At 40.6% G+C, this 57671-nt stretch carries 57 protein-coding genes, 1 tRNA gene, 2 pseudogenes and 3 riboswitches (1 of these 63 only partly in view); of the genes and pseudogenes, 10 read left to right on the forward strand and 50 right to left on the reverse strand.

All coding sequences use genetic code 11. The features are described 5' to 3' along the window. The 7 genes and pseudogenes from ACTHOQ_RS03130 to ACTHOQ_RS03160 all read right to left on the reverse strand — a co-directional run. A pseudogene (locus ACTHOQ_RS03130) lies at positions 1-442 on the reverse strand (hypothetical protein); the annotation flags it as partial. Between the two features lie 1189 nt (positions 443-1631). Beyond that, complete coding sequence (locus ACTHOQ_RS03135; protein ID WP_440494209.1) at positions 1632-3992, reverse strand: bifunctional 2',3'-cyclic-nucleotide 2'-phosphodiesterase/3'-nucleotidase; 2361 nt, start codon at positions 3990-3992, stop codon at positions 1632-1634. Between the two features lie 184 nt (positions 3993-4176). Continuing rightward, a complete protein-coding gene (gene thiE / locus ACTHOQ_RS03140) occupies positions 4177-4794 on the reverse strand; it encodes a thiamine phosphate synthase (protein ID WP_440494280.1) in 618 nt (205 codons plus the stop codon). Continuing rightward, entirely contained in the window at positions 4778-5590 is an 813-nt protein-coding gene (gene thiD / locus ACTHOQ_RS03145) for a bifunctional hydroxymethylpyrimidine kinase/phosphomethylpyrimidine kinase (RefSeq protein ID WP_440494210.1), read from the reverse strand. Before thiD ends, thiE begins: the two co-directional genes overlap by 17 nt. Next, a complete protein-coding gene (gene thiM / locus ACTHOQ_RS03150) occupies positions 5587-6330 on the reverse strand; it encodes a hydroxyethylthiazole kinase (RefSeq protein WP_440494211.1) in 744 nt (247 codons plus the stop codon). Before thiM ends, thiD begins: the two co-directional genes overlap by 4 nt. After that, positions 6311-7000 (reverse strand): thiaminase II, encoded by a 690-nt coding sequence (gene tenA / locus ACTHOQ_RS03155; protein WP_440494212.1) that lies wholly within the window; start codon positions 6998-7000, stop codon positions 6311-6313. Before tenA ends, thiM begins: the two co-directional genes overlap by 20 nt. Before the next feature lie 74 nt (positions 7001-7074). Further along, positions 7075-7173: riboswitch (TPP riboswitch) on the reverse strand. Between the two features lie 68 nt (positions 7174-7241). Further along, positions 7242-7339, reverse strand: a riboswitch (TPP riboswitch). 337 nt (positions 7340-7676) lie between these two features. Next, positions 7677-8966 (reverse strand): glycoside hydrolase family 18 protein, encoded by a 1290-nt coding sequence (locus tag ACTHOQ_RS03160; RefSeq protein WP_440494281.1) that lies wholly within the window; start codon positions 8964-8966, stop codon positions 7677-7679. Positions 8967-9100: 134 nt separating this feature from the next. Between ACTHOQ_RS03160 and ACTHOQ_RS03165 the strand changes: the two genes are divergently transcribed. Next, a complete protein-coding gene (locus ACTHOQ_RS03165; protein ID WP_440494213.1) occupies positions 9101-9541 on the forward strand; it encodes a cell wall hydrolase in 441 nt (146 codons plus the stop codon). Positions 9542-9678: 137 nt separating this feature from the next. Here ACTHOQ_RS03165 and ACTHOQ_RS03170 read toward each other — a convergent pair whose 3' ends face one another. Next, complete coding sequence (locus ACTHOQ_RS03170; protein WP_440494214.1) at positions 9679-9882, reverse strand: hypothetical protein; 204 nt, start codon at positions 9880-9882, stop codon at positions 9679-9681. A gap of 135 nt (positions 9883-10017) precedes the next feature. On the opposite strand from ACTHOQ_RS03170, the gene ACTHOQ_RS03175 reads away from it, so the two are divergent. Beyond that, positions 10018-10170 carry a YfhD family protein gene (locus tag ACTHOQ_RS03175; protein ID WP_440494215.1) on the forward strand — a complete coding sequence of 51 codons (153 nt, stop codon included), beginning with the start codon at positions 10018-10020 and terminating at the stop codon, positions 10168-10170. A gap of 73 nt (positions 10171-10243) precedes the next feature. On the opposite strand, the gene ACTHOQ_RS03180 is transcribed toward ACTHOQ_RS03175, so the two are convergent. Next, entirely contained in the window at positions 10244-10396 is a 153-nt protein-coding gene (locus ACTHOQ_RS03180) for a YpzG family protein (protein ID WP_440494216.1), read from the reverse strand. Positions 10397-10589: 193 nt separating this feature from the next. Here ACTHOQ_RS03180 and ACTHOQ_RS03185 point away from each other — a divergent pair, with 193 nt between their 5' ends. Then, a complete protein-coding gene (locus ACTHOQ_RS03185; RefSeq protein ID WP_440494217.1) occupies positions 10590-10874 on the forward strand; it encodes a hypothetical protein in 285 nt (94 codons plus the stop codon). Between the two features lie 63 nt (positions 10875-10937). Here ACTHOQ_RS03185 and ACTHOQ_RS03190 read toward each other — a convergent pair whose 3' ends face one another. From ACTHOQ_RS03190 to ACTHOQ_RS03200, 3 genes are all read right to left on the reverse strand, one after another. Continuing rightward, complete coding sequence (locus tag ACTHOQ_RS03190) at positions 10938-12128, reverse strand: M14 family metallopeptidase (protein WP_440494218.1); 1191 nt, start codon at positions 12126-12128, stop codon at positions 10938-10940. A gap of 264 nt (positions 12129-12392) precedes the next feature. After that, positions 12393-13451, reverse strand: coding sequence for a YkvI family membrane protein (locus ACTHOQ_RS03195; protein ID WP_440494219.1), 1059 nt, complete (start codon positions 13449-13451; stop codon positions 12393-12395). Between the two features lie 189 nt (positions 13452-13640). Beyond that, entirely contained in the window at positions 13641-14297 is a 657-nt protein-coding gene (locus tag ACTHOQ_RS03200; protein ID WP_440494220.1) for an SIMPL domain-containing protein, read from the reverse strand. Positions 14298-14489: 192 nt separating this feature from the next. Between ACTHOQ_RS03200 and ACTHOQ_RS03205 the strand changes: the two genes are divergently transcribed. After that, positions 14490-15116, forward strand: coding sequence for a hypothetical protein (locus tag ACTHOQ_RS03205; protein ID WP_440494221.1), 627 nt, complete (start codon positions 14490-14492; stop codon positions 15114-15116). 343 nt (positions 15117-15459) lie between these two features. Here the strand turns inward: ACTHOQ_RS03205 and ACTHOQ_RS03210 are convergent, their stop codons facing one another. From ACTHOQ_RS03210 to ACTHOQ_RS03230, 5 genes are all read right to left on the reverse strand, one after another. Then, a complete protein-coding gene (locus ACTHOQ_RS03210) occupies positions 15460-16245 on the reverse strand; it encodes a helix-turn-helix domain-containing protein (protein WP_440494222.1) in 786 nt (261 codons plus the stop codon). A 371-nt stretch (positions 16246-16616) separates the two neighbouring features. Then, a complete protein-coding gene (locus ACTHOQ_RS03215; protein WP_440494223.1) occupies positions 16617-16838 on the reverse strand; it encodes a hypothetical protein in 222 nt (73 codons plus the stop codon). Beyond that, positions 16796-18247 (reverse strand): aldehyde dehydrogenase family protein, encoded by a 1452-nt coding sequence (locus ACTHOQ_RS03220; RefSeq protein ID WP_440494224.1) that lies wholly within the window; start codon positions 18245-18247, stop codon positions 16796-16798. The genes ACTHOQ_RS03215 and ACTHOQ_RS03220 overlap by 43 nt, the downstream gene beginning before the upstream one ends. Before the next feature lie 362 nt (positions 18248-18609). After that, positions 18610-18768 (reverse strand): hypothetical protein, encoded by a 159-nt coding sequence (locus ACTHOQ_RS03225; protein ID WP_440494225.1) that lies wholly within the window; start codon positions 18766-18768, stop codon positions 18610-18612. Position 18769: 1 nt separating this feature from the next. Then, a complete protein-coding gene (locus tag ACTHOQ_RS03230) occupies positions 18770-18940 on the reverse strand; it encodes an aldo/keto reductase (protein WP_440494282.1) in 171 nt (56 codons plus the stop codon). 276 nt (positions 18941-19216) lie between these two features. Here ACTHOQ_RS03230 and ACTHOQ_RS03235 point away from each other — a divergent pair, with 276 nt between their 5' ends. Together ACTHOQ_RS03235 and ACTHOQ_RS03240 are read left to right on the forward strand one after the other, a co-directional pair. Continuing rightward, on the forward strand, positions 19217-19717 hold the full coding sequence (locus tag ACTHOQ_RS03235; RefSeq protein WP_440494226.1) for a nucleoside-diphosphate sugar epimerase: 501 nt from the start codon (positions 19217-19219) through the stop codon (positions 19715-19717). A gap of 170 nt (positions 19718-19887) precedes the next feature. Beyond that, a pseudogene (locus ACTHOQ_RS03240) lies at positions 19888-20044 on the forward strand (IS4 family transposase); the annotation flags it as partial. A 268-nt stretch (positions 20045-20312) separates the two neighbouring features. Here the strand turns inward: ACTHOQ_RS03240 and ACTHOQ_RS03245 are convergent. From ACTHOQ_RS03245 to ACTHOQ_RS03300, 12 genes are all read right to left on the reverse strand, one after another. Next, the gene (locus ACTHOQ_RS03245) at positions 20313-21860 is read right to left on the reverse strand and encodes a zinc-ribbon domain-containing protein (RefSeq protein WP_440494227.1); all 1548 of its coding nucleotides are present in this window, start codon (positions 21858-21860) and stop codon (positions 20313-20315) included. A 114-nt stretch (positions 21861-21974) separates the two neighbouring features. After that, positions 21975-22048, reverse strand: a tRNA-Arg gene (locus ACTHOQ_RS03250). A 177-nt stretch (positions 22049-22225) separates the two neighbouring features. Further along, positions 22226-22726 (reverse strand): YfcE family phosphodiesterase, encoded by a 501-nt coding sequence (locus ACTHOQ_RS03255; RefSeq protein ID WP_440494228.1) that lies wholly within the window; start codon positions 22724-22726, stop codon positions 22226-22228. A gap of 110 nt (positions 22727-22836) precedes the next feature. Next, positions 22837-23430: an XTP/dITP diphosphatase gene (locus ACTHOQ_RS03260; RefSeq protein ID WP_440494229.1), complete on the reverse strand. Its 594-nt coding sequence runs from the start codon at positions 23428-23430 to the stop codon at positions 22837-22839. Beyond that, positions 23430-24182 (reverse strand): ribonuclease PH, encoded by a 753-nt coding sequence (gene rph, locus ACTHOQ_RS03265; protein ID WP_440494230.1) that lies wholly within the window; start codon positions 24180-24182, stop codon positions 23430-23432. The genes ACTHOQ_RS03260 and rph overlap by 1 nt, the downstream gene beginning before the upstream one ends. A gap of 131 nt (positions 24183-24313) precedes the next feature. Then, entirely contained in the window at positions 24314-25114 is an 801-nt protein-coding gene (racE, locus tag ACTHOQ_RS03270) for a glutamate racemase (protein ID WP_440494231.1), read from the reverse strand. Positions 25115-25130: 16 nt separating this feature from the next. Next, positions 25131-25574 carry a MarR family winged helix-turn-helix transcriptional regulator gene (locus tag ACTHOQ_RS03275; RefSeq protein WP_440494232.1) on the reverse strand — a complete coding sequence of 148 codons (444 nt, stop codon included), beginning with the start codon at positions 25572-25574 and terminating at the stop codon, positions 25131-25133. 73 nt (positions 25575-25647) lie between these two features. Then, on the reverse strand, positions 25648-25869 hold the full coding sequence (locus ACTHOQ_RS03280; RefSeq protein ID WP_440494233.1) for a helix-turn-helix domain-containing protein: 222 nt from the start codon (positions 25867-25869) through the stop codon (positions 25648-25650). A 69-nt stretch (positions 25870-25938) separates the two neighbouring features. Then, positions 25939-26382, reverse strand: a complete 444-nt coding sequence (locus ACTHOQ_RS03285) for an acyl-CoA thioesterase (protein ID WP_440494234.1) — start codon at positions 26380-26382, stop codon at positions 25939-25941. 166 nt (positions 26383-26548) lie between these two features. Continuing rightward, complete coding sequence (gene sdhB / locus ACTHOQ_RS03290; protein WP_440494235.1) at positions 26549-27325, reverse strand: succinate dehydrogenase iron-sulfur subunit; 777 nt, start codon at positions 27323-27325, stop codon at positions 26549-26551. 16 nt (positions 27326-27341) lie between these two features. Next, positions 27342-29087, reverse strand: coding sequence for a succinate dehydrogenase flavoprotein subunit (gene sdhA / locus ACTHOQ_RS03295; RefSeq protein WP_440494236.1), 1746 nt, complete (start codon positions 29085-29087; stop codon positions 27342-27344). A 95-nt stretch (positions 29088-29182) separates the two neighbouring features. After that, a complete protein-coding gene (locus ACTHOQ_RS03300) occupies positions 29183-29797 on the reverse strand; it encodes a succinate dehydrogenase cytochrome b558 subunit (protein WP_440494237.1) in 615 nt (204 codons plus the stop codon). Positions 29798-30069: 272 nt separating this feature from the next. Between ACTHOQ_RS03300 and ACTHOQ_RS03305 the strand changes: the two genes are divergently transcribed. Next, entirely contained in the window at positions 30070-30486 is a 417-nt protein-coding gene (locus ACTHOQ_RS03305; protein WP_440494238.1) for a YslB family protein, read from the forward strand. 268 nt (positions 30487-30754) lie between these two features. Here the strand turns inward: ACTHOQ_RS03305 and ACTHOQ_RS03310 are convergent, their stop codons facing one another. From ACTHOQ_RS03310 to zapA, 13 genes are all read right to left on the reverse strand, one after another. Next, on the reverse strand, positions 30755-31987 hold the full coding sequence (locus tag ACTHOQ_RS03310; protein ID WP_440494239.1) for an aspartate kinase: 1233 nt from the start codon (positions 31985-31987) through the stop codon (positions 30755-30757). Positions 31988-32168: 181 nt separating this feature from the next. Beyond that, positions 32169-32348: riboswitch (Lysine riboswitch) on the reverse strand. Positions 32349-32381: 33 nt separating this feature from the next. Further along, complete coding sequence (uvrC, locus tag ACTHOQ_RS03315) at positions 32382-34172, reverse strand: excinuclease ABC subunit UvrC (RefSeq protein WP_440494240.1); 1791 nt, start codon at positions 34170-34172, stop codon at positions 32382-32384. Positions 34173-34272: 100 nt separating this feature from the next. Continuing rightward, positions 34273-34587, reverse strand: coding sequence for a thioredoxin (gene trxA, locus ACTHOQ_RS03320; RefSeq protein WP_440494241.1), 315 nt, complete (start codon positions 34585-34587; stop codon positions 34273-34275). Between the two features lie 229 nt (positions 34588-34816). Beyond that, positions 34817-35794 (reverse strand): electron transfer flavoprotein subunit alpha/FixB family protein, encoded by a 978-nt coding sequence (locus tag ACTHOQ_RS03325; RefSeq protein WP_440494242.1) that lies wholly within the window; start codon positions 35792-35794, stop codon positions 34817-34819. 56 nt (positions 35795-35850) lie between these two features. Further along, positions 35851-36624 carry an electron transfer flavoprotein subunit beta/FixA family protein gene (locus ACTHOQ_RS03330; protein ID WP_440494243.1) on the reverse strand — a complete coding sequence of 258 codons (774 nt, stop codon included), beginning with the start codon at positions 36622-36624 and terminating at the stop codon, positions 35851-35853. Positions 36625-36685: 61 nt separating this feature from the next. Further along, a complete protein-coding gene (locus tag ACTHOQ_RS03335; protein WP_440494244.1) occupies positions 36686-37459 on the reverse strand; it encodes an enoyl-CoA hydratase in 774 nt (257 codons plus the stop codon). Positions 37460-37475: 16 nt separating this feature from the next. Then, positions 37476-38057, reverse strand: a complete 582-nt coding sequence (gene fadR / locus ACTHOQ_RS03340) for a fatty acid metabolism transcriptional regulator FadR (RefSeq protein ID WP_440494245.1) — start codon at positions 38055-38057, stop codon at positions 37476-37478. Between the two features lie 105 nt (positions 38058-38162). After that, a complete protein-coding gene (locus tag ACTHOQ_RS03345; protein WP_440494246.1) occupies positions 38163-39854 on the reverse strand; it encodes a long-chain-fatty-acid--CoA ligase in 1692 nt (563 codons plus the stop codon). A 394-nt stretch (positions 39855-40248) separates the two neighbouring features. Further along, a complete protein-coding gene (locus ACTHOQ_RS03350; RefSeq protein WP_440494247.1) occupies positions 40249-40662 on the reverse strand; it encodes a DUF350 domain-containing protein in 414 nt (137 codons plus the stop codon). A gap of 69 nt (positions 40663-40731) precedes the next feature. Beyond that, positions 40732-43095 (reverse strand): endonuclease MutS2, encoded by a 2364-nt coding sequence (locus tag ACTHOQ_RS03355; RefSeq protein ID WP_440494248.1) that lies wholly within the window; start codon positions 43093-43095, stop codon positions 40732-40734. A gap of 14 nt (positions 43096-43109) precedes the next feature. Beyond that, the gene (gene polX / locus ACTHOQ_RS03360) at positions 43110-44825 is read right to left on the reverse strand and encodes a DNA polymerase/3'-5' exonuclease PolX (protein ID WP_440494249.1); all 1716 of its coding nucleotides are present in this window, start codon (positions 44823-44825) and stop codon (positions 43110-43112) included. Positions 44826-45043: 218 nt separating this feature from the next. After that, a complete protein-coding gene (locus ACTHOQ_RS03365; RefSeq protein WP_440494250.1) occupies positions 45044-45583 on the reverse strand; it encodes a CvpA family protein in 540 nt (179 codons plus the stop codon). Positions 45584-45588: 5 nt separating this feature from the next. After that, the gene (gene zapA / locus ACTHOQ_RS03370) at positions 45589-45849 is read right to left on the reverse strand and encodes a cell division protein ZapA (RefSeq protein ID WP_440494251.1); all 261 of its coding nucleotides are present in this window, start codon (positions 45847-45849) and stop codon (positions 45589-45591) included. Positions 45850-46115: 266 nt separating this feature from the next. Between zapA and rnhC the strand changes: the two genes are divergently transcribed. Further along, a complete protein-coding gene (gene rnhC, locus ACTHOQ_RS03375) occupies positions 46116-47048 on the forward strand; it encodes a ribonuclease HIII (protein WP_440494252.1) in 933 nt (310 codons plus the stop codon). Positions 47049-47095: 47 nt separating this feature from the next. Here rnhC and ACTHOQ_RS03380 read toward each other — a convergent pair whose 3' ends face one another. Together ACTHOQ_RS03380 and ACTHOQ_RS03385 are read right to left on the reverse strand one after the other, a co-directional pair. Continuing rightward, the gene (locus tag ACTHOQ_RS03380) at positions 47096-47467 is read right to left on the reverse strand and encodes a VOC family protein (RefSeq protein ID WP_440494253.1); all 372 of its coding nucleotides are present in this window, start codon (positions 47465-47467) and stop codon (positions 47096-47098) included. 85 nt (positions 47468-47552) lie between these two features. Continuing rightward, on the reverse strand, positions 47553-49076 hold the full coding sequence (locus tag ACTHOQ_RS03385) for a DHA2 family efflux MFS transporter permease subunit (RefSeq protein WP_440494254.1): 1524 nt from the start codon (positions 49074-49076) through the stop codon (positions 47553-47555). A 231-nt stretch (positions 49077-49307) separates the two neighbouring features. On the opposite strand from ACTHOQ_RS03385, the gene ACTHOQ_RS03390 reads away from it, so the two are divergent. Continuing rightward, entirely contained in the window at positions 49308-50201 is an 894-nt protein-coding gene (locus ACTHOQ_RS03390; protein ID WP_440494255.1) for a TetR/AcrR family transcriptional regulator, read from the forward strand. Positions 50202-50387: 186 nt separating this feature from the next. Here ACTHOQ_RS03390 and ACTHOQ_RS03395 read toward each other — a convergent pair whose 3' ends face one another. Together ACTHOQ_RS03395 and ACTHOQ_RS03400 are read right to left on the reverse strand one after the other, a co-directional pair. Next, positions 50388-51830, reverse strand: a complete 1443-nt coding sequence (locus ACTHOQ_RS03395; protein ID WP_440494256.1) for a DEAD/DEAH box helicase — start codon at positions 51828-51830, stop codon at positions 50388-50390. Between the two features lie 22 nt (positions 51831-51852). Then, entirely contained in the window at positions 51853-52746 is an 894-nt protein-coding gene (locus ACTHOQ_RS03400) for a LysR family transcriptional regulator (RefSeq protein ID WP_440494257.1), read from the reverse strand. 153 nt (positions 52747-52899) lie between these two features. On the opposite strand from ACTHOQ_RS03400, the gene ACTHOQ_RS03405 reads away from it, so the two are divergent. Next, positions 52900-54090, forward strand: coding sequence for a coenzyme F420-0:L-glutamate ligase (locus tag ACTHOQ_RS03405; RefSeq protein ID WP_440494258.1), 1191 nt, complete (start codon positions 52900-52902; stop codon positions 54088-54090). A gap of 56 nt (positions 54091-54146) precedes the next feature. Here the strand turns inward: ACTHOQ_RS03405 and ACTHOQ_RS03410 are convergent, their stop codons facing one another. From ACTHOQ_RS03410 to ACTHOQ_RS03425, 4 genes are all read right to left on the reverse strand, one after another. Next, entirely contained in the window at positions 54147-55037 is an 891-nt protein-coding gene (locus ACTHOQ_RS03410; RefSeq protein WP_440494259.1) for a glycine betaine ABC transporter substrate-binding protein, read from the reverse strand. Position 55038: 1 nt separating this feature from the next. Next, positions 55039-55902 carry an ABC transporter permease gene (locus tag ACTHOQ_RS03415; protein ID WP_440494260.1) on the reverse strand — a complete coding sequence of 288 codons (864 nt, stop codon included), beginning with the start codon at positions 55900-55902 and terminating at the stop codon, positions 55039-55041. After that, positions 55895-57094: a quaternary amine ABC transporter ATP-binding protein gene (locus ACTHOQ_RS03420; RefSeq protein ID WP_440494261.1), complete on the reverse strand. Its 1200-nt coding sequence runs from the start codon at positions 57092-57094 to the stop codon at positions 55895-55897. Before ACTHOQ_RS03420 ends, ACTHOQ_RS03415 begins: the two co-directional genes overlap by 8 nt. A 232-nt stretch (positions 57095-57326) precedes the next feature. Then, positions 57327-57671: the 3' portion of a GntR family transcriptional regulator gene (locus ACTHOQ_RS03425; RefSeq protein WP_440494262.1), read on the reverse strand. The gene runs 282 nt beyond the window's last position; 345 of the gene's 627 nt are visible here — the last part of the coding sequence; its start codon lies off the right edge, out of view; it ends in the stop codon at positions 57327-57329.

Here is a 57671-nt window from a genome sequence, read left to right on the forward strand (position 1 = left end):
CGGCTTCCGGTGCTTTCGGCTGTTCCGGTTTTTCCTCGGCTGCCGGTGCTTTCGGCTGTTCCGGCTTTTGCTCGGCTTCCGGTGCTTTCGGCTGTTCCGGTTTTTCCTCGGCTGCCGGTGCTTTCGGCTGTTCCGGCTTTTGCTCGGCTGCTGGTGCTTTCGGCTGTTCCGGTTTTTCCTCGATTACCGGGACATTTGCTTCTTTATCTTTAATAGTTTTTTCACTTTCTATTTTTTTAAATGCTACAAATTTATAGACCGGATTCCAATTAATAATATATTTATTTAATACGATCTTATAGTTGTGAGCTTGTTCAACCTTATACGTGTTAATGTTTCTTACTTTCGAATAATCTCCTTCAGTATTTGCCGCCGCGTTTGCTGCAGGGGCCTGGGTAGCTAAAAGTGCTATGGCACAAAATGTGATAAAACTTTTTTTCATTTTGTATGCCTCCTTTCGTGCCCCTATCGTAAAATATATTTCCCCCAAAAAAATTGCCTATAAATTGGTATTAAATCCAACATTGAATTTATTTATTATTAAAATAGGATTTTATGAAACAGAAATTAACCAACAGTTACCATGACATCCGAAACTTTCATCTGAAAAGGTATTGACAACTATAAAAGTAAAACCCTTTTAGATGTAATACGAACCTAAGTGCGAGTTATTTTGCTTTACGAAGTTACTGCGCGATTACTATGCGCTTCCTCTTTATTATTCAATACCAAAAGAAAAGCACACACTGTTCGATTTGATCAGAAGTGCTTAGTGTGACAGTAAATATCATTGCTGCAAAATGTATTTCCCTGAATAAATGCATCACCAATCAATGTAGCAGTTTAGCAAAAATAAAAATAAGCGGATTTTTTCCGGTTATTTATGCAGTGTGGGCCGTTCACGGGAAAATAAGGGTAAATTTTCCGGTTAAGTGAAGAAAAATCCACCTTTTTTATGTTTTTTAGATTAATAGACGGAAATTCTCCGCCTATTTACGCTGTTTTTTATGTAATTTCCTGATTAAGCGGAATTTCTCCGTCTATTTATCAGTCAAGTGCAGACTCTTGTGTAAAATTCCTTTGGTACCTGCTATTCATCTACTGAGATGTCTAAGCCTAGTCGAATGCAGACGCTTCCGGAAAATTCATTTACGCAATAATTACGCTTAGTTCAGTTTTTGTACTAGTGGCGTGTGCATGGAAGAAAAAGGATGTCTCCTCTCCATTCATTTCATTTAATCCTCACTTTCATGCTTAAAACGCCCGGTCGGCTCATCCATACAAGACAGATACTCCCCGATATGCACAGGATAATCGTCAAATGCGTTCTTTTAATCCTCACTTGGCATGACATAATCCTCATTTGAAACCGGATAATCCCCATTTGCACTTTTTTACCCCCTTGTCTCTTTGCTTTGAATATTCCCCAATTTATCTAAGGATTAATATAATAGCCCTTAAATAAATACAGGCGCATCTCCTGAAGAAATGCGCCCGCTTGTTACTCTATAAGATTAAAGCTATAGTTCTGAATGAAATAAGCAGAATTCCAGTACCGTCATTAAAAGTTCAAAACTTTCAACACATTCCTGTACTTACTTACATGAAACTTCTATTAAACTTACGCTATTCTAATTCGTTTCCAATAAATACTTTCCAAAGCCATCTGTGCCATCGCCAACATATTGAATAGCGCTACTCGCGTCCAGTACATCGACCGCTTTTTTCGATGATTCAAAAACAACCTTCACATTGCCTGGAATCGGCGCAAATTTCCAGTTGCCGTCTGCAGTTGGATCAATCGTCTTTTCCGCTAAAATATAGTCGATAATCGCTTGACGGTTTTCATCCGGGTAAATTTCGATCGCTGTCGCATTGCGCACACCCGGGAATGTTCCATTTGCGCGATAGTTATTCGTTGCTACAATGAATTCCTGAGCCAAATCGATTGGCTTGCCATCATATTGAAGATTCACAATCCGTGATGCCTTTTCATTTACCAAATTTCCGCTTGCATCGTATTTAGCCGGCTCCGTAACATCGATTTCATACGTAACACCATCGATTACATCATAGTTGTAAGAGCGGTAGTCGGAATCGATCAGCTGCTGTTCCTCGGTTTTTGTGATGTCAATTTGGTGGAATTGACCTGCAGACATTTCCAGCCATTCCTTCACGTCCGCACCAGTAACTTTCAGCATCGCCAGCGTATTGTCGTATAAATAAAGATCCGCGACGTTTTTAATCGCCAGTTCGCCTTTTTGTATAAATGTATAGTACTCGGGATCGCTTCTTGTACCAGCTTTAAATGGTGCACCTGCTGATAGGACCGGTAAGTTTTCATACGGAGTCCCTTTTATTTTTTCCTTCACATAAATCGTTTGGGCATTTGTCACGATTTGAATCGATGGATCGTCCTGCACTTGCGAGAAATAGCTATGGATCGTAGCTTTCGTTGTTCCTACCGATTGACGCACATATTCAATCGTTCCATCATGCGCTTCTTTCACACTATCGATAACAGCCTTGCTCACATTATCATCATCTTTTGCAATCTCGCGCACAGCCCCGCTTCCCGCTGTAACATCCCATGCATCATCTTTTTTCTCAAGCTCTAAATCAATGACACCAAGATGGCTGCCGAATTTGCCTGCCATGACAATCGGTACACCGTTCATCGTCCCTTTTTCGATATCGACACTCGTTAATGACCCGTCGACTTTTCCAGGGAAGACATCATGGGCATGACCAGTAATAACCGCATCGACATCGGCAATTTCCGTTATTAAATACGATACATCTTCTTCGCCGACTTCATGTGTCGCATCGCCCATGCCCGAATGTGAAAGCACAACAACAACATCCGCCCCTGCTGCCTTCATTTTCGGAACGACTTCTTTAACAGCTTCCACAGAATCATCTACGGTAACCTTTCCTTCCAAATTCGCTTTGTCCCACTTTAAAATTTGCGGTGGCACAATACCCGTTACGCCAATATTTATCGTCGCTTTACCGCCTTTTGAGTCAACAACCTCTTTTTCGACCATGATATATGGCTCGTACATAAGTTGTTTTGTCGCTGCATTGCGCACATTCGCGTTTACGAATGGGAAGGGCGCATCATCTGTCACTTCATCCAGAAATTCCAATCCGTAGTTGAATTCATGATTGCCGAATGTCGCAGCATCATAATCGAGCGCAATCATCGCTGCAATGGAAGGATGAACTTCCCCATCTCTCAATTTTTTGACGGATTGAATATAGGAGCCTAACGGTGTTCCTTGGATTGCATCACCATTATCAAACAGTACAGTATTCGGATTTTCCTCACGGGCTTTTTCGATGAGCAAAGCTGTTTTCGCAAGCCCTAAACTATTTGATGGTGCGTCTTTATAATAGTCGTAGTTCACAATATTTGTATGAATATCCGTCGTCCCCAAAATACGCAATGCGACTGTTGTATTCGCTTCTACCGGGCTGTATTCTTCCAGAAAGCGCTGTAGAATATTATGCATTTGCGCTTTTGTGACAAAGCTGTTCGGCCGGATTGTGGAATCTTCATATCCTGTCAATAAGCCTAGCTGCACTGCTTTCGCCATCTCTTGACGATTTCCCGCACCGATTTTATTCGCGTCCTTAAACTGATTCAATACATTTTCCGAATATGTTTTATCGTCTTGTATTCCACGTGCTGCAATTAGAAAGGCATGTGTACGTGTCAATTTTTCATCCGGTGCAAACTGTGTCGGTGTTTTCCCCTTGATCAACTTTAATTCAACTGCTTTTTCAATATAAGGCTTTAATGAATCAGGTACATCTTGAAACTTTACGGATTGGCCGGAACCAACTGGCACGCCTAATGCATCAATGACTGCCTTAACAAATTCCCCGCGCGTCATTTCCTCAGCGCTTGCAGTTGATGCTGAGGCTGCTGTCATTCCACTAGCTAAAAGCGTTAACGTTAGAGCTGAAACCGATAGTTTTTTCCACATTCATCTCACTCCCGTATTCTGAATTTTACAACAACTTTATAATACTAAATTTTCAGAATGGTAGAAAGGAGCATTTGGATACAATATGCAATTTTTTAAAATAGAACTATGTGAAACTGTAGATTTATTTACCTATTAAAATCGGCTTTTATTGGATAAATCGGAGTAATGTGCTTTTTGGATATTATAGCATTCCTACAGTTGCCGTGACGTTTTTGCTCAAACTGATGGCAGATATGACCGCGACCCCATTTGCCCCTGCCTGGCGCACAATGCTGCTGTTCATTGGCGTAATGCCGCCGATTGCAACAATTGGGAAGTGAGGATAATGCAATCTCGCTTCTTTCAATAAAGCTACTCCTGCCGGCGGTTTGGCATCTTCTTTTGTCGTCGTTTTATAAATCGGGCCAATCCCGGCATAATCCGCCCCGTTTTCCACCGCTTGCTTTAATTGTTCCAATGTATGAACAGACACGCCAATTATTTTATTTGCGGCACGCCTGCGGAAATTTTCGATATTTAAATCATCTTGCCCAACATGAATCCCGTCAGCATTCAATTGCAGTGCAAGCTCCACATCGTCATTCACTATAAACGGAACATTATACGTTTTGCACAAACTTTGGCATTGGCGGGCAAATTGGGCATACGGCTCGCCGCGCAAAGCATTTACGCCTTTTTCCCGCAGTTGAAACATTGTAATTCCCGCCTGTAATGCTTCTTCCAAAACATGAAGCGCATTCCGTTCACAATTCATCGTCCCCATAATAAAATATTTATTTAAATCAAATGACATGCACATCACACTTTCCGCGCTGCTCATGGTAAGCAAAATGATTCGTAGGGCCAGACCCATTACCGATATTTAGCGGATGGCGGATCGCTAGCTGGACAAATCTTTTCGCTTCAATAATTGCGACTTGCATCGATTTGCCTTTCGCCATTTCCGCCGTAATAGCTGCCGAAAACGTGCAGCCTGTTCCATGTGTATGCTTCGTATCCACTCGCTCTGTTTTCATTTTAAATGGTGCTTCACCTCGGATAAACACAGTATCCACAGCTTGCTTACCAGATAGATGCCCACCTTTCATGACAACACATTGCACACCCAGATCCATTAAGTATTGGGCAGCGTGCGCGATTTCTTCATCCGTCTTGATTGTTCGTCCTGTCAGTGCCTCTGCTTCCGGGATATTCGGTGTACACACTGTCGCGATCGGGAGCAATTTTTCTTTCAGCGCAATCATCGCTTGCTCCTGCAGTAGGCTTGCACCGCCTTTTGCGATCATTACCGGGTCCACAATAAGAGGGATTTCCCCCTGCTTCAGTACAGAAACGATTCCTTCAATTATTTCGGCATTGAACAGCATGCCTGTTTTAATCGCCTGTACATTAAAATCATCAAGAATCGCTTTTAGCTGTTCTTGGACAAATTCAACAGTCGTTGGATAAATCCCGTGGACACCTTTCGTATTTTGCGCGGTTAATGCAGTGATCACCGATGTGCCAAATACACGGAGCTCTTGAAATGTTTTTAAATCTGCTTGGATGCCTGCCCCTCCACCACTATCTGAACCTGCTATCGTACATGCAATCATTGATTTCCTCCCGCTGTGCTTTCTAGTTCATTTAAGAAATTTGTATGGAATGTCCCTATACTTGCATAGGAATTTGCACTTGCCTTCTTATATTCATTGAGTAATAAGACTAAATCTTCGAACGGTTTTGCACCGCATGCCAAAACGGCTGCACAAAGGGCGCTAAGCAAACAGCCGCTCCCCGTCATCTTAGTCACCTTTACATGACCACCATCCACATATTCAAGCCTTTTCCCGTCTGTTATTACATCTTGCTTTCCGGTAACAACAACGATGCACTGATATTTATTTGCCAGCTGCATGGCCGTTTCTGCAACATCTATTTCCCCTTCGCCGCTATCAACACCTTTCGATTCCCAATCTGCACCTGCGATTGCAGCCATTTCGCCCACATTGCATCTGATTATGCTAATCGTTAAAAGTTCGAGCAGCTGTTTTGCCGTTTCATAGCGAAATACAGTAGCCCCTGCCCCGACCGGATCGAGCACAACGGGGATTTGATGCGCATTTGCGCTTTGTCCTGCCAGTTTCATTGATTGAATTGCCCGGTCATTTAATGTACCCATATTAAGGAGCAGCGCATTTGCTTTTGAAGCCATTTCCGCCGCTTCCTCTATTGCATCAGCCATTACCGGGGAAGCCCCGACTGCAAGCAAGCCATTTGCCGTAAAGTTCGCCACGACATAGTTTGTTATGCAATGCACTAATGGCTGCTTTTTATTAATTTTTTGCAGGCTCATTTATATACACCCCTTGTACCCAGCCTTGCTTCGTCCACGGCATTTCCCAAAACATCCATTCGTAATAGCAGCTCTTCTTAAAATGCTCTTCCAATAGCTTTTGCTTTCTTGGCTGTTCCTTTGCATAGCGATTCAGCATGGATTTTTGTGCTTCGATATTTTGGCGCATCTCGGCGGAGGCATATAGTTCGATCCATTGTTCATAAAGCTGTACATTAGGACGTGCGTTTTTTAATCTTTGCCCGATTTCCTGATATAGCCATGGGCAAGGCAATATTGCCGCAAATGCTTCTGCTACATCCCCATTATGAACGGCATTATACATATGGCTCACATAGTTATAAGCTGCCGGCGCTGCTTCAAATTGTTCTATTTCTTCAGCTGTCACCCCTAGTTCTTTAAACGTAGTGCGATGCAATTCCAGCTCGGCTTCATGTATAAACTTCGCTGTCTGCAGGAAATAGCGGACATCCTCATCATTCGTAGCTTTTGCAGCCGCGAGCGCAAGCACTTTCGTGTAATGCTTTAAATAATACGCATCTTGCAGCATATAAAATTTGAATTTCTCCAGCGGCAAGCTTCCATCCGCAATGCCTCGCACAAAAGGATGATAAAAGCTAGCCTCCCAATAGTAATCCGTTTCTTTTCTTACTTTTTCGCAAAACTCCATTATTACTCCTCCTCTTTTTAGTGAGCGGAAGCACGAAAAGACGCCTCTAATAGTAGAGACGCCAAAAAGTGTAAATGCCACTTCTCATTGCTCCCTACGCCCGTATTAACGGTCAGGTTCCAAGGGTCAGGTTTTAACCTTCTCAACACGAATGTGTCCCCCCGCAAATCAAATGCTTAAGTATTTGCAAAAGAAAGGCTCCACGTAAAAAAATACGCGGAGCCCTAGTAAGTACATATGTATAATCTTGTACTTTGCTCCCTACGTCCGTGTTAACGGTCAGGTTCTAAGGGTCAGGTTTTAACCTTCTCAACACAGTGTGTCCCCCTGCAAATGCATTTAATTAAATCGAGTGTATCAAATTAAATTTTGCATAGCAAGCGAATGTTAGGAGAATGATGCACCGCTATTTCTTTTTCCCTGCCTCCGCAAAACTTACGCAACTTTGGCCCCGTAACGCTTTATGTTAAAATTCCCGGATAAACAAACTTCAACACAGCAATCGGTTAATCCTGTTTTTATTTCCAATTGAGGAAAAAGTGAAATCAATGAGTCGATTTCACTTTTTTATTTTCGCCACTGATTTTTCCATCGAATACTATCGGTTTTATACTTGGCACTTAGTTGGAACGAGACTTCCAAATCAGGGAACAGTTCGGATATATTACTAAAACCACTACTTCTTCACAACATGAAAATTCGCCCCGATGAGCAGCCAATTTTGCGGGAATGGCAGACCGAGCTTCCAATAGCCGACACCTCGCAAATTCAATCGTTTAACTAAATTGAATTTCGCCTGGATTGAGCGGGCGTCCTCAAACCACACGATATGCAAGCGCCCTTGCTCATCATAATAATTGAAGAATGGTGCTTGTGCGACATAGTCATATTCGATAGCCGCATTGTAGCGTTTAGCCAATTCAATCGCGCGCTGCGGGCTTAATGCCTCCGCATATTCCCCTCCTTGTACGAAAGGCAGTGTCCAATCATAGCCGTATAAGTTTTGCCCGAGCAATATTTTGCTTGCCGGAATTTCGGTTAATGCGTATTGTACCACCTGTTCGACTTGCGGCAGCGGGGAAACGGCCATTGGTGGTCCTGCAGAATATCCCCATTCGTACGTCATCAGCAATACAAAATCAACTATTTCACCATGTGCCCTGTAGTCATGTCCCGCAACCCATTCGCCCGGCTGATCGGCTCTCGTTTTTGGCGCCAGTGCAGTGGACACTGTATATCCTTCCGCATGCATCCTTTCTACCGCTCTTCGCAAAAAGTTATTATACGCTTCCCGTTGATCGCCGGATATTCGTTCAAAATCAAAATGAATATCAGATATATTGCCGACACGCTTCGCTTCCTCAATAATATTGTCAAAAAGTAAGTTTTGTACCGCTTCGCTTTGAAAAATATCACGCGCCAGCTCACTGCTGAATTGAAAATCTTCAAGATTCGTAATGACCATTGCAAGACTCGTATTATTTTGTGCCGCAATGGCTGGCAATGGAGCAACTGCCGGCATCTTCAACGTGCCATCACGCCTTGCCTCATAACTGAACAATGCTAAATAAGTTAAATATGGGTTCGCTTCACGCACTTGATTTAACAGTGCTTCACTTACTTCATCGCCTCTTGGCTCCACATACGCCAAAATTTCCGCCGATGTTTTTGATGGCGGCGGAAAAACAAGCACCGTCCCGATCATCAGCATTGAATTTGGATGAATATTATTTATTTGTGCGAGCGTTAAATAATTTATACCAAATCGCATACCAATTGACCATAAGCTATCCCCTGGCTGAACGATATAAAATTGCTGCCATACCGGGATGACCAATGCTTGCCCTACGACTAACCGGTTTGGCTCCGGGATTTGATTGGCATCCACTAAAGTTTGCACCGTTGTTCCATATGCCTGCGCAATTGTCCATAAAGATTCCCCCGACTGCACAACATGAATTTGAATTGTCCGTCCTCCTCTCTCCTATTTAATAATTTATGAGGAATGTAAAAGATACATGTATTTATTGAATAATAAATAATATGATTAACGAGAGCATCATTTTTGATTTTTTCATACAATAGATTTGAGGTGAAAAAATGCCAAGAGTAAAATACCGCGATGCCGATATCGATTTAATGGCTAGAATGATGAGGGCAGAGGCTGAAGGCGAAGGAAAGCAAGGAATGCTTTATGTTGGAAATGTTATTGTAAACCGCGTTATTGCAACTTGCCTTGACTTTAATGATGTTCGGACAATTGAGCAAGTCATTTTCCAAGTTCAAGGAAACAATTATTCTTTTGAAGCGGTTCAGAAAGGGAATATGTTTTATCAAAGAGCAAGACCTACTGAACGGAGATTGGCTAAACAGAATTTGGACTATTGGCGGGACCATCCGGCAAAATACGCGCTTTGGTATTTCAATCCAGCTGGGGAGTGCCCTCCGACATGGTATGGGCAACCATTTACCGGTCAATTTAAGCAGCATTGCTTTTACGAACCAGTAGGCGGAACATGCGATAGTGTTTATCAAGGTTAGATTTTTCAATGATCTTGCATAAAATTTAAAGAGCCTTGTTCAAATTAATGCAGCAAGGCTCGAAATATATTCTGTTGAATTTCTATAGTGCACGAATTAATCGACATGCCTTGATCCTGCAATAACTCTATGCTGAATTATTTTTTGTTTGATTGCTGATTTTTATCGTGATTCGTTTTATTGTTTTTATTTTTAAGCTTAGCATCGAACTCTTCTGCAAATTCGGCCACATTGTCTTCAGGGTTGCGATCATGGCTTGTTGTATTTTGGTGCAGTTTTTTATAGGTAGCAAAAGGATTATGTGTTCGTTCATTCATTGTCTGTTTGCTGTTTTTGCTCATATTTCATCACCTCCTACTGACTTAATGTGCTCAGGATAGGAGGTTTTATGCTTTTATCAGGCTTGTTCAATTTTTGTAATGAAAAATCGGCCAGCAGCCATATTAAGAAGGAATCATACTGAAAGGAGCATACGAATGGGCAGAGACGACAGCAAAAGTAAAGGCACGAATAAACAATCGTTACCGCAAACACCGAAAAACTTGAAAATTGCCCCAAACAAAGTAAGGGAAGAAATTGCAAGCGAGTTAACTGAGCTCCACCAGCAAGCGCAAAAAGGAAAACGGTAAATGTAGCAATATGTAAAGGGCCTTCATCACAGCATATACTGGGATGAAGGCCTGATTTACTTCAAGACAAAGGTTAGAACTGTCTCGCCTTCGCATTAATCCTCAAAATCTGGTTATGCAGAGTTACCTCTGTTTCACCTTTTATTTGAGACTTTTGATGCTTGTCGCTCGTCCAGTTATGGTGGATTTTCTTAGATTTTGGAGCTATGACACCCTTCTTATCCATTCGTTCCGCCTCCCTATGTTTAAAAGTGAATCGATACTAGTATGTCTGTTCTCGCTGCAGTTATTCCATGCAGCGATAAAAATTGATGAAATAATTAGCAAATGCAAGCATGCTGTTTCACGTATGGAATCATTGCATCCAACAATACTAAAAGTGTTAAGCAGTCATTTATGCGGGAAAGGAAGAGGAACTAATGGCGAAAAAAAGTTCAGGCACACCGAGCTGGAAACAAAATCATCCAAGCACATTATTATCCAATTCTGTTGAAAGAACAGAGCGTGCTGTTAAACAAGCAATGTCACACCCGGAGGAATTTGCGGTGGAGCATGCGTTCAATTCGATTGAACGTACCGAAAATGCGCTTTTCAATGCGGAACAGCGTCAGGAGCATTTGGATATCGTCGAGCAAAACAAAGCAAAATTATCTGAGTTAAAGCAAAACTTGAACGAAGTAGATGAAATGGTTAATGATTCGTAATAAGCAAGTTCTCCCCCGTTTAGTCCAAGCTCAAATAAACGGGGCATTTTTTTAGATCATTTATTATCTATATAGCGCAACTAAAAAAATTCCAAGCGCCTCCTCGTAAATTTCATCAAACTGACTGATTGGCAGAGGATTTGTTCCGAAGCCAAGTTCAACAGTGAAGCCTGGTCTGCGCCAATCTAGAATAAACCAGTCTTTGAAACCCGCATAGCTATCAATTGTTTGCACGGGCTCATATCCGCTGACCCGCGCAAATTCGTTTACAAGCTGTTCTGTTTCCAGCGGTTCTAGTCCTAGGAATCCCCAATATATGACTCGCCCTTGCGTATGGAATGCCAATACCCGGGCAAAATCCCTTTCCCTTGTAAGTTCAGCCATTGCAATGGATTCTGGCTCAGATAACGGGCTTTCCCCACCATAATCCTGCGGACCTGGCGTTTTCGGATTTCTTTCTCTTTCTAAATCCCATTCTGCAGGAAACTGATCATTCAAGTCGACCCCATTAATATTTGCCTTCCATCCTGAAAAATCCGTACTCCCGCCGTTCCATTCAATTACATTATTCCGGATGGTTTCATTTGCCGGTGGACCATTCAGCACTAGCTCAACCCCGTCCGGATTTACCATTGGGACAATATTTAAACTTGTCTGCATATATAATGGCAATGTAGAAAGCCCTCTTATCGGACGATTATTCGTCAGAGATAGTAAATAATCGTTTAAAAATGTCATAACAATCGGTGTTGTAATCCACTCATTCGCATGAAATGATGCATTGAAATGGACACGTTTCTGCCCCTTCCCAATCGTGAGCCCCGGAATTTCTTTGCCTAATACGGAATTTCCGACCGGCTCATCCATCAAAAAAGGATAGATGGCCAGCAATATCCGAATATCCTGAACCATCTTGCTGTATTCATAGTTTTGTTTACCATCGACCACCCTCCATGTTACACGAACAGGTAGTGTTAAGATGAGACCAACTTGCAGCACATACGGACTAAGTATCGGATTGAGCAGGAAAATCGCATCCATCGGCATATTTATCCTTTGTGCAATCGACCAGATCGTATCTCCTCGTTGAATGGTATACAGGCTTGTTACATATCCCGGGATTCTGACTTGTTCATTCGGGATAAGTACTTGTGCATTTATAGTTCGATTAGAATCAACAATCAGCTGTAAAGGAAGATTAAAAACTTTGCTGTAGTACCAAATGGAATCACCAGGTCTTACGGAAACCTCCACAAAGTTCCTCCCTTAAATAATTCATCAATAGAAAAGTATATGAAACGGATAATCTATTATTCGCATTAAAACAGTTAGTTGGCAGCACCATAGTAAATCCGCCATTCCGCTCAGAAATCCGGAAGAGAAATCACTTTTCCTAACACATGAAGCTGATCTTATTGAAAGTCTTTTTACTTTTTATACTTTTCAACACATTGAATAATGCCGACGATCAATGCGGATTGTGCGCTCATTTCATTTTTCGCTTCCTGTCACGAATGTTCAACTATGCCGCTGCCTGCCAGTTTTATATGCCGACGAAAATAAAATCATCACTATTAAGCCCATCCCTAAATAGCCCATTATTACATACAATTTGCCGATTAGCGTTGTAAAACCTATGAGGCTCACCGCAAAACCTGCCAAACAGAGCAGCATGACAACGATTTTAAATGTAAAACGGTCCGGCTTTGCAATTCGTACTGCTAATATATAAAGCGTCCCTACAGCCGTACTATAAATCATCGCAAGCAAAATAAAGGACATGATGATGCCTGCTGCCGGGTGAATTTGCTTTGCCAGTTCAAGTGTTGGCATATCGACTCCTGCAACTACATCCATTTTTGCAAAAAGCGCTATATTAATGAGCAATATTAGCAAGCCAAGAATCATGCCGCCTAACGCCCCGCCTCTTGCCGCAGCTTTTCTGTCCTTTGTCGTCCCGCCCATCACAATGAGCATAGCTGCACCCGCTGCGATGTTATATGAAACATACAATATCGCACTTGGCAGCCAATGAGAAGTTGCGGAAGGCTGATTTTTCGCTATACCATTTAACTCATTTATCGAATAATCCATTGTAAATAAAGAATAGATCAAGAGAATAAATATAATGCCCAGTAAATATGGCATTAACGCTGCCATCATTTTAATAATGCTGTCCGCATTCAACAAAAGCGTAAAAATAACGGCAAGCGCCATCAGCATGCTTCCAAATGACTGCTCGAGATTGTACATTTGGTTAAAGGTGGAGCCTGCGCCAGCCAGCATGACAATGCCAATACCGAACAACACAAAAGAAATCAATTGATCGAGCACCGGCCCCAAAAAACGTCCTCCAATATAATGGATTCCTTCTTTATGTGAAGACGTCTGCAAATCGGAGCCAATTTGGGCAAGGCTCATCCCTAAAAATGCAAAAATGATTGTTGCCGCAACACACCCGAATATGCTCAGAACACCGAAGCTTGTAAAATACTGCATAATTTCCTGCCCTGAAGCAAAGCCTGCCCCGACTACCAAACTGACAAATGCCCCCGCAATTTGAATACTCTTTTTCAATTCGCACCTTCTTTACTTCACTTTTCATCATTGTTACTTTATGTATACAAGTTGGCTAATCATGCTTTTTTAAAAAAGATCGCACCGTTTTATAATGAATTTTTGATGGTGATTTCTATTTTACAAAAAAAACCTTAACCAATAGATTTCTCGATCGGTCAAGGGATATTGCAGATGCAAAATGCTGCATTAAAATCGGAATTTAACCCGAACAGCGGCAGTCACTGTTATTATTCCTGGCTCAATCGGGGTAACAGGCTGCTCATTGCTAAGCTTAAACGCTTTGAAGGGAATCGGCGCGGCGATATTGGACTCTTCAATTATTTCTACAGGCAAACTTTGCAAGTTTACGTGCATCGTTTCTGCCAGGGACCTCGCTTTCCCAATCGCATCCATAAGAGCGTATTGAAGCGCCTGGCGGTAGTGGGCATCTGCATTCAGCGTCTTAAATTGAATAGCCGATACATGATTTGCCCCGTTTTGTATCGCTGTATCGATCACCGTACCAACTTGACGAATATCCGTTATTTCCACAGTAATCGCATTTTGCACCTCATAACCTCTTAGCACTTGTCTTCCTTCTATGAAATCATAGTTTGGAAAAATTGTGTAAGCAGCCGTTTGTATTGCCTCTTCCGGAATGTTTATTGCATTCAGCGATTCAATGACACGATTCATAATGACCGCATTTTCTTGCTGGGCCATACTGACATTTTCCCCTTGTGTCCGAACTTCTATTTGTATTTGCGCAAAATCCGGCTGGACCGCGACTTCACCATTCCCTGTTACCGTCATTTCCCGTGGCGAGGCAGCGAATGGTTGAAAAAAGGTTTGCGGATAATACAACAGCATCCACCTTTCGTTTAATTCGTTTTCACTATACTATGCGCTTTGTCCAATGGAGTTGTTCATTTTGTTTTTTTCTTTTCTCGTGCATTCATTTTTAAATATTATAATTTGCTGGATCCCTCGTTTTCTCGCAGTCTATCTTTATGCTATAGTAGAATTTGCAAATAATTTAATGTATGGGGGTTCATCATGGAGACGAAAAGAATATCGCTGCATCGTGCACTGTCTGAATTAAAAATGCTTGGTGAACGGATCCAATCCGCCACATACCTTGTAGTGCTTGCCCGCGCCAACCGCAAAAGCAACGAAAAAATCGAAGGTATGCCAATTGATGAATACAAAAAAGGAATGCAAAGTTCCTACGACAAAGTGACAAGTCTGATCCAATACCGGAATAAACTGAAAGCGCTCGTTGTCGAATCAAATGCGGAAACAATCGTTCAAATCGGCGCAACTGAAATGACGGTGGCTGAAGCGATTGAACGCAAACAATCGATTAAATATGAAAAGGATTTAGTTAACCATTTGCGCCGCCAATATTTTGCAGCGATCGACGATGTAACAACAGCGAATGAAGCACTTCCCGAGAAGCTTGAAAATTATTTGATCAATATTCTGGGCAGCAAGGAAAAACAATCGCCGGAAGAAGTAAAACTGCATACCGATACGTTTATGAAGCGCAATGAATATGAACTTATCGACCCGATGCAAGCAAAGAAAACCATCGATGAACTTGCAGCTAAAATCGAGGAATTCGAGTCGGAAGTAGATGCAGTATTATCAGAATCAAATGCCACGACATTCATTGAGATTTAACTAATTTGCATGGCTTAGCGAAAACAGTAAACGTATCGGCGCTCGTGCTTTTGACTGTGTGCGAGTTGAAACAATCAAACAGTCACTTAACCTAAATCAAAATTTTACTTTATAGCAGAAAAGTTTAAAGCATAAAGATTAAAACTGAAATTTCAAATTTCAAACCTCTTAATTTTTAAAGCTCAACATTTAAATGATAAAGCTCGTTCAAATCCTGGAGCATGGTTTAGGTATGCCGGTACATGACCTTCTGTGGTTCCACCAGGCAGCTATTGTTGTGCAAAATCAATATGCCGGATTTGCTTTTATAAGCGAATCCGGTTTTTATTTTGAGGTATCCCCATCATCGCTCCTCCAGCCAATTGTAAAACGGTACCGGGCGCTTGCTTTGCTCGGCCTCAGTCTCCTCCGCCCGCGGCAGCACTTCACGTGCAATCGCCTTATCGTAAGCCCCTTTATAAATCGCGCGCAATGTTGTGCGGATCGTCAATTTCCCGTCATGAATATGCTGGATAATCCGCCATAGCGCATCTTTCGCAATCGTAAACTCCCTTTTGCTTTGCATTGGTGTCGCTAAAACCGCTGCCTGTAATCCATCCTTCAATTCGTCTTTCAGCGGCAGGCTCATCATGAATTCATACAATGTCTTTTGCCACTCGTTCATTCGTAATAGCGTATTATTATATATTTCTGTTAAAGAGCTTGTTTTAAAAAGATTAAAAGAACTAGTTTGCTTTTCCGAAAAGTAGCCGCTTTCCGCTATTTCATCCACTTCTTTAGCTGGGACCCGACCGGACATTTCCGATGGGACATGTAAAATCTGATAGATGTTCGCCCCTTTGATTCCATTCATTTTCGTGCTTGCGACAATTCGTAAAATGCCAAGCGCAGCCGCTTTTTTCACCGTGCGATAAACCGTTTTCGTGCTGATCCCTACACTATCGGCGATCGTCTGTGCCTTTAAATGGGCCGCTCCCGGATAACGAAGCGCCGATTGTGCAATGCGTAAAATCACACTGCGTTCACTTTCCGTTAAGTCATGTGCTGCAACATGCTGTGCCACCGCTTCGTCCATTTCCGCCACTGTATTAAATGTTTCGTATGTTTTCAAATATTCGAATACCATCATATGCATCTCCCTTCAAAATACATATGTCAGTAATGCAGGTGAAAAGGGGACAGCATTTTAAAAATAATTTAAATTTATTTATTGGGGGAAAGGCGTGAGGAAATTAAGAATGCATGCCTACTAAAAACTTTCTCATTAATATTTTCTTCTCTGTGCCTATATTGGCCTGTAGGTTTAACACAATAGGCAATTGATTCAAATAAAAAATCACGTCCGGTTACCGCTTTTCAAAATTAGCACTGCTCTTTCCATAGTAAACAGATTAATTATTCCCAAATTCAAACACTCCTGCTGAACACTCCACCTTATTGCTTAACTAAATTGATTTTCATTTCTTTTATAAGTTTGACCATAGAAAAACTGCCACCTAATTATTGGATATGTCTAATAATTAGGGGGCAGTTCATATATTTTACAGTTTCTATTTTTTCTTTTTTAATCAAATAAAAAGAGAAAGGGATCAGTGCAATGATAGTACCATATTCGGCAAACGTAAAATCATAGACCACTCTACTATTCATACCAACATCATTCCATTTTATTCGATCTATTAAAACGGATACTCTCGCGGATCTGTCTGAACTGAAATCCATTTTGTCGTTGTAAATTCATGGATGGCCCATTCGCCGCCATATCGACCTAAGCCGGAAGCTTTTTCCCCGCCAAAGGCAACGATCGGTTCATCATTGACTCCTTGATCATTGACGTGAATCATTCCTGTTATAATTTGTTGCGCCACTTCAACACCATGTTCAGTTGAACCTGCATGAACAGCACCGCTCAGTCCATAGTCGCTGTCGTTTGCAACGCGAATGGCTTCTTCTTCATTATCTACAACAATTACGCCTACAGCAGGTCCAAAAATTTCTTCCTGTGCAATCGGCATATCATTCGTAACATTCGTCAAAATAGTAGGAGCCAGCACATTGCCTTTTACTTCTCCCCGCAAGGCATATTCCGCCCCCTGCTCTAGACTTTGGTCGATTAACCGTTGAATTCGTTCGATTTGTTTATTATTGATGAGAGGACCAACAACGACATCCTCATTTCTGGGATCTCCGTATTTTATGTTCGATGCCTTATCCACGAACGCTTTTATAAACGCATCGTATACCGGGCGTTCGACAACAATCCGGTTCAGTGACATGCAAATTTGTCCGCTGTTTAAAAATTTACCGAATGAGGCTGAAGCAGCTGCTCTTTGAACATCAGCATCTTTCAGCACAAGCATGACATTGTTGCCACCAAGTTCTAAAGCCACACGTTTTAAATTTCTTCCACAAAGTTCCCCAATATGGCGTCCTACCTGCGTAGATCCGGTAAAGGAAATAATTTGAGGAATCGGATGTTCAACAAATGCATCTTTAATTTCTGATGAGCTGCAAACCGTAATATTTAGTAATCCTTTAGGGATACCAGCCTCTTCAAAAATTTCACCTAGAATGAGTCCGCCTGATATCATCGTCTGCAAATCAGGTTTAAGCACGACCCCATTGCCTGTTGCCAAAGCAGGGGCAAGGGAACGCATCGTTAAATGGAACGGGAAATTGAATGGACTGATAATGCCCACTACCCCGGCAGGATTATGATATACCCGGTTCTCTTTCCCAGGAATAATGGATGGCATTATTTGTCCATGCATCCGGAGAGGAAACGTAGCCGACTCTTTCATAATTCCGATCGCGCCGGTAATTTCAATATTGGCTTTAGTATGGGAAGCCCCATTTTCCTCCACTAAAATCTGAACTATTTCTTCTCTTCGTCGCTCTACAATTTGTGCAGCTTTTTCTATGATGGCTTGTCTTTGATATGGATTAACCTTCTCCCATTCTTTTTGTGCTTCTTTGGCCGCCTGATATGCCTCGTCTATATCCTTTTCATTCGCCAGGCGGATTTCTGCAATCGTTTCCTCATTGTAAGGATTCTGATCTGCATAAACTCTTTCGCTGCTTCCTTCTCTCCACTCCCCACCAATAAATTGCCTACTCCATTTTTTCTTCATAGGTATCATCCTTTCAACATTTGTGCAGTAGATATTCCGCCAACTATGGCATGCCTCATCATTTGGATGGATGCATGTACATATATCCTTTAAATATCCTGTATTTCTATGGGGAAAACTAAAAAGACAATTGTGTTTGCATAAGTTATATGAATGGTTGGTATTCTTTAAGATACATTAAGCACTTTCTTTAGCTCTGTTAGTATAAGTGCAAATCTTCACAATATACATGAAAAATGCATGCATTTCCAGATAAGCAGTGAATTAAAAAGAAAGCAGCACAGATTATTAGCCCAGTAATAATATTAGTAATAGTAAAACCTAATGCTCCCAACAATTCCCTTGCCTTGTACCTGGCTCCACTAGCTTATTTCTTGTAAATTTACAAGTGAGCACCCCTCACCAAGTGGGGGCCGAATACTTATAGCAATGCCCAATTCTTTACCGGCCGGCAAAATTTCGAACTCTGCTTCACGTAATTCCGGTGTGCAATGGATTTGCTGTGCAATCGGCGGTATCATATTATTTTCTGCTGCCCATGTATATGTCTTCGCAAGCGCCCAGCCGTTGTAATCGGATTCCCCAATGACGAATTTTACCTTTCTTAATTAAACCATTCATCTCTTGGACAGTTTCGCTAACCGGTACTTGACCATCCCAACAGTGCACATAATATAAACCAATATAGTCAATTCAGTACCAAGTCTTTTTAATTTTGTCCTTTCATGAAATAAGGCACAATTCTATAAAATTACTCCCGATAAAAAGAGCCTTCAAAATCATTTGGGACCTATTTAGTAATCTTCGTTTTTCCGTTGTAATCCTTTGTCGTATCTGAATGAGTAAAAAATAGTTGGTTAGCACAAAAATTCGGGTAAGTAATATAGGTAAGTCGTTGCACAGGGGAGCAATGAGCGAATAGGCTTTCTTTTTGCTGCCAAATCCAATCGATGGAAGGAGTGTTTGAAATTGAGTAAAAAGAAAGAAATCAGAAAATTAAAAGACCATGCATTTGCAGACCTTTGTTTAATTGAAAAAGAATTTCAGCAAATTGTAAAAAATACTTCGAATAAATCAGGTACTTTTAAATGGGTGGAGCTATTAAGCAATTATGAATTGGAAGAATTCTATGGACGCCGCAGAGACCGAAAATATGCAACGCTCACAGTTGAATTGTATTCAATAATTGAACAACTGTTAAAAGACATCTATAAAGTTATTTTTAAAGGTAAATATAGAAATAAATCCGCTAAAAATATAATTCTTGATTTAGAGGAGAAAATGGGTGATTGCTTAACTTTTAAGAATAATACTAAATTATTGGCGAATCTCAGAAGTTGTATAGTCCATGAAGAGTTCTCTTTAAAGGCTGCAAGAAAAAAAATAAATATTAAAAAGAAAAATAGAATATTATTCAAACAATTGATGAAGGATGTTGATCTGTATATAGAAAATATAGAGCTGAAATAATGTCGGGCTTTTTAAGTTGAAGATTCTTTCGTCTCTAATGCTAATCAACTCAAACTTCACAACTAAATAATTAGGCTCTTATTTGAAATCAATTTGGTTCATCTTGATTTTAAATAAGAGCCTTCACAAATTTATATTAATACAAAAAACACCTCATTCTCTAGTATAGTGTGGTTGTCGAGAAAACACTGCCAAAAGAATTAATATCGGTATTTCGTGAATTAGAAATTCTGAAACACCTTCGAAAAGCGGGTATTACTAAGAAATTTGGCTTTACTTTTTTTTATTTGTTTCAACTTTTTTTGTTTAATCTTTCATCACAAGAGTTAGTTCACCCTTTTAAATTCAAAGAAGGGAGACCGTTATCCTACCTTCGACCAAAAACTATCCTTGAAAGAACTATACAAGGTTGCTGCAACTGTTTCTGGCAAGAAAGGCATCATGTGCTCGATTCAAACCATAATGGCAAATGGGATTCCATTTAAGATTGTGTTTTTTTAAAACCGCAATAATCAAAGTAAATAGCTTGCCTAATTATATCAAGGCTTATTTGTCGATTTCAGTCAGCGAAGTTTGAGATAATTATATAAGAATCTTAAATAAATATATATTCACTATAATCTTCAAAAATACTCCACATATTTTGAAAATTTGCGTATTTTTGAGCCCTTGGATGTAATTTTTCATTATAATTCACATGATATGTTTGTTTATATCGGGTTATATAGTAAGCTTGCTCACTTTTCAAAGTAAATTGACATTTTGCGTGATTGTATAAAAAATCACAGCCGACTGCAAAGTTCTCTGTTTTTACATAGCTTATAATATCTTGAATAGCAAATCTCATTAAATCCTCTGTCAATATATTTCTACCTGTATTAAAGTCATATTCATTTAATAGAAAAACAAGGTCCCCTGATGCACGATTAGAAGCTATTTTTCTTACATCCTTATGTTCAATGCCATGCTCACTTTTTAATAGCTTTTTATGATCATAATGCCAATAATCGCCCTGCATTTCAAAAATAATACGAAGACCACTTTTTAATGTAGCTACACAATCATTGCGATAGAGTGTGCCTGGTAAGATTACTTCATCTTCAATAGATGCTTCCGTAAATAATTTTCTTATTACCGTTTTCATTAACTCGCCTGCTTTAGAATCCTTTATCATTAGTGCACATTGAGGACAATTGCTATTTTTAATGGTCCGATTATCAATAAAAGCTTCCCATGTATGGCCCTTCTCACATTTCCACCATACCAAACGATTTGTTGCAGCAGAAAGCATTTCTGACAAGCTTCCATTTTTTGAAACATCCCATTGTAATGCAATTTCTGGAAATTTCACTTTTAGTGAGTTGCATAAACTACACTTAAACGAAGTATAAAATTCGCCGTTTCTTTTTCTTGTTGTATATTTATTTGGTGTTGTTGCTTCCACCTCACTTTGGGTATATAGGCATTGAGGACAAGTTAAAAATATTTTCTTTTTACTCCCTTTTCTCCAAGACGAAAAAGGAAGATTATTATTTTTCTCCGGGTAATAATATGAAGCTAATTCTGAACGTACTTCGTGTAAAAATAATGTTTTATGTTTCAAATTTTGCATATAAAATTTTAGAAGAGGCCAACATCCTTTACAAATAGGTATTGCTTCATCTGAAACAAAGTCTTTAAAGGTTCTCTGACATACTCCATTACAATTTTCTCTACAACACTCTGCAGTAATCCTTGTTGCTGTACCATTCAAAGTACTAATAGAGAGTATCCTAAAACCCATCAACCTCAAACATTGACTAAGAGTTTCTTCAGTATGTTTACTTTTTTTCCTAAGTTGAATTTGCTTTTTATATTTTTTGACATCTGGTATTAAAAATTTATATTCGCATTCTTTTTCAAACCAAAATATAAAACCTTCAACTGACTTTCTTTTTCCTTTTAACACTTCATTCACTTTACTCCGACTACTTTTACTAATATTTAACGCATGTGCGGCTTCTGACGGAATACGGAAAGGTCCATAGATTGAATTAACTTTCTTGTATGAAACTTTTTTTTGAAAAGTGGTAACATTATTATCAACTATTATTTTCTGAGCGTAGATCAATGGCAACGTAAATTTCATTTCCTCATAAAACATTGTCCCACCCCTTAAATAGTACATACGTTCTTTTTATTGTACTATATATTAATGGTATAAAACAAAGAAAAAACCGCCATGCTCGATAAAAATCAAGTACGGCGGCTGCATATACGTCCCCAGTAGGATTCGAACCTACGACCGCGAGCTTAGAAGGCCCGTGCTCTATCCAGCTGAGCTATGGAGACATGTTTTTCATCACCAATTGGTAATAAAGACAATTTTTATTATATGGTACATTTCTTTTAAAGTCAACTATCTATTTTCAAATAATAATTATTCAACAAAAGTAATTTTCCACATTTCTTATTGCACTATAAAAAAGTGAAGCTCCATCTCAAATCAAAGCCTCACCTTTTTCCCGACTAGCGCTCAAAAAACATTTCGTCGATCAAATTATTATTATCGTCATAGCAATGCAATGTAAAGTTTGCTGGCGTTATTGTAAGCAAGACAAAAGACTTTTCTTTTATCCGCCGCGGCTTCAGTAAGCTGCCCGGATTAATAAAAAGAATATCATCAATATATTCCGCGCCCAGTACATGTGAATGACCAAAACATACGATTTGTGCACCGACTTCCTTTGCGCGGTAAATCAGTTTCATCGGAGAGTTTTTCACATCGTATAAATGCCCGTGTGTCACATACACACGATTTCCATTTACCTGAAACAGCATCTCCTCCAAATAGTTCTGGTCATGATCACAATTCCCTTTCACACGCTCTACTCCTTGCAGAGCTGGATGTGTATACGGCAATTCACTATCACCACAATGGATCACTTTATGCGCATCTGGATGGTAGCCCTTTACACGTTCAATGATTTCCTCGTCACCATGTGTATCACTCATAATCAATAGCTTCATTCGTATCCACATCCTTTACATTTCTTTACTTAGTGTGACAGCATTGAAACAAAAATTCAATCGTTATTAAACAAATTTTTACAATTTCCAGCAATTACCGAAAAAAATCGTTATTTCAGCAATTCCGCTAACTGTAATGCTAGCTTGCGAATCGCATTACCACGGTGTGAAATCGCACCTTTTTCATCGGCAGACAGCTCGGCCATATGCTTTTCCAATGCGGGCACATAGAAAATCGGGTCATAACCGAATCCGTTTGTTCCCTTCTTCTCATGTGCAATGACACCTTCACATGTACCGAATACCGTTTTCGTTTCCATATTTGGACCTGCAATCGCCAAAGCACAGCAGAAACGGGCGTTACGCTGTTCTTCCGGAATGTCCTTCATGTTTTCCAGCACTTTCACCATATTCGCCTCATCGTCATGATCGCCGGCATAACGTGCTGAATATACACCAGGTTCACCGTTTAATGCATCGATCGCTAAACCGCTGTCATCGGCAATCACGATTTGGCCAAGCATGTTCGCTAACGTTTCCGCTTTTAAAATTGCATTTTCCTCAAAAGTCGTACCTGTCTCTTCAATTTCCACATCTGGTGCAACTTCGAACATCGTGACAACTTCATAGCCGAATGGTCCGAATAGTGCTTCAAAGTCTTTCGCTTTTCCTTTGTTCTTTGTTGCGATTACTACTTGTTTCATTATGCTTCCACCTTTCCGATCAAGTTTGCGATGTCGCCCAATGCTGTTTTTTGCATGTCGATCAGCTGTGCAATGCCTGCTTCTCCTAAATCAAGTAATTCATTCAGTTCTGCACGGCTGAATGTCGCTTCTTCTCCAGTTCCTTGCAACTCCACAAATTCGCCGGCACCTGTCATAATAATATTCATATCGACTTGTGCAGCTGAATCTTCCACATAGTTCAAATCCAATACTGCGCCAGTGTTTTCCAGTTTTCCGACACTTGTAGCAGCTAAATAATCCGTAACCGGGAATTTCCCGAATGGTTTTTCTGTCGCTAACTTGGCAATAGCTTGTGTCATTGCTACGAATGCGCCTGTAATCGATGCCGTACGCGTTCCACCATCTGCTTGGATGACGTCACAGTCAATCCATACCGTTTTTTCGCCTAATGCTTCCAGATCAACAACAGCCCGTAATGCTCGGCCGATTAAGCGTTGAATTTCCATTGTGCGACCACTAACCTTCCCTGCAGAGCTTTCACGGCGTGTGCGTTGCTCTGTAGCGCGTGGCAGCATTGAATATTCAGCCGTAATCCAGCCTTTTCCTTGTCCACGTAAAAAGCCTGGTACTTTGTCTTCAATTGTTGCTGTACATATTACTTTCGTATGTCCAACCGTAATTAATACCGAGCCTTCCGGATGCATTAAATAATTATTATCAATTTGAACCGGACGTAATTCATTCACAGCTCGTAAGTCATGTCTAGTCATTCGTGACCTCCTCAATTTGTTCGCGCACTTATCTTAACACACTTTAAGATTGGTCTAAAGCGGAAATGCACGATACACAAGCAAAAAGGCTCAAATTAGACAATATGCCTAAACTAAGCCTTTTCATTACTTTATTGTTCAAATGAAATTTTGCGAATGTCCAATTTATCTTGCTCCAGCCAACGTTCCGCTATTGAACGGAAAATCGGCACGGAACCAGAAGCATGCAGTATATGCTGTGGCGGCTCTATTTCAGTACGCAGTTGCCCTTTATAGCTTAAAATTGCTTCGACATCTTTTGCCGTTTCTTCGGCAGATGACAGCACATGAATATGTGGCCCGACTGCCGCTTCAATTTGCTTTTGTAAAATAGGATAATGTGTACAGCCTAAAATGACTGTATCGAAACGTACTTCTTCCAACGGCTTTAAACCTTTCGCAACAAGGTCATAAGAAAATTGCCCTTCATATTCGCCACTTTCAACAAGCGGAACAAAAGTTGGGCACGCAAGCGGTATAATTGCCGCTTTAGTCGACAACGATTTTACCGCAAGCTCATATGCACCACTTTTGATCGTGCCTTCTGTTGCGAGTACGACGATCTCGTTTTTCCTCGTCTTTTTTATTGCCGCTCGTGCTCCCGCATTAATTACACCTAAAACTGGAAATGGCATATGCTTCTGTAAACTTTCCAATGCAACGGCTGTCGCTGTATTACACGCAATGACAAGCATTTTCACATTCATCTTTTCAAGCACTTTTGCCATTTGCCATGTAAAGTTGCGCACTTCTTGTTTTGAACGGGGCCCATAAGGACAGCGCGCCGTATCGCCTATATAATATATTGTTTCATTTGGCAAAAGCTCCATTATCGCTTTTGCAACGGTTAAACCGCCAACTCCAGAATCGATTACACCAATTGGGGCATTCACTTGTACCGCCTCTATCCTATTTCATTAATAAATGTAATTTTTGTAAAGTTCTTGATAATTGCTCAAACTCTTCTTCGTTAAATTCCTCAGTAATTTCACGTAAATATTCTTGACGCTTTATAATTACTTCTTGAATAATTCGCTCCCCTTCTGGCAAAAGATGAATACGTACAACACGTCGATCGTTTTCGTCTCGTACACGTTGAACCAATTCACTTTTCTCCATACGGTCCACTAAATCAGTCGTTGTCGAAAATGCTAAATACATTTTCGTCGACAAATCACCAATCGTCATATCACCAGATTCATGCAACCATTGCAATGCAACAAATTGCGGAGGTGTAATCGTATAATTGCTTAATATTTCGCGACCTTTCTGTTTAATCAAGTGAGAAATATATCTTAATTCTTTTTCTAGGATTGCTACAGATTCAGAGCTATGTGTGCTTTGATCTTTCATCTATTCCATTCACTCCCCGATATGCTTCATAGTTCTATTTTGAAGTTTTTTAGGAAAAATAGCAAGTCTCCAATCAGTTTATTGACAATTCCTGAAGTCTTAGAAGCTCAAGAATCGCTTGCGTACGACTTGATACACCTAGCTTTTGAATCGTATTCGAAATATGATTACGAACGGTCTTTTCACTAATGCCTAACTTGGTCGATATTTCCCGGGTTGAATAGTCCTTTATTAAAAGCTCAAAAATTTCGCGTTCTCTTTTCGTTAACAGCGAACGATGCTGCGGACGATTCATTTTGCAACACCCTCCTATCCTCTTCTTTGTACATTATGTCGAATATACAAAGCAGGTGAGGGCATTTAACTATTTCCCGAGCAATAATTTTTTTTGCTCCTCTAATAGCGGGACTCCTTTACCCGTATCATAGTTCAATTGTACAAGTGTTCCGCGCCCTGTATAGCATAATTCATCTTTTTTATTTTTCACCATATAATGCAAGTCCATTGATGAAGTGCCAATTGATGCTGTTTTCACAAAAATTGTCAATTCCTCATCGAAGAATACTTCCTTCAAGTAATCGCATTGGATATCTGCTACAACCAGCATATTTTTATTTCCTGATTCTGCTGTGAATTCGAATCCTAACGCTTTAAAATACTCAATCCGCGCAAATTCGAAATATGCAAACACCTTTGTATTATTCACATGCCCATACATATCGGTCTCCGAAAAACGCACTTTTACCTTTGTCGAAAACGAAAAACCCGCCATCCATTCTGTCACATCCTGAATATATGTAGCCCGCATAAAAATTCCTCCTTTTAAGTAAATCATCATCCCCTGATAATGAATATGTATTCATTATAGCAATAAATGAAGTTTTGGAAAAGAATACACTTTTTAGCTTGCAGGCAGAAACGGAAACATCAAAAAAAGACCCCCACCGAAGTGAGAGCCTTGAAGCTGACTGAAATTAGTCAACCATATGGTCAGAACCGAAGAAGTTCTTGAACATTTGAACTGTTGTTGCACGGTTTAATGCAGCGATAGATGTTGTTAAAGGAATACCTTTTGGACAAGCAGCTACACAGTTTTGAGAGTTACCACAGTTTGCAAGACCACCGTCGCCCATGATTGCAGCTAAACGCTCGTCTTTATTCATTGCACCAGTTGGGTGTGTGTTGAATAAACGTACTTGCGATAATGGAGCTGGGCCGATGAATGAAGCGCCTTCAGACACGTTTGGACATGCTTCCATACATACACCACAAGTCATGCATTTAGATAGTTCGTATGCCCATTGACGTTTGCGCTCAGGCATACGAGGACCTTCCCCTAGATCGTAAGTGCCATCGATTGGAACCCATGCTTTTACTTTCTTAAGCGCATTGAACATGCGCTCACGGTCTACTTGCAAGTCACGTACAACCGGGAAAGTTTTCATTGGCTCTAAGCGGATTGGCTGAGTTAATTTGTCTACTAATGCTGAACAAGATTGTTGCGGACGTCCGTTGATAACCATTGAACATGCACCACAAACTTCTTCTAAACAGTTCATATCCCATGTTACCGGCGTTGTTTTTTGACCGTCGGCCGTTACAGGATATTTTTGGATATGCATTAATGCAGAGATTACGTTCATACCAGGACGGTAAGGAACTTCAAATTTCTCAACACGTGTAGGACCATTCTCACTATCTTGACGAACGATTTCTAACTTAACTGTTCTTCCAGTATTTACTGTTTCCATTTTTTAGTTCCCCCTTCTACGCTGAGTAGTCGCGTTTACGTGGTGGAATTAACGAAACGTCTACTTCGGCATAAGTAATAATTGGTTCGCCCGTTGCCGGATCGAACTTCGCCATAGTTGTTTTCAAGAAGTTCTCATCATCACGTTCCGGGAACTCAGGCTTGTAGTGAGCACCACGAGACTCGTTGCGTAATAATGCACCCTTAGTCATAACTTTGGCTAAATATAACATGTTCTTTAACTGACGAGTGAAGTGGGCACCTTGATTCGACCATTTTTGCGTGTCGTTAATGTTGATGTTTTCCCAACGCTCTTGAAGCTCAGTTAATTTCGCGTATGTTTCTTCTAATTTTGCGTTTACACGTACAACAGTCATGTTGTCAGTCATCCACTCACCTAATTCTTTATGAAGCAAGTAAGCGTTTTCTGTACCATCCATGTTTAAGATGGCTTCCCATTTTTCTGTTTCTTCCTGTACGCGTCGAGTGAAGATCTCTTCTGGTAAATCTTCCGCATGCTCTTTAAGTCCTTTAATGTACTTAACGGCATTTGGACCTGCAACCATACCACCGTAAATTGCAGATAATAATGAGTTCGCGCCTAAACGGTTTGCACCGTGTTGTGAGTAATCACATTCACCTGCAGCGAATAAACCAGGAATTTCAGTCATTTGATCATAGTCAACCCATAATCCGCCCATTGAATAGTGAACCGCAGGGAAGATTTTCATTGGTAATTTACGTGGGTCATCACCTACGAATTTCTCGTAGATTTCGATAATACCACCTAATTTAATATCTAATTCATGTGGGTCTTTATGGGATAGGTCTAAGTATACCATGTTTTCGCCATTAATACCCAACTTTTGATTTACGCACACGTCAAAAATCTCACGTGTTGCAATATCACGTGGTACTAAGTTACCGTAAGCAGGGTATTTTTCTTCTAGGAAGTACCAAGGCTTACCATCTTTATAAGTCCATACACGTCCACCTTCACCACGAGCAGATTCTGACATTAGACGGTTTTTGTCGTCTCCAGGAATCGCTGTCGGGTGGATTTGAATCATTTCACCGTTCGAATATGTTGCACCTTGCTGGTAAACAATCGATGCAGCAGAACCTGTGTTAATAACAGAGTTTGTCGTTTTACCGAAGATGATACCAGGTCCGCCAGTAGCCATAATTACAGCATCGCCACGGAATGAACGGATCTCTTCAGTTTTTAAGTCTTGTGCTACGATACCACGGCAAACGCCTTCGTCATCAAGCACAGCACCAAGGAATTCCCAGTGCTCATATTTTGTAACTAAACCAGCTACTTCGTGTGAACGAACTTGCTCATCCAGCGCATATAATAATTGTTGACCTGTCGTAGCACCCGAGAATGCTGTACGGTGCATTAACGTACCACCGAAACGACGGAAGTCAAGTAAACCTTCTGGCGTACGGTTGAACATTACACCCATACGATCCATTAAGTGGATAATACCAGGGGCTGCATCACACATACCTTTAACTGGTGGCTGGTTCGCTAAGAAGTCTCCACCATATACTGTATCGTCAAAGTGGATCCATGGAGAATCCCCTTCACCTTTTGTATTAACTGCTCCGTTAATTCCGCCTTGTGCACAAACAGAGTGTGAACGTTTAACTGGAACTAACGAGAATAATTCAACTGCAGTACCAACTTCAGCTGCTTTAATCGTAGCCATTAAGCCCGCTAGACCGCCGCCAACGACGATAACTTTACTCTTTGCCATGATTATTTCTCACTCCTCATTAATTGCTAATTACTTTTACTCATAATTCATCCGATAGGCCATCTTAACTATGTATTAGTGATCAAGTTAAGGGATTAAACGAATGACACGATAGCCGCAACACCAACAATCGCTAAAATTACGAAAACTAACATCGTAATATAAGTTGTGATTTGTTGAGATTTTTTAGATTGCGTAATGCCCCAGCTTACTAAGAAGCCCCATAAACCGTTCGCTAAGTGGAAGGCTGCAGATACGATACCTACGATGTAGAATGCTAACATTAATGGATTGTCAACGATTTCTACCATCATATTGAACTCAACTTCCGTACCGAATGCTTTTTGAACACGCGTTTGGAAAATGTGCCATGCAATAAAGATTACTAGGAAAATACCTGTAAAGCGCTGTAATGTGAACATCCAGTTGCGGAATGTGCCAAAACGCTTCGTATTGTAAGTTGCAGTAAATGCAATATACACTCCATAGAATCCATGGAACATTAATGGAATATAGATGATAATCCATTCCATCGCCAACAATAACCAATGCGGAACTAAATCCATCATACCTGTTGCGTTATTGTAGGCCTCTTCACCACCGACTGCAGTGAAGTTCAAAGATAAGTGGAACACCAAGAACAACCCGACTGGGACTACACCTAGTAACGAGTGTAAGCGGCGCCATAAAAATTCACGATCTTTCGACAAAACTGTTACCCCCCTTAGTACTTGAAATACACATGCAAAACGTCTCAATTTTGTAAACGTTGTGTTGTTGACTGCGCATTTCATCATGGTACAATATTATGACATGTCCATTGTACTCTCAACAGATACTAGCGTCAAGGCAACGCAGGATATTTTATAATCATTTTAAAGACGGGTTTACGCTGTTTGAAGTTCAGTTTTTTCTACTTATAACTTAATTCTTTTGGAAAGAATGAAAATTATAAGAAAATTTATGAAAGAGGTTTTTTACTATGGAAGGGTACAAAATGAAAACGATTCCAACTTTTGGGTACGAAATTATTCGCGATCATCTCCTCCCGTCGATTCTAGGGAAGCATGAGGAAGATGTCTTATATTGGGCAGGAAAAGAAATCGCCCGCAAATTCCCGTTATTTTCAATGGATGAGCTTCCTTCATTTTTTGCGGAAGCAGGCTGGGGGCAATTAATACCGGAAAAGGAAACGAAGGATGAACTTCATTACATACTTGCGGCGACAGAAGAGGGATCACTCAATATCGAACAACGTTGCTTTCGCATTGAGGCCGGCTTTTTAGCGGAGCAAAAACAAAAGCAGCTTGGATACTTAACAGAATGCTATGAAGAAAAATTTGAAAAGAAAAATTACGTGAAGTTCACTTTAAAGTGGGATTTAAAGGAAAAGATCTAAACATAGTTAAAAACTGTTGCTTTGTGGAAGAGCAGCAGTTTTTTTATGACTTGCTGGGGATGTTTATTCAGGTTCCAGGAAAGTGGAACATGTTAACAATAAAGCCGAAACAGTTGACCGTAAAATAGAAGCTTCAGTTGGAATAGCGGAATGTCCTTCATAAAAGTCGGAACATTTGCAAGCTAAAGTAAAACCGAATCTAAATAAAGTAGAATCCCGACAAAAATAGCTGGAAACAAACATATAAGTTCCTTTCCAGCAATCATCTTTAAGAGATCGATATTTCTTTCATTGCCAAATTGAATTCGTCATGCAATGTATTTGCCGCACGGACCATTTCCTCTTGCGGCACGACAACAGACACCTTAATTTCTGAAGTGCTGACCATTTTAACTGGAATATGCTCGCGGCCCAAACGTGCAAACATGCGTGCAGCCACCCCCGGATTGGACGCCATCGCCGAGCCTACAATCGATACTTTCGCCAAACCGACTTCAAAATCCGCAAAACTAAAGCCAAGTGATAGTTTGCTCGATTCCAATACACGTAAAGCTTCCGCAAACTCTTCTTTGGAAATAGTAAAGGAAATTGTCGGCTTTACCCCATCAATGACTGCCTGCACAATAATATCCACATTGATTTCATGTTCCGCCAAAACACTGAACACTTCTGCCAGCGAAGCCGTTTCATAGGAATCATATCCAATCGTTAAACGAATAATATCTGATTCATACGCAACACCGCGTACAAGTAAATTTTTCTCCATACTTACATCCCCTTTTATTAAAGTACCTTCCACGTCCTGTTCATTGGAGAGCACAACGATTGGCATATTGAATTTTTTTGCAAGCTCCACCGAACGCGGATGCAAAATCTGTGTGCCTAAGTTTGCAAATTCCAACATTTCATCATACGAAATTTCGGGAAGCTTTCTTGCACTTTCGACAATTTGCGGATCTGCTGTAAAAATTCCTTCCACCATTGAAAAAATATCGACACGTTCCGCATTTAAAGCGATAGCAAGCGCAACCGCCGAAGTTTCCGAGCCGCCCTTGCCTAGTGTTGTAATGTTTCCGGCTTCCGATATCCCTTGAAAGCCAGATACGACAACAATTTCGCCGAACTCAAAATGTTGTTCGATCCGCTCAATGTCGACAAAATCGATACGGGCATTGCGGTGTGTTTCATTCGTTTGAATACCCGCCTGCCATCCTGAGAAAGATACCGCTTTTCCGCCTTGCTCTTGGATTGCCAAAGCGAGCAGGGAACTTGTCATTTGCGCACCTGTGGAAATTAATGCATCCATTTCGCGTTTCGACGGTTCATCTGTAATTTCCGCAGCAAATTGACGTAAATCCCTGCGAATGGATGTCATTGAAGAAACGACAACGACTAAGTTTATGCCCTTTGCCTGCTCTTTTATCACCTTTTTTGCGACCTGCACGATTTTTTCCGGTGTCGCAATTGCCGGCCCACCAAATTTCACTACGATTGTCTGCATCCGATCCCGCTCCTCACCAAATTTTAATAGTTGGAAAAACACTGTATGCGCCATATACCGCAAAATGCTGTCTTTCCTTATGTGGATTTCTTTGGAGAACTTATACTTACTTACCCACAAAAAAACGACCTTCCAAGTTCATGGAAAGTCGCCGTCAATACGAATAAAAGTTTAAATGCGTTTTGCGGATAGCCCTCCAGAACATTTAAGCCCTGACAGTCCTGCATTTCTTAAATGCACAACCAGCAAAATACGCGAACAATGCGCATTTCACTTCGGCAGGATCCCCTTTCGATTGCTGTCAATGGAATTGTTCTTCCTCGAGCAATGTACTATTGAATACTGCGCCTCTATCATTGGATAATATAGAATTGTCTTTTATATTAGCATAGCACTAATCTTTATTCAATAATGTTTCGTGAAAATGACGATAGATCGCTTCCGCCAATTTGGCAGGCATGCCGGCTTCTTGGAGCTGCAATTCACTTGCTTCACGAATTTTCTTAACTGATCCGAAATGTTTCATGAGTTGCTGCTTGCGTTTTGGACCGACCCCTTCAATGCCATCAAGCACTGATGTAATGGCATTCGTCTGGCGTTGCTGTCGTAAAAATGTAATCGCAAAACGGTGTACCTCATCTTGTATGCGCTGCAATAAATAAAAACCGTCACTCGTACGCTTAAGCGGTACAACTTCCGGCGGGCTTCCGAATAAAAGCTGGGAAGTATTATGCTTATCGTCTTTTGCAAGACCTGCTATCGGAATCATTAAACCGAGCTCATCTTCTATTACTTCCCGAGCTACTTCCATTTGCCCTTTGCCTCCATCTATAATGATTAAATCCGGCAACGGCAAGTTTTCCCGCAGCACGCGTGTATAGCGTCGACGGATAACTTCCTGCATCGCCCCATAGTCATCATGTTTCGCCGCTTCTCTCGTTTTATATTTGCGGTACTCTTTTTTTGCGGGCTTGCCGTCCACAAAAACGACCATTGCCGATACAGGGTCTGTCCCATGCATATGACTATTGTCGAATGCTTCAATGCGCAGAGGGAGCGGAATGTCCATTGCTTCAGCAAGTGCTTCGCAAGCCCCGACCGTTCGCTCTTCTTGACGCTCAATTAACTGGAATTTTTCATGTATCGCGATATTCGCGTTTTTCATCGCCAAGTCGACGAGCTCTTTTTTCGTGCCGCGTTTCGGTATTTGCACTTTTACGTTTAAAAGCTTTTGCAAAATCGTTTCATCAATGGATTTGGGAACGAAAATCTCTTTTGGCAATATATGATGCGGCTGCTCATAAAAACGCCCGACAAATGTTAAAAATTCTTCTTCCGGCTCGTTATAAATAGGGAAAATCGAAACATCGCGTTCTATTAATTTACCTTGTCTAACGAAAAATACTTGGACACACATCCACCCTTTTTCGACAGCATAGCCAAATACATCGCGATTGCTCAAATCATCCGATACAATTTTTTGCTTTTGCATAATTTGGTCGATATGTGTGATCAAATCCCGAAATTCCTTTGCCCGCTCAAATTCCAGATTCTCTGCGGCATCAAGCATTTTTTGCTGAAGATCTTTTTGTATTTCCTCAACGCCCCCATTTAAAAACTTCGAAATTTCATCAATCATTTCATCATATACTTGCTTCTCGATATCCTTTACACATGGCGCCAAACATTGCCCTAAATGATAATACAGACATACTTGGTTCGGCATATGCGTACATTTGCGAAGCGGATATAAACGATCCAGCAATTTCCGTGTTTCGTTTGCGGCATAGGCATTCGGGTATGGCCCAAAATACTTCGCCTTATCCTTCTTCACTTTTCGTGTCGTAATAATGCGCGGATACCGTTCATTCGTTATTTTTATATAAGGATATGTCTTATCATCCGTTAATTTCACGTTATATTTCGGGTCATGCAATTTAATCAGGTTCAGCTCTAAAATAAGCGCTTCTAAATCACTTGATGTGACGATATATTCAAAGTCTTCAATTTCACTTACAAGTCGAGCCGTTTTCCCGTCATGGCTTCCTGTGAAATACGAGCGTACCCGATTTTTCAGCACTTTCGCCTTGCCTACATAAATGATTGTGCCTTGACGGTCCTTCATAATGTAACAGCCCGGATCATTCGGTAATATTTCTAATTTTGCTTTAATGATTGCATTCATGTTCTCACCTGTTCAATATGTCCTTTCCATTAGTTTAACTGATTGCCGGACAAGAAAAAAGCCGTACACCTTATTAGGTATACAGCTCTTTGAAATTCGATTATTTATTGTCGTTAATGAAATCGATTAACGCTTCTTTTGGCATGAAGCCTGCAGTTTTTGCTTTTAGTTCGCCATCTACGAATAATAATAATGATGGGATTGACATAATTTGATATTCAGCAGCAGTACCTTGGTTATTATCTACGTCTACTTTTACGATTTTTACATCGTTTCCGATTTCTGCATCTAATTCTTCAAGCACTGGAGCGATCATTTTACATGGACCGCACCATGCTGCCCAAAAGTCTACTAAAACTGTGCCGTTTGAAATTTCTTGTGCGAAAGTTTGATCTGTACTGTGTACAATTGCCATAATAAAATAGCCTCCTTCAATAACATATGGTTGTAGTATAGCATGTTTTGCCATTCAAAAAGTAGTAAAATGCTCGGGAATATGAGAGCGCATTCAATTTTCGCGTTGCTTTTTAATGTGATTATATTTTTATAGCGTTCTTTCCTGCACTATCGTTGCCCATAATTTTAACCGGCTGACCCAATACAAAAAAGCTCCCCTCGTAAAGAAGGAAGCTAGCAATAACCGATTATGCGTTTACTTTAAGAGCTTTGAATTCTTCGATTAGAAGAGGAATAACTTCAAACAGGTCGCCTACAATACCATAGTCCGCAACTTTGAAGATATTTGCTTCCGGATCTTTGTTGATTGCTACGATTACTTTTGAGTTCGACATTCCGGCCAAGTGCTGGATTGCACCGGAAATGCCTGCTGCAATGTAAAGGTCCGGTGTTACAACTTTACCTGTTTGGCCGATTTGCAATGAGTAATCGCAATATTCTGCGTCACATGCTCCGCGGGAGGCACCAACTGCACCGCCCAATAAGTTTGCAAGCTCTTTTAATGGCTCAAAACCTTCTTCGGATTTAACGCCGCGACCGCCTGCCACAACCACTTTTGCTTCGGAAAGATCTACACCTTCTGTTGATTTGCGAACAACTTCTTTAATGATTGTGCGCAAGTTCGCGATGTCTACTGATACAGAAGATACATCACCAGAACGAGACTCGTCTTTTGCTAAAGGCGCAATATTGTTTGGACGGATTGTTGCAAAAATGACGCCGTCTTTAATTTTAACTTTTTCAAATGCTTTACCGGAATAGATTGGGCGGATGAACACTGTGCCATCACCAGCGCCTTCAATTTCCGTAACGTCCGAAACTAGCCCGGATTGTAAGCGAGAAGCGATTTTTGGCGATAAATCTTTACCTAAAGAAGTATGGCCGAAAACGATTGCTTCTGGCTTTTCTTGCTCTACTACTGCTAAAATCGCTTGGCTGTAACCGTCAGAAGTATAATTTTTCAGGTGTGGATGCTCTACAGTAATGACACGGCTTGCACCATAAGCTACTAATTCCTGTGCTAAACCTGCTACAGAATCCCCAACTAATAAACCTATTACTTCGCCGCCGTCAGCAATTTTTGTACCTGCTGCGATTGCTTCGAATGAAACGTTACGTAAGCTCCCATCTCGAACCTCACCTAACACTAAAACTTTCTTTGTCATGAAATATCCCTCCATTACCATCTTCGTAAAAATTTTCGTTCTCTAGTTGATTTCTATTAGACTACTTTTGCTTCATTATGAAGCAAGTTTACTAATTCTTTTACCTGTGCCGAAAGATCGCCATCCAATACACGACCAGCTGCTTTTTGTGGCGGTAAATAAATTTCAACTGTTTCTACTTTTACTTCAACATCGTCTTCATCGATATCTAAATCATCCAGTTCCAGTTCTTCAAGCGGCTTTTTCTTCGCTTTCATGATCCCTGGCAAAGATGGGTAACGCGGCTCGTTTAAACCTTGCTGAGCTGTTACTAATAATGGTAAAGATGTTTCCAAAACTTCAGAGTCCCCTTCGATATCGCGAACGATCTTAACATTCGTTCCATCGATTTCAAGGCTCGTAATCGTTGTTACATAGTTAATGCCCAGTAAATCTGCTAAGCGTGGGCCGACTTGACCTGAACCGCCATCGATTGCTACATTTCCTGCTAAAATTAAATCTGCTTCTTTATCTTTTAAATATTCCGCTAAAATATAAGCTGATGAATATTGATCAAGCTCATCTAAATCATCTTCTGTATTAATTAATACTGCTTCGTCAGCGCCCATTGCCAAAGCTGTACGCAATTGCTTTTCTGCATCTTCGCCGCCGATTGTCACAACTGTTACTTTACCGCCCAATGCATCACGCTTTTGAATTGCTTCTTCAATCGCGTACTCATCATATGGGTTGATGATGAATTCTGCACCATCTTCTTGAATTTTACCGCCGGATACGACGATTTTTTCTTCTGTGTCAAAAGTACGTTTTACTAATACGAAAATATTCATAATCTAGACCTCCTAAAAGCTTTTAATTTTATCCCGTATAAAACGGGGATCTATACATTTTTTACTTTCCAGTAAACACTGGCTCACGTTTTTCAATAAATGCTTGGATACCCTCTTTTGCATCTTCTGAGACGAATACTTCACCAAAGCTGTGCGCTTCTGCTTTTACCCCATCATAATATGATGATGGTTTTGAATAATTGAGCATTTGAATTGCAGCCTTTAGCGCTATTGGCGATTTTTTCGCGATCTTCTTTGCAATTTTCAGTGTTTCCGGTATTAGCTCTTCGTCAGGGAATGCACGATTTGCCAATCCCCATTCTACAGCTTCCGTACCTGAAATCGGGTCGCTCGTAAACATCATTTCAGCTGCTTTTGCAACACCTACATAACGAGGCAGACGTTGTGTCCCTGCAAACCCAGGAATTAATCCAAGGGATAGTTCAGGCAAGCCCAGTTTCGCTGTTTCTGTCACGAACCGCATATGGCATCCCATCGCAAGTTCCAGTCCGCCGCCTAATGCCGCACCGTGAATCGCTGCGATGATTGGCTTATTAAATGTTTCGACACGTTCAAATACGTCTTGTCCATTTTTCGCCAATCCAGCGAACTCTTCGCCCGACTGTACGCTTGTAAATTCTTTAATGTCAGCACCTGCAGAGAAAAATCGTCCCTCTCCATGAATGACGATAACACGAACAGCCTCATCCTTTTCAACAGCATCTAATAGTGCATTGACATCTTGGATCAAGCCTTGCGAAAGCGCATTTGCTGGTGGTCTGGAAATTGTGGCGATTGCCACGCCTTCTTCTACTTTCCAACTTAGAAACTCCATTCCCTACATCCCCTTTTTATGCTTTTAATGCATTTAATAATAATTGCTGAACTTTTGGAGCCTGTTCCAGTAAGTCATAACGATTTTCGTTCATTACCCATGTTGTTGTAATTTCATCAATGCTGCCAAACACCATTTGCCGTGCAATACGAACATCCATTGCCTGATTGAATTCGCCGTTTAGCATGCCTTCTATTAAAATTTGATCTAACAAAATCAAATACTCTTTTAGAATAGCATTAATTTTCAATCTAATCTCTTTATTCGATTGCCTTAACTCAAGCTGAGTCACTGTTGCCAAATGGCGATCGCTTGATAAAACATGAAAATGATTATCGATCATCTTGCATAACTTATCGGAAGCAGTTTCCCCACTTTTTATTATAGCTTGTAAATTCTCTGCGAAAATACCCATTTTTTCCTGAAATACAGAAATTAAAATATCTTCTTTGTTTTTAAAGTATAAATAAATTGTACCATCAGCTACTCCAGCCTGTTTTGCTATTTTTGAAACTTGGGCTTGATGATACCCGTTTTCTGCAATTGCAATGACTGCGGCATCTACTATTTGCATATATTTGGGTTTGTTTCGTTTCAAGTTGCTCACCACCAAAAAAAATATGAAAACATGAATGACCATTCATTCATGTTTTCATATTATAATTTGTTATACAATCTGTCAATAGTTTGCTTCATTAATTAATTATTTCGCTTCTTGCTGCACCATTTTTTGTTTTTCCTCATCCACTAGTGTACGTCGCAAAATTTTCCCTACCGCTGTTTTCGGCAGCTCATCGCGGAATTCATATAAACGCGGGACTTTGAATGCCGCCAAGTTTTTGCGGCAAAATTCGTTGAGCTCTTTATCTGTGACAGATTTGCCTTCTTTTAGCACGATATATGCCTTTACTGTTTCGCCGCGGTACGGATCTGGAACACCCGCTACGACACACTCCTGAATTGCATCATGCTCGTATAATACTTCTTCAACTTCGCGTGGATATATATTGAAACCACCCGCAATAATCATATCTTTTTTACGATCCACTACATAGAAATACCCTTTATCATCCATATAGCCTAAATCACCCGTCAAGAACCACCCATCTGTAAAGGCCATCGCAGTTTCTTCCGGACGATTCCAGTAGCCCTTCATTACTTGGGGTCCTTTCACCGCAATTTCACCGATTTCCCCTACTGGCAACACTTCTGTTTCACCTGAACGGAAAATGGCCGAATCCGTGTTTGGCCATGGCAGTCCAATGGAACCATTTATACGGCTATCCCAAATTGGATTGGCATGGGTAACCGGGGAAGTTTCCGTTAAGCCATATCCTTCGACTAGGCGGCCGCCGGTTAATTCCTCAAACTTTTCCTGCACTTCCAATGGCAATGGAGCCGAACCGCTTAAGCATGCTTTAATGGACGATAAATCATATTTCGCTAAATCCGGATGATTCAGTAAACCGATATACATTGTCGGCGCACCCGGGAATAAAGTCGGCTTTTGCTTATCGATTGTCTTTAAAGCCTGTTCCGCATCAAATTTCGGCAATAAAATCATTTTGCCTTGCTGCATAACCGACAAAATTAATACCGTTGTCATACCATATACATGGAAGAACGGCAATATTCCTAAAATCGCTTCTTCGCCTTTGTTGCATTTGTACATCCACGCATCACACATCATCGTATTGGCGATTAAGTTTTTGTGTGTCAGCATAACACCTTTCGGGAAACCTGTAGTCCCGCCTGTATACTGCAGTAATGCCAAATCATTTTCAAAATCGAAATCAAGTTCGATATTTGTTGCGTCCGCCGTTTTCATCACTTCAGTAAACAGATGATTCATGCCGCTATGCTCTACTTTGACACTAAATCCGTATTGCTTCTTTTGGATGAAAGGATATACTAAGTTTTTCGGGAATGGCAAATAATCTTTAATGCCTGTAACGATGACATTTTCCAAATTCGTCTCATTTAAAATCTTCATAGTGCGCGGATATAAAATGTCCATAACTAAAATGACCTTCGCCCCGGAATCCGCCATTTGATACTGCAGCTCGCGCTCTGTATAAAGCGGATTTGTTTGGACAACGATTCCCCCTGCATACATCGTACCATAATAGGCAATTACTGCTTGCGGACAATTTGGCAGCATAATCGCTACACGATCGCCTTTCTCCACCCCTAGAGAACGCAAATAATTCGCAAACTTCAATGCGGATTCATACAGCTCTTTGTAAGTAAGCTCGCGCCCCATAAAATGTATCGCCGCTTTATTGGGCACTGACTCATATGCCTGTATCAAAAACTGATGAACCGGAAATTCCGGCAGCTCCAAGGAATGCGGAACTTCTTTTGGATAGCTTGCCAACCAAACTTTTTCTGTCATAAAACTTCTCCCCTTTGCTAAAAGCTTTATTCATTTTCATTATTATAATAAAAAAAGGAAATTCTTTCAAACTATTTAATTATTTTTTACGTTTTATTCTCGTTTAAACTATTATTTTCTCGTTTTTTTATTTTAATTTTCATAGTATTATCTTCATAAAAAGATGGATAACTGATTGTTTAGTATACAAATATATTTTTCTACAAAACTTTTTCCTCATTCGAATTAAATTTCAAAAACAGGATAGAATAACCGAAAAAAGCAAACAAACCAACAGAAATGTTAGTTCGTTTGCTTCTCGGTCTAAAGTGTCATCATGTAGTATATGCCGACTGCGAGAAATATTAAACAGACGACAATTAAAATTTTAGATAATGTTTCCATGTTTATACTCCTAAGATATACTTGCCCCTATTACAAATGATAAGCCGAGTGAAATCGTAAATGAAATAAATCCTACCGAGCGATTGTCGGCTGCTATTTCTTCATCCACGTTAAATTTCGGCGTCAAAAATTCGAATAAAAAATAAGCAAAAATTAATAGAGTAAACCCGAACAAACCCCAGCCGAGCATCTCAATAAATGATGTATGCTGCTGGATGGAATACCTGAAAATATTACACACGCCTAAAATCTTTCCTCCGGTAGCTAAAGCGACCGCGACATTCCCTTTCTTTATTTCATCCCAATTTTTGTACTTTGTTACGATTTCAAATAAAATCATTGATACGAATAAGCAAAGGACAACAACACTAAAATAGCCTGCCGTTTGAACGAGAGGATGGTGCCAAAAGTTTGAGCCTAGCAATCCATTTTTCCCCCTTTATAATTTACTTCCTATGTTTAATATTAGCGTATATTACAAAAGGAGCAACTATTATTTTAGTTCAACGACTGTCACACCGAATCCGCCTTCACCCGCTTCGCCGTAACGGAAAGATTTGACGCGCTTATGGTTTTTCAAAAAACTTTGAATTCCTTGACGCAATGCTCCTGTTCCTTTGCCGTGAATGATCGATACACGGGGGTAATTGGCCAATAGCGCATCATCTAAATACTTTTCAGTGCGGATTAGTGCTTCCTCATAACGCTCCCCGCGCAAATCAAGTTCAAGCTTTACGATGCTGCTGCGGTTTTTCACATTCATCATCGGACGCGTTGCCTGCTCTTTTTCTGGTTTAACATACTCTAAATCCGTTTCCGGCAATTTCATCTTTAATATGCCGATTTGAACAACCCACTCATCTCCCGTTTTTTGCAGGAGCATCCCTTTTTGGCCATAGCTTAACACTTTCACTTCATCGCCAACTTGCAGATTTTGTTTGCGCTCACGAGCAGCGACAGCCTTTTGCAGCACTTTATTTTCAATAGGCGCTGCATCGTCCAGACGTTTTTTCGCATCGATCAGTTCATGCTCTTTCACAGATAGTGCTGCATTTTCCTTCATCTTTCGCAACTCTGCAATTATTGATTCTGCTTCTTTTTTCGCATCATCGACAATTTTGCGCGCTTTTTCTTTCGCCTTTTTTTCTAAATTTTCCTTCTTCTCGTCATAAATACGAAGGCGTTCTTCCAGCTCTGCACGGATTTGCTGCGCTTCTTCAAGTAAAATATGCGCTTCATCCGCCTCACGCTCAGAACGGAGCCGGCTTTCTTCAAGTGAAGCGATCATTGATTCTACTTCATGACGATCTGTACCAGTAAACGATTTTGCATGGTCAATAACATTTGAGCCTAAACCGAGACGTTTGGAAATTTCAAATGCATTCGAGCGACCAGGCACACCGATTAACAGCCGATAAGTCGGGCTGAGTGTTTCAATATCGAATTCCACACTCGCATTGACAACTGATGGACGGTTATACCCATATGCCTTAAGCTCTGGATAGTGTGATGTTGCCATGACGCGTGCGCCACGGTCCACTGTTTCATCTAAAATGGCAATCGCTAATGCCGCACCTTCCTGTGGATCTGTACCTGCACCTAGCTCATCGAATAAAATTAAAGACTTATCGTCGAATTTGCTTAAAATATCTACTATATTCACCATATGAGAAGAGAATGTTGATAATGATTGCTCAATTGATTGCTCATCTCCAATGTCAGCGAAAACCTGTTCAAATACAGCCAATTCTGAACCATCAAGGGCAGGGACGGGCAAGCCGCATTGTGCCATTAATGTACATAGGCCAACCGTTTTCAATGTAACGGTTTTCCCCCCTGTGTTCGGCCCTGTAATGACAATCGCTGTAACATCCCGTCCAAACTCAATCGTATTGGCTACTGCTTCTTCAATTGATAACAGGGGATGGCGGGCGCGTACGAGACGTGTATAGCCCTCTTTATTCATTTTTGGCATAGTGCATTTATTCGCCTGACCGTATTTCCCCTTCGCCAAAATAACGTCGATTTCGCCAAGCAGCTGTACAAGCACGAATAATTCATGCCCCACTTCCTGTACCTTTAAAGTAAGCTCGCCTAAAATACGCTCGATCTCCGCTTTTTCCTTCACTTTTAAACGCTGTACTTCATTGTTTGCCTGAATGACTGCATCAGGCTCGATAAACAATGTTTGTCCAGAAGAAGATTGATCATGTACAATACCGCCATAGTGTGAGCGGTATTCCTGCTTTACCGGAATTACGAAGCGATCATTGCGAATCGTTATTATTGCGTCTGACAGCATCTTTGCCGCATTTGATCCGCGTATTAAGCTTTCCAGTTTTTGACGCACTTTTGATTCTTCCGACCGCAGTGACTGACGAATGGAACGTAATGCAGCGCTTGCAGAATCAAGCACTGTGCCATTGTCATCAATACAATCATTAATTTCGTGCTGCAATGCCGTCAACACCGGCATTTGCTCCTTGCGCTCCAGAAAATGAGGAATTTCAATGGTATTTTCTGATTCGATATCTTCAATAAAATTGCGCAAAATACGACTTGCACGGATTGTGCTCGCGATCTCCATTAATTCCATCGGGCTTAGCATACCGCCGATTTGCGAGCGGCGTGCATGTGGCCGCACATCAAAAATGCCGCCCATCGGAACATTGCCTTTTATGCGTAAAATGGCTAAACCTTCATCCATTTCCTCCAATAATTCCACTACTGTATCAAAATCCGTTTCCGGTATAAGTTCATCTATTGCTTGCTTTCCGATTGAGTTCGTGCAGAATGCCGCAACTTGCTCGCGTACTTTATCAAACTCTAGTGTTTTCAATGCTCGTTGTTCGATCATGAGAACACCTCCTATTACTTTTCTTTGTTTTTTGTAATAAACGCTTCAAATTTTTCTTTTGACCATGTATTGACGATCAATTCTTTCTTCAACCATGCTTTTTGTGCATAGTTTACGCCAATATCCATAAAGCGCAGATGGTCAATCGCATGTGCATCTGTATTAATTGCAATCGGCACATTTTTTTCAATCGCCAACTGCAAATATTCGGTAGATAAATCCAAACGATACGGATTTGCATTAAGCTCCAGAATTTTTCCATGCTCTGCTGCCCAATCAATTAATAAAGGTACATCCGGATTATAGCCGCCGCGCTCGCCGACGATGCGGCCCGTCGGATGTGCGATCATATGGACAAATTGATTTTCCATCGCTGTTTTCAAACGCGCCATGATTTTGTCCTGCGATTGTGTAAAGCTTGAGTGAATCGATGCAATGACAAAATCCAAATCTTTTAGCACATCATCATCGAAATCAAGTGTTCCGTCTGGTAAAATATCCATTTCGGTACCCCGGTATAGACGGAAATCCGGATTTGCTTCATTGAAGGAATAAATATCGAATTTTTGCTGTTCCAATCGCTCTGGTGTTAATCCGTTTGCCACTTTCAAATATTGCGAATGGTCGGTAATGACTGCATATTTGTAGCCTTTGTCAATTAAAGCTTGCCCCATCTCGCTGACTGAATGTGCCCCATCAGACCAAGTTGTATGCATATGGAGATCTGACACAATGTCGTTTAGCTTCACTAAATCATTCAGCTCATCTAAACGTTCAAGTTCCTTTCCGCTTTCGCGAACTGTCGGCGGAATGTACGGTAAATTAAAATGCGCAAAAAACGCTTCTTCCGATTCAAATGTCGCCAGTGTGCCATCTTCTTGTTCCACACCGTATTCACTTATTTTTTTGCCCATTGATTTTGCCAGCTGGCGCATGCACACATTATGGTCTTTTGAACCTGTAAAATGGTGAAGTGCCGTGGCGTATTCTTCACGCTTAACGAGGCGGAAATCCACACTTACCGGCTCTTCTCGATCTAAAATGACCGACACCTTCGTATCACCCGCAGCGATTGTTTCTAAAATCGCCAGTCGTGTTAAAATCGCTTCACGTACAGTTTCATACTCCTTCGTTGCCACAATAAAATCAACATCTTTACTCGTTTCCGCAATACGCCGGAAACTTCCCGCGACCGAAAAGAGTTCCACTTCAGGCAGACTTGCCAAAAGCTCGTTAATTTCCAGTACAACCGGCTCAAGCTGCCAAATAGGCAAACGTTCGGCACGCGAACCAAATGTTTCAAGCTCCTTTAGAATCTTTTCTTCTGTTTTGGCCGCAAATCCCGCCAGTTCGCGGACTTTCCCTGCCTCACAAGCTGCTTTTAACGTTTCTGCATCAACAATATTGAGCTCCTGGTAAAGTTTTGCGAGTTTTTTCCCACCTAGGCCCGGCAGCTTCATCAACGGCACAAGCCCTTTCGGCACAGCTGCCTCAAGCTCTTTAAGGACGCTTGATTCCCCTATTTCCATCAGCTCCAAAATGACAGCTGCTGTTCCTTTGCCAATTCCTTTAATCGCCGTAATATCATCAATTTCGCTTAGACTGCGCTCATCCGCTTCAAGTGCCCCGGCGGCTTTGCGGAATGCCGATACTTTAAATGGATTTTCCGCCTGTAATTCCATATACAATGCTATTTTCTCTAATGTGCGAATAATAATTTTTTTGTTCATATATAATTGCCTCCCCTTTAAAAAAGCTCCTCCCGAAAATCGAGAGAAGCTTTCGCATGATTTTCAACTCAATTACACCTTTGCATAATTGTGTCCGGATTCGACTTTGATCTCACATACAGGACACAGGTCGTTCTTCAGGCATCGTCGCATGATGTGCAATTGCTAGCCTGAGCCCATCTAATTCCGGCAGGCGGTAGGATACCCGCTGAAAAAAGCTAATTTTTATAAATATACCACCATTTTTGGAACATGCTCGTAATAATCGGGGTATGTTCCAGCATAAGCCCTGCAATAATGGAGCCATTGATGAACGATTGAATAGATTCAATCGGCAGCAATGCGAATACATACAATCCGATAAACAGAATAATATACATTTCGATAAACCCAAACAGTGCACCTAGTACATAGTTTAACGAACTTAACACAGGTAAATACGTTAAAAAATCGAACATCGACCCTAAAATTTGAAGCGCTATTTTTACAGCAAAGAAAATAATGGCAAATGCAAACACGCGGTAAAAAGTGCGATCTACATCCAGCGAGTCCAGTACTAACGTCATTGTTGCGCCTTCTGTAAAGCCAGGATACGGTATCCATAGCACAAATTTTTCAGCGAGCGGCTTGTAATAAATAACGGCCACAACAAGGGCGATTAAAAAACTTCCGATATTGATTAATTGGACGACGAGCCCTCGTTTCGCTCCAATTACTAAACTGATGATAAAAACTACGAGAATAAATAAATCTAACATATATGTCAACCCTTCAAATGTTTCAATTGTTCTTCTAATTTTTCAAATTGCTCTTTTAATAATAAATAGTCATGAACTGAATTAACGGCTGTTAGCACGGCTAATTTTGCAGTATCTAAAGATGGGTTAAGGGCATTGATTTCACGCATTTTGTCATCTACTATTGAAGCGACAAGGCGCATATGACCTATTGATTCTGTTCCTACCATTTTATATGTATGACCATATATTTCCACGGAAATGCGATTCTTCTCTTGCTCACCCAAAATAATCCCTCCAGAAAGAATATGTAAACAGTAACGAAAATACTTTTTGTTCCCCTTTGCCCATTGGATGTTTAAAAGCAAACCCGGCTACTATTTTTTATAAAACGACGCCATTTTCATATTGTACATCATATCATTTCCAATTTCATTATCGCAACACCATGGCTGTAATGTTCATCTCAAACGTCGAAGCAATATGTCATTTCCCCTTTTGCGCACTAAAAGTTATACTACATAATAATGAATGTATTTTGAAAGGATCGACTATGACAAATATCGTTTTACTCTGCACTGCTGAACAGCAGCAAAAAATTCGACAATATTATGAAAAGGCAATAATCGAACGAAAGGCTCCCGGTGTTGTTTTCGCCATTAAGCTTGCCGATACAGCCATCACGGCATATAAATCCGGGAAAATAATGTTTCAAGGTGCGGGCGCTGAGCGAGAAGCAGCACGATGGGGCAAAGCGGATTCATCTGCAGCCAAAACAACAACCACTAAAGGGGATAAACTTCCAGAACTGTTTTCGACATTGTCGGTCATCGGCTCGGACGAAACCGGTACCGGTGATTATTTTGGGCCAGTAACCGTTGCAGCAGTGTACGTGCCTGCCGACAAAATAAAGCTCGTTCAACAACTTGGAGTGAAAGATTCCAAACAGCTCACAGATGATTATATGCGGAAAATTGCGCCCGATTTGATGAAAGCATGCCCACATAGCATATTGACACTGCGCAATGACAAATATAATGAAATTCAAGCACGGGGTTATTCACAAGGAAAAATAAAAGCTCTTTTGCACAACCAGGCATTAAAGCATGTACTGACGAAAATCTCCCCTGAGAAGCCGCAATATATTTTAATTGACCAATTCGCGGAGCGCGGCATTTATTACAACCATATAAAAAATGAAAAAGAAATCGTCCGCGAAAATGTTCTATTCTCCACGAAGGCCGAAAACTTGCACGTAGCAGTTGCGGCAGCTTCGATTATAGCGCGTTATGCTTTTTTAAAAGAAATGGACCGCCTAGGAAAAATCGCGGGCTTCGCACTTCAAAAAGGGGCAAGTGCGAAAGTCGATGAAATGGCTGCAAAAATTTGGCTGAAATTCGGGGAGGATACGCTCCGTTCCATGACAAAATGGCATTTTGCAAATACAGAAAAAGCCCGGAAACTGCTTCAAAAACGAAAACGCTGAATAAATGAAGGAGCTGCTGCAAAACTATCGGCAACAGCTCCTCTTAATTATTTTTCCATTACAGCAAAATAGTTTTCCTCATCATCCGCAAAGTTGAACACTTTGCCAAACGGCATATTAACAAGTTCCCCAACTGTTATTCCTCTAGCTTGAAAGTCTTCATAAAGCATATCCAAATCGTTCGCATAAAACATTAAAGATGGTGCCGCTAAGTTGAGCTCCGGCGACATTTCCGAAATTTTCTTTTTATCATGCAATACGATGCTTGTTTGAATCTCATCGTTTGGTGCGACTGTTATTACCCGCATACCGTTATTAATGTCCGACACGACTAGAAAGCCTAACTTTTCTGTCCAAAACTTTTTTGATTTTTCCTGGTCATCTACATACAGCATCACTTGTCCCAATTGCTCAATCATTTACTTCCACTCTCCTTTTTCCATCATCCCCAATTATACACAAATAAAAACAGCAGGAGCAAAATACTCCCACTGTAAATTTTGATTATTTCTTTTCCGGAACAGGTCCCATAAAGTCTTCACGCTTCGTAATGTCCACACGCTTAATAAATAGTGCTAAAAGCAATGCAACCAATGTAATGCCTGCCGCTACGAAGAAACTAAATGTAATCCCGTCAAGCATTGCTTGTTGCATAACTTGCGCTTGCAATTGTGCCATTTGCTCTGCACTAGGCTGTACAGCTGATGAGGCGTTCGCCTGCATGTTTGCGGCAATTTCCTCAGCCCGTGTTTTTGTATGGGAGTTGAAAATTGTCACCAAAACGGCTGTTCCAATAGCTCCGGCAACTTGCTGGGCAGTATTGTTCATCGCAGTTCCATGCGGATTTAAACGGTTTGGCAATGCATTTAAGCCGTTTGTCATAATTGGCATCATTACCATTGAAATCCCGAACATACGGATTGTGTAAACCGAAATAATATACGTATATGTCGAATCCGCTTCTAAATACCCTAAAGCGACTGTCGCCAATGTCGTAATCGTTAAACCGATGACCGCTAAAATACGCGGACCAAATTTATCGAATAATTTTCCGGTAATAGGCGACATGATCCCCATGACGATAGCACCTGGCAACATCATTAAGCCTGCTTCGAATGGTTCGATTCCGCGTACATTTTGTACATAAGCCGGTGTTAAAATCATCCCTGAGAACATCGCGACAGATAATACCATTGATACAACTGAAGCCAATGCATATGCAGGATATGTGTAGATGCGTAAATCAAGCAATGGCTGTTCTAAACGGAATTGACGTACGATAAACCAGATTAACCCGATGGCCCCTACTACAATCGTTCCCCATACTTCAAGCGCCGACCAACCAGCTGAACTTGCTGTACTGAAACCATATAATAATCCACCGAAGCCAAGAGTCGATAATACGACAGAAAGCATATCAATTTTAGCTTCACGGTTCGGCAGTACGTCTTCCAATTTCCAAATTGCCAATAATAATGAAATGATCGCAATTGGAAGAATCATTTTGAACAGGACGCTCCAGTCATAATGTTCAACAATCCAGCCTGATAATGTTGGACCAATTGCTGGCGCCAATACCATTACTAAACCGAACATCCCCATCGCTTGGCCGCGTTTTTCGATTGGGAAGCTAATAAGCATTACATTCATTAAAATCGGTGACATTGTTGCTGCACCCGCTGCTTGAATCATACGACCTGCCAGCAGGAAGCCGAATGATGGGGCAAATGCCGCCATTGCAGTACCGACAACGAAAATCGCCAATGATAAAATAAATAACGGACGTGTTCTGAATTTTGTAATTAAATATGCGGAAGTCGGGACTAATACCCCGCTTACAAGCATATAGCCTGTTGCCAACCATTGAACTGTTGAATAATCTTTAATATCGAACGCCGTCATAATCGACGGTAGAGCTACGTTTAATAAAGTATTATTTAAAAATGCCACAAATGCCCCGACAAACAATACGGCAATCATCAAATATGGAGGCTTTTTGAATATTTTTACATCTTGCGTTTTTTCCATAAATTTTATTTCCCTTCTTTTTTCAATAAAAAATCTCTATTTCTGTACTCGAACTATTTTATACTCGCAGTCCAATAAATTCAACAATTTTATACTACTAGTCTAAAAACATTGCGAAATCAAAGTTTTATCATTAGAATGAGAGTATAAAACAGGCATCCAGGAGTGATTTTATTAAGCTTTTCCACTTCTATGCTAAACGAAACACGTTAGTCTATATGGAGGAACTTTATGAATCAGCGAAAAAGACAAGTGCTTGATAGCGCATTACAGCTTTTTATCGAAAAAGGTTTTCACGAAACGTCAATTCAGGACATTTTAGATAAAGCAATGATTTCAAAAGGAACATTTTATAATTATTTCCCATCAAAGGTTGAATGTTTTACGGCGATAATGGAGCAAACACGTTATGAAGCGAGCTTATTGCGGCATGAAATGCTGTTAAACCAAGATATAACAGATGAAAATTTATTGCTTGAACAAATTCTTGTGCTCATGCAAATTAATAAAAAACAAAATCTCGTTTCGGTGTTCGAAAATATTTTCCAGTCAAAAGACAGAGAACTGCGGGAACTGTTAACAAGTTATCGATTGCTTGAAATTGAATGGGTGTCAAACCGTTTCATCGATATTTTCGGCGAAAAATTGCGGCCCTTTTCGCTTGAGCTGGCGATTATTTTTTTTGCTATGGTGCATCATTTGACACAAGCATACCGCACATTTTACAACGATTTTACCGAACCTAAAAAAATACTGCGAATTGCGTTGCGCAATACTAAAGCAATCATTCCTACAATGCTCGAAAGCGGAAATATATTACTCCCCCAGGATGCGCTTCAATTAGTCGAGCAGAAAAAAAGGTATCAGTCCATTTCAAAAAATGACTTAATCGAAAAAGTGCGCGGTTTCAATGATCAGCTTAAGTTGGATGATGCCAACGAGATTGGCGCACAATTTACGGAGAGTATTTTGGACGAGCTGCTGCGCGATGAACTGCGTATTGCCGTAATCGAAACATTATTAAAGCCGTTCCGCGAAGCGTTCACAAATACTTCCCATGCCGCGGAGAATGTCGAGCTGGCGAATTTATTGTGGTACTTTACTAAAAATGGCGAAAAGAAATAGGTCACCGGTTATTAAGCGGAAGTTCGCACTTTCAACAGTTTTCCCTAAAAAACACGTCCAGGCGCCCGAAAATATTCATCGCGTAAAATAATGCTGATTTCATTAAAAATCTTTATTCCTTTATCCAATAAAAAAAGAAGTCGTACTGAACGTTATCCTTTGTTCAGTACGACTTCTTTATACCCACTATTTGCTATTCGAAATATGCACTTTTAATTGCTTGCCTTTAATCGGCGTTGTTTTCATTGCTTTTAATACAAGATTGCCTTTGCCGTTCAGGATTTCCACAAATGTTGAAGTATCTAAAATCGTGATGATGCCGATATCCGCTGCGGTCATGCCTTGTATTTTCGCAATTGTACCGACGAAATCGATAGCGCGGAGTTTTTTCTTTTTGCCCCCGTTAAAGTAAAGCTTCGTAATGTTCGCATCGACTTTCGCATTTTTTTGCTTCTTTTTTTGCGGGAGGCTTTGCATCTTTTTATCAAATGCATCCGCTTTTGACTCCACTTCTTCATGTGTCGGCAAGTCCATTTTCGGAATCGTAAAGCCGATAAATTGTTCGATACCTGCTAAAAAATCATGTTCGAAAGGTGTGGCGAATGTAACGGCCTTTCCTTGCAGACCTGCACGCCCTGTACGGCCTGTACGATGCACATATGCCTCTTTTTCCATCGGTAGATCATAATTGACAACAAGCGAAATGTTCTCGATATCAATGCCGCGAGCCGCGACATCTGTAGCGACTAAATAACGAAAATCCCCTCGTTTATAATCATTCATGACGAGCAAACGTGTCGATTGGTCCATGCCGCCATGCAATTTGTCGACACTGTATTCCCTGTCATACAAATAATCATGCAATGCATCGACACGATCTTTTGTACGGCAGAAAATAATGCATGTATCCGGGTTTTCCACGACCGCCACCTTTTCCAGCGCAGCCATTTTCTCTTCATCGCGCACTTCGATGACGGCATGCTCGATTTTCGGGGCGGCCTCCTCTGAATGCACTTCAATATCTGTCGGGTCCTTCAAATAGTTTGCGGACAATTTTTTAATCGCTTCAGGTACTGTTGCGGAGAACAGCATCATCGCTTCACGCTGCTCTACATGTGCCAATATCGCTTCCACTTGATCGATAAAGCCCATATTCAGCATCTCATCCGCCTCATCCAATACAACATAGCGAATTTTATCAAGCTTCAATGTTCCCTTCTCGATATGATCCAATACGCGCCCAGGTGTGCCGACAGCAATATGCGTTTTTTGCTTAAGCTCGTCCTGCTGGTAGCGAAATGGCTGTTTCCCGTACAATGCAACGGCTTTAATACGCTTATAACGGCCGATATTCGTAAACTCTTCTTTCACTTGTACTGCCAGTTCACGGGTAGGCGTTAAAACTAAAGCTTGCGGCTTGTTTTCAATCCAATCAATCTTTTCACAAATCGGAATGGCAAACGCAGCTGTTTTTCCGCTTCCTGTTTGGGCTTTCACAATTAAATCTTCATTCTGCAAAGCATGCGGCAACACTTTTCGCTGAACTTCGGTTGGAGAGCTGTAGTCTAAATCGATCAGTGCATGCTGTATTTCCTTTGATAATGGGTATTGCTTAAAGTTATTAGTCATTTCTATTCCTCGTTTTCTTCTATTAATGAATAATTCCCGGGTCGACGATGGCGATAAATTTCTTTGTCGCTTTTGATAGCGAAACGTTTTTTAAATGGACGATGCCGAGACTGCGCTTTGGAATTTGCTGCTGGAGCTCGATTTCATATAAAATCCCTTCCTCCAAGTAATCGGCAGCAAATTCTTTCGTTACACTCGCGACTCCTAAATTGATCTTCGCAAATTCAAGCACTAAATCATGTGAACCTAATTCAAATTCCGGGGAGATTGTATAGCCTCGATCCTTTAAATAACCTTCTACATAATTGCGCGAATTCGCCTTTTTTTCCAAAAAAATGAGTGGCAGCTTTATAAGCATATCGAGACTAATCGGTTTTCTCGTTAAATTTTTGTATTTTTGCCCGCACACAAATATATCATGAATTTCCTTACATGGGATCACTTGAAGCTGGTGGTCATCAATCGGTAAATTGCAAATGCCTAAATCGGCTTCACCCGATTTTATAAAAGCTAAAATTTCATTTGTCGTTCCGTTTAAAACTTTTAGCTTAATGCCAGGATATTTAATATGGAATGCTTCTAAATAAGGCAATAAAAAATATCTGGATATTGTATCCCCCACACCAATACGCAATATGCCTGTACGCAAGTTTTTAAACTCGGCAATTTTTTCTTCGCCCGCATCTAAAATTCCGAGTGCTGAATTGACGTACTCATGCAATAATTCTCCTTCATCGGTTAGTGTAACCCCTTTTGGCGTGCGGTTGAATAAAACAGTGTCAAGCTCTTTCTCAAGTTTTGATATCGCTTGGCTAACGGCCGGCTGTGTCATATACAACACAGCAGCTGCCTTTGAAAAGCTTTTATTGCGGCTTACCTCATTGAAAATTCGATATGATTCCAATTTCACTAACATATAAACCCCACTTATATCTGATATTAGAAATATTAATTTTACTTATACCATATGAACGAGTTATAGTAAACATTGTGAGATTTCATATGCTTTGCTTATTGTAAAGCAAAGCTAATTAAAATATAACTTACATCCATTAAAGGAGAGATTATTTTGGAACGTGTAGTAGGAACAGTTGTACGAGGTCTTCGTGGCCCAATTATCAATGAAGGTGATGATATTGTTCAAATCGTAGTCGATACAGCATTAAACGCAGCAAAAATAGAAGGGTACGAAATTGAAGATCGTGATATCGTGACTGTGACAGAATCAGTTGTGGCGCGTGCGCAAGGCAACTATGCAAAAATTTCCGATATCGCGGCTGATGTACATGCAAAATTCGGTGATGATACTGTTGGGGTAATTTTCCCGATTCTTTCACGTAATCGTTTCTCCAACATTTTAAAAGGAATTGCAGCAGGCACAAAAAAAATCGTCCTGATGCTTAGCTACCCATCTGATGAAGTTGGAAATCATTTAGTTACATTGGATGAGCTTGATGAAAAAGGCATTAATCCATGGACAGATGTGTTGACGGAAGCTGAATTCCGTGGGCATTTCGGCTATAATAAACACACTTTTACGGGTGTAGATTATATTGAATATTATAAAGAGTTAATCGTTGAACAAGGTGCAGAGGTGGAAGTAATCTTCTCAAACAATGCTAAAACGATTTTAAGCTATACAAAGAACACTTTAACATGCGATATTCACTCCCGCTTCCGTACAAAACGTATTTTAAAAGCTGCTGGAGCAGAAAAAATCTTTGGTTTGGATAATATTTTATCGGAGTCAGTTAACGGTTCTGGCTTCAACTCTAAGTACGGTTTACTTGGTTCAAACAAATCAACAGAGGATGGTGTGAAATTATTCCCTGATAACTGTCAGCCAATTGTTGATGATATCCAGTCTAAAATTTTAGCCGCTACCGGCAAATTGGTTGAAGTAATGATTTACGGCGATGGCGCATTTAAAGATCCAGTAGGACAAATTTGGGAGCTTGCAGACCCAGTTGTATCGCCTGCCTATACTCCAGGTCTTGATGGCACTCCGAATGAAATTAAATTAAAATACTTGGCAGACAATGATTTCGCCAACCTGCACGGCGAAGAGCTGAAAGAGGCCATTAAAGAATATATTAACAATAAAGAAGAAGATTTAACAGGTAATATGGCTGCACAAGGTACAACACCACGTAAGCTGACAGATTTGATCGGTTCATTATCTGACTTAACTTCTGGTTCAGGCGATAAAGGGACACCAATGATCTACATCCAAGGTTATTTCGATAACTATACAAAATAACAATTATAAAAAGGCATTGGAGAAAGTGTTAACCACTTTCTCCAATGCCTTTTATGCTATTCTTTTTCGACGCCTTCCGTCCATTTATTTACACGGTCTTCATTTTTTTCAATCCATTGTTTTGCTGCTTCTTCCGGTTTTGTGCCCGAGTAAATGTCGAGCATTACTTCTTCAATATCCTCTGTCGTCCATTCAAAAGCATCCAGGATTTTAAATGCATCCGGTTTGTCTTGTTCCAGGTTTTGACGAACAAATGTATGAATGCTTTCTTCGCCGCCAAATACACCTTCTGGATCTTCTAAATATTTCAGATCAAAGTTTGCAAATTTCCAGTGCGGGCTCCAGCCTGTCACGACAATGTCTTCCTCATTTTTAATCGCCTGTTCCAAAGCAACTGTCATTGCACCTGATGAAGATGGTTGTAATGACCAATTTTCCAGGTTTGGATAAGCTTCCAGCGCTCTTTCGGCAGCCGCAACGACACCTGCGCCAGCTTCAATACCTGTAATTGTCGATGCTGCCTCTGTTGTTAAATCTGAAATTGACGCAGCTTCCATATAGCTTGGTACGACTAAACCGATTTTAGCACCTTGCAGATTCGGCCCTAAATCCTCTACATCTGCACCGTATTTTTCATATTGTGAAGCATGTGTAGCAGGCAGCCATCCGGATACCATCGCATCTGCTTCTCTTTTGGAAACGGCTTCCCACATAATGGCATTGTCTAATGGAGTAATATCCACCTTATAGCCGACACTTTCCAATACTTCTGCCACAACATATGTTGAAGCTACTTCCGAATCCCACTCCACATAGGCCAATTCGATTGATCCTAAGTCGTTTGCAGATGCACTATCAGTTTTCTCTGCTGTATCATCTCCGCAGGCAGCTAGTAAAAGTGCCGCACTCATTGCTGTTGCAGCAGACATCCATTTTAATTTTTTCATTTTATTTACCCCCATTAGTTTTTTGCTTATTTAAGCTTTGTGTTAAGCGGTCTACAATAATAGCGAAGATTACTAAGCTGATACCCGCCACAAATCCATTGCCGATTTGTGCGCGCTGTAATGCTGACAGTACTTCTCGGCCTAATCCCGGCGCACCGATCATCGATGCAATAACAACCATTGATAACGATAATAGTACCGTTTGGTTAATACCGGCCATAATAGTAGATTTTGAAAGCGGCAGTTCCACTTTTAATAATTTTTGTGCAAATGTACTACCATAAGAGTCCGCCGCTTCGATTAAATGTGTCGGAACTTGGCGAATCCCTAAATTCGTAAAACGTACAGTTGGTGGTAATGCGAAGATTACTGAGGCAAAGACACCTGGTACGACACCAATTCCGAAAAATGCAACTGCTGGGATTAAATAAACGAATCCCGGCATTGTCTGCATAAAGTCTAAAATCGGTTTTAAAATTTCTTCCACTACTTTTGATTTCGACATTAGAATGCCAAGCGGTATCCCTATGACAATGGCGATTAAACTAGAAAACAGCACAAGTGTAAATGTGTTCATAAGCTGCTCCCATAGCCCTTGGTTTAATATGAAGAATAAACCTAGTATCGAGAAAATGGCTAAGCCGAATTTTTTACCCGTTGCGAAAAATGCCAATATCGCAATAATAATGATAAACACATAAGGTGGTATAGATGTTAGTGCAGATGTGACTAGACCCATTAAATCTTCACCATTATGCTGAATAAATCGGAATTGGGCAGAAAATGTGTCTGTTACAGTATCCATCAGTTTTTCTACATTTTCAGCTACTGGTATCGGTGACGCTAAATTTAATAGTTTACTCATTGTCTACACCTCCGCTTTTTTCAGAGGCTAATGACTCAAGGACAACCCCACGAATAAGGACACCGCGCAGTTTCCCTTCTTCAACAACAGCAACTGGTGTCGGTGAATCGGAAATAACCGATAATATATCCTGAATTACTGTAGTTGGTTCTACAATCGGCATATCTGTCCGTAAAATCGACTGCAGCGATTTTTCCCCGGATTGCGCCAGCTCCAAGGCGTCATTTGCAGTAATATAACCTAAATATTTTCGGGCTTTATCCACTGCGAGCAATACACTGACTTTGTCTTCCCGCATACGCTGCAATGCCACTTTCGGCCCATCGTGCTCAATTTGAATCGTCATAGGGCGAATCATCGCATTTTCTGCCGTCAGCACTTTCGAACGGTCTACATCCTCCAGGAATGAGCGCACATATTCGTTCGCAGGATTCGTTAAAATTTCTTCCCCTGTACCGACTTGCATTATTTTCCCGTCTTTCATAATGGCAATGCGATCGCCGATACGGAGTGCTTCATTGAGATCATGTGTAATGAAAACAATTGTTTTCTGTAAATTTGCTTGCAATTCCAATAGCTCATCTTGCATTTCTTTTCGAATGAGCGGATCAAGAGCAGAAAAAGCTTCATCCATTAAAATAATTTCCGTATCATTTGCTAAAGCGCGCGCAAGTCCTACGCGTTGCTGCATACCGCCTGATAATTGGTCTGGATATTGGTCTTTATAGGAGAGCAACCCTGCATTCTGTAAAGCCTTTTCTGCTTTTAATCGTCTTTCCTCTTTCGGTACGCCCCGGATTTCCAGGCCATATTCTGCATTTTGCAAAATTGTGCGTTGTGGGAATAATGCGAAGTTTTGAAACACCATGCTCATTTTTTCTCGTCTAACTTGTTGCAGACTTTTCTTGTTTAGTTTCGTAATATTTTGGTCGTCTATATAGATATCACCGCTCGTTGGTTGGATAAGACGGTTTAATAATCGGATTAATGTAGACTTTCCGCTCCCCGAAAGACCCATAATAACAAAGATCTCGCCTTCTCCTATTGATAAACTCGCTTCATAAACACCTACAGTCGCATTTGTTTCTTTTAAAATCTGTTCTTTCGATTTTTCTTGCTTTACTAATTTCAATGCCTGTGATGTATTTTTCCCAAAAACTTTCGTGACTCGGTCAATTCTGATTTTCCCCATAATCCACTTCCTAAATATTAAATTTCATACAAGTAACAACTTTATTTATATATGAGGTTGTCACAAGCAACAACTTATATATTAATAGACGTTGTTACTTTTGTCAAACAAGAAACATTTTCCAGTCGCGTATTAATGTAGGAATAAAAAAAACTATTGCTTGATCGTTATTCAACAAGCAATAGTTACTGGTGCATATATATTGGCCTCTTTAAACGACAGGGCCTTGCTTTTATAATTGCAAAAAGTGTTTTACATTTGAAAAGCATTCATCCTTTCCAATAAAAAATAATGTATCCCCTGCAGACAATGTCGCATATGGACCTGGGGAAACAATTAGTTCATGGTCTTTTTTTATCCCGATAATTGTTGCACCGGTTTGTTGCCAAAAGTTAATTTCCCCAACGTTTTTTGATAAATAAGGACAATTTTCAGTAATATCAATTTGAAAAGGGACAAAAGGATTGATCGATTGATATCTGCTCGTGCGATTTACCATTTCTCCTAATGTATCTTGAAAAAGATTTAATTCATCAATTTGTCTTTCGATACTGTCGGTTAATTGTTTTTGCAGATC

This window comes from Solibacillus silvestris (assembly GCF_051967575.1).
Taxonomy (GTDB): Bacteria; Bacillota; Bacilli; order Bacillales_A; family Planococcaceae; genus Solibacillus; species Solibacillus silvestris_B.

What these genes read in the sequence shown, in the direction of transcription:
- ACTHOQ_RS03170 (WP_440494214.1), bottom strand. Translation starts at nt 9,882, where the DNA reads ATGAGCAAAAACAGCAAACAGACAATGAATGAACGAACACATAATCCT.
- ACTHOQ_RS03420 (WP_440494261.1), bottom strand. Translation starts at nt 57,094, where the DNA reads ATGGGGAAAATCAGAATTGACCGAGTCACGAAAGTTTTTGGGAAAAAT.
- sdhB (WP_440494235.1), bottom strand. Translation starts at nt 27,325, where the DNA reads ATGGAAACAGTAAATACTGGAAGAACAGTTAAGTTAGAAATCGTTCGT.
- ACTHOQ_RS03390 (WP_440494255.1), top strand. Translation starts at nt 49,308, where the DNA reads ATGAATCAGCGAAAAAGACAAGTGCTTGATAGCGCATTACAGCTTTTT.
- polX (WP_440494249.1), bottom strand. Translation starts at nt 44,825, where the DNA reads ATGAACAAAAAAATTATTATTCGCACATTAGAGAAAATAGCATTGTAT.
- ACTHOQ_RS03380 (WP_440494253.1), bottom strand. Translation starts at nt 47,467, where the DNA reads ATGATTGAGCAATTGGGACAAGTGATGCTGTATGTAGATGACCAGGAA.
- ACTHOQ_RS03275 (WP_440494232.1), bottom strand. Translation starts at nt 25,574, where the DNA reads ATGAAAGATCAAAGCACACATAGCTCTGAATCTGTAGCAATCCTAGAA.
- ACTHOQ_RS03335 (WP_440494244.1), bottom strand. Translation starts at nt 37,459, where the DNA reads ATGGAGTTTCTAAGTTGGAAAGTAGAAGAAGGCGTGGCAATCGCCACA.
- ACTHOQ_RS03185 (WP_440494217.1), top strand. Translation starts at nt 10,590, where the DNA reads ATGGCGAAAAAAAGTTCAGGCACACCGAGCTGGAAACAAAATCATCCA.
- ACTHOQ_RS03310 (WP_440494239.1), bottom strand. Translation starts at nt 31,987, where the DNA reads ATGCAGACAATCGTAGTGAAATTTGGTGGGCCGGCAATTGCGACACCG.
- ACTHOQ_RS03220 (WP_440494224.1), bottom strand. Translation starts at nt 18,247, where the DNA reads ATGAAGAAAAAATGGAGTAGGCAATTTATTGGTGGGGAGTGGAGAGAA.
- ACTHOQ_RS03285 (WP_440494234.1), bottom strand. Translation starts at nt 26,382, where the DNA reads ATGCGGGCTACATATATTCAGGATGTGACAGAATGGATGGCGGGTTTT.
- tenA (WP_440494212.1), bottom strand. Translation starts at nt 7,000, where the DNA reads ATGGAGTTTTGCGAAAAAGTAAGAAAAGAAACGGATTACTATTGGGAG.
- ACTHOQ_RS03175 (WP_440494215.1), top strand. Translation starts at nt 10,018, where the DNA reads ATGGGCAGAGACGACAGCAAAAGTAAAGGCACGAATAAACAATCGTTA.
- sdhA (WP_440494236.1), bottom strand. Translation starts at nt 29,087, where the DNA reads ATGGCAAAGAGTAAAGTTATCGTCGTTGGCGGCGGTCTAGCGGGCTTA.
- ACTHOQ_RS03365 (WP_440494250.1), bottom strand. Translation starts at nt 45,583, where the DNA reads ATGTTAGATTTATTTATTCTCGTAGTTTTTATCATCAGTTTAGTAATT.
- ACTHOQ_RS03355 (WP_440494248.1), bottom strand. Translation starts at nt 43,095, where the DNA reads ATGATCGAACAACGAGCATTGAAAACACTAGAGTTTGATAAAGTACGC.
- ACTHOQ_RS03210 (WP_440494222.1), bottom strand. Translation starts at nt 16,245, where the DNA reads ATGATGGTATTCGAATATTTGAAAACATACGAAACATTTAATACAGTG.
- ACTHOQ_RS03280 (WP_440494233.1), bottom strand. Translation starts at nt 25,869, where the DNA reads ATGAATCGTCCGCAGCATCGTTCGCTGTTAACGAAAAGAGAACGCGAA.
- ACTHOQ_RS03395 (WP_440494256.1), bottom strand. Translation starts at nt 51,830, where the DNA reads ATGACTAATAACTTTAAGCAATACCCATTATCAAAGGAAATACAGCAT.
- ACTHOQ_RS03400 (WP_440494257.1), bottom strand. Translation starts at nt 52,746, where the DNA reads ATGTTAGTGAAATTGGAATCATATCGAATTTTCAATGAGGTAAGCCGC.
- ACTHOQ_RS03305 (WP_440494238.1), top strand. Translation starts at nt 30,070, where the DNA reads ATGGAAGGGTACAAAATGAAAACGATTCCAACTTTTGGGTACGAAATT.
- ACTHOQ_RS03325 (WP_440494242.1), bottom strand. Translation starts at nt 35,794, where the DNA reads ATGACAAAGAAAGTTTTAGTGTTAGGTGAGGTTCGAGATGGGAGCTTA.
- trxA (WP_440494241.1), bottom strand. Translation starts at nt 34,587, where the DNA reads ATGGCAATTGTACACAGTACAGATCAAACTTTCGCACAAGAAATTTCA.
- ACTHOQ_RS03415 (WP_440494260.1), bottom strand. Translation starts at nt 55,902, where the DNA reads ATGAGTAAACTATTAAATTTAGCGTCACCGATACCAGTAGCTGAAAAT.
- ACTHOQ_RS03330 (WP_440494243.1), bottom strand. Translation starts at nt 36,624, where the DNA reads ATGAATATTTTCGTATTAGTAAAACGTACTTTTGACACAGAAGAAAAA.
- rph (WP_440494230.1), bottom strand. Translation starts at nt 24,182, where the DNA reads ATGACTAGACATGACTTACGAGCTGTGAATGAATTACGTCCGGTTCAA.
- thiE (WP_440494280.1), bottom strand. Translation starts at nt 4,794, where the DNA reads ATGTGCATGTCATTTGATTTAAATAAATATTTTATTATGGGGACGATG.
- ACTHOQ_RS03205 (WP_440494221.1), top strand. Translation starts at nt 14,490, where the DNA reads ATGGAGACGAAAAGAATATCGCTGCATCGTGCACTGTCTGAATTAAAA.
- ACTHOQ_RS03385 (WP_440494254.1), bottom strand. Translation starts at nt 49,076, where the DNA reads ATGGAAAAAACGCAAGATGTAAAAATATTCAAAAAGCCTCCATATTTG.
- thiD (WP_440494210.1), bottom strand. Translation starts at nt 5,590, where the DNA reads ATGATTGCATGTACGATAGCAGGTTCAGATAGTGGTGGAGGGGCAGGC.
- ACTHOQ_RS03165 (WP_440494213.1), top strand. Translation starts at nt 9,101, where the DNA reads ATGCCAAGAGTAAAATACCGCGATGCCGATATCGATTTAATGGCTAGA.
- thiM (WP_440494211.1), bottom strand. Translation starts at nt 6,330, where the DNA reads ATGAGCCTGCAAAAAATTAATAAAAAGCAGCCATTAGTGCATTGCATA.
- ACTHOQ_RS03410 (WP_440494259.1), bottom strand. Translation starts at nt 55,037, where the DNA reads ATGAAAAAATTAAAATGGATGTCTGCTGCAACAGCAATGAGTGCGGCA.
- ACTHOQ_RS03215 (WP_440494223.1), bottom strand. Translation starts at nt 16,838, where the DNA reads ATGGATTTCAGTTCAGACAGATCCGCGAGAGTATCCGTTTTAATAGAT.
- ACTHOQ_RS03245 (WP_440494227.1), bottom strand. Translation starts at nt 21,860, where the DNA reads ATGTTTTATGAGGAAATGAAATTTACGTTGCCATTGATCTACGCTCAG.
- ACTHOQ_RS03225 (WP_440494225.1), bottom strand. Translation starts at nt 18,768, where the DNA reads ATGATACCGCCGATTGCACAGCAAATCCATTGCACACCGGAATTACGT.
- ACTHOQ_RS03135 (WP_440494209.1), bottom strand. Translation starts at nt 3,992, where the DNA reads ATGTGGAAAAAACTATCGGTTTCAGCTCTAACGTTAACGCTTTTAGCT.
- ACTHOQ_RS03180 (WP_440494216.1), bottom strand. Translation starts at nt 10,396, where the DNA reads ATGGATAAGAAGGGTGTCATAGCTCCAAAATCTAAGAAAATCCACCAT.
- ACTHOQ_RS03345 (WP_440494246.1), bottom strand. Translation starts at nt 39,854, where the DNA reads ATGACAGAAAAAGTTTGGTTGGCAAGCTATCCAAAAGAAGTTCCGCAT.
- ACTHOQ_RS03255 (WP_440494228.1), bottom strand. Translation starts at nt 22,726, where the DNA reads ATGAAGCTATTGATTATGAGTGATACACATGGTGACGAGGAAATCATT.
- ACTHOQ_RS03260 (WP_440494229.1), bottom strand. Translation starts at nt 23,430, where the DNA reads ATGAAACAAGTAGTAATCGCAACAAAGAACAAAGGAAAAGCGAAAGAC.
- rnhC (WP_440494252.1), top strand. Translation starts at nt 46,116, where the DNA reads ATGACAAATATCGTTTTACTCTGCACTGCTGAACAGCAGCAAAAAATT.
- uvrC (WP_440494240.1), bottom strand. Translation starts at nt 34,172, where the DNA reads ATGAATGCAATCATTAAAGCAAAATTAGAAATATTACCGAATGATCCG.